Origin of the sequence: Streptomyces sp. NPDC091416, assembly GCF_044756845.1 — a bacterium.
Classification (GTDB): Bacteria; Actinomycetota; Actinomycetes; order Streptomycetales; family Streptomycetaceae; genus Streptomyces.
Genome location: NZ_JBIVTU010000007.1, coordinates 182,711 through 238,654, shown reverse-complemented (window position 1 = coordinate 238,654; position 55,944 = coordinate 182,711). Strand labels below are relative to the sequence as shown.

At 72.7% G+C, this 55,944-nt stretch carries 52 protein-coding genes (2 of these 52 only partly in view); 16 read left to right on the top strand and 36 right to left on the bottom strand.

Translation table 11 applies throughout. The annotated features are described in order from the left end of the window. A protein-coding gene (pepN, locus tag ACIQMX_RS22225) for an aminopeptidase N (protein WP_363070574.1) crosses the window boundary here: on the bottom strand, positions 1–320 show its 5' portion. The gene continues 2,209 nt to the left of window position 1, outside the view; only the first 320 of its 2,529 coding nucleotides appear in the window; it begins with the start codon at positions 318–320; the stop codon falls past the left edge of the window. Positions 321–445: 125 nt separating this feature from the next. Here pepN and ACIQMX_RS22220 point away from each other — a divergent pair, with 125 nt between their 5' ends. Further along, a complete protein-coding gene (locus tag ACIQMX_RS22220) occupies positions 446–958 on the top strand; it encodes a MarR family transcriptional regulator (protein ID WP_363070572.1) in 513 nt (170 codons plus the stop codon). Positions 959–1,109: 151 nt separating this feature from the next. On the opposite strand, the gene ACIQMX_RS22215 is transcribed toward ACIQMX_RS22220, so the two are convergent. The 11 genes from ACIQMX_RS22215 to ACIQMX_RS22165 form a co-directional block, all read right to left on the bottom strand. Continuing rightward, a complete protein-coding gene (locus ACIQMX_RS22215) occupies positions 1,110–2,174 on the bottom strand; it encodes a Rieske 2Fe-2S domain-containing protein (protein ID WP_402480452.1) in 1,065 nt (354 codons plus the stop codon). A 7-nt stretch (positions 2,175–2,181) separates the two neighbouring features. Continuing rightward, positions 2,182–2,412: a recombinase-like helix-turn-helix domain-containing protein gene (locus ACIQMX_RS22210; RefSeq protein ID WP_363070568.1), complete on the bottom strand. Its 231-nt coding sequence runs from the start codon at positions 2,410–2,412 to the stop codon at positions 2,182–2,184. 22 nt (positions 2,413–2,434) lie between these two features. After that, positions 2,435–3,397 (bottom strand): PDR/VanB family oxidoreductase, encoded by a 963-nt coding sequence (locus ACIQMX_RS22205; protein ID WP_402480449.1) that lies wholly within the window; start codon positions 3,395–3,397, stop codon positions 2,435–2,437. Continuing rightward, positions 3,394–5,064 (bottom strand): thiamine pyrophosphate-binding protein, encoded by a 1,671-nt coding sequence (locus ACIQMX_RS22200; RefSeq protein ID WP_402480446.1) that lies wholly within the window; start codon positions 5,062–5,064, stop codon positions 3,394–3,396. The genes ACIQMX_RS22205 and ACIQMX_RS22200 overlap by 4 nt, the downstream gene beginning before the upstream one ends. 34 nt (positions 5,065–5,098) lie before the next feature. Then, positions 5,099–5,884: an SDR family oxidoreductase gene (locus tag ACIQMX_RS22195; protein WP_402480443.1), complete on the bottom strand. Its 786-nt coding sequence runs from the start codon at positions 5,882–5,884 to the stop codon at positions 5,099–5,101. Positions 5,885–6,003: 119 nt separating this feature from the next. After that, positions 6,004–6,762: an SDR family oxidoreductase gene (locus ACIQMX_RS22190; RefSeq protein WP_402480440.1), complete on the bottom strand. Its 759-nt coding sequence runs from the start codon at positions 6,760–6,762 to the stop codon at positions 6,004–6,006. Continuing rightward, positions 6,762–7,283, bottom strand: a complete 522-nt coding sequence (locus ACIQMX_RS22185) for a cupin domain-containing protein (RefSeq protein WP_389059095.1) — start codon at positions 7,281–7,283, stop codon at positions 6,762–6,764. Before ACIQMX_RS22185 ends, ACIQMX_RS22190 begins: the two co-directional genes overlap by 1 nt. A 40-nt stretch (positions 7,284–7,323) precedes the next feature. After that, the gene (locus ACIQMX_RS22180; protein WP_402480437.1) at positions 7,324–8,112 is read right to left on the bottom strand and encodes an alpha/beta fold hydrolase; all 789 of its coding nucleotides are present in this window, start codon (positions 8,110–8,112) and stop codon (positions 7,324–7,326) included. After that, a complete protein-coding gene (locus tag ACIQMX_RS22175) occupies positions 8,109–8,948 on the bottom strand; it encodes an aspartate dehydrogenase domain-containing protein (protein ID WP_363070556.1) in 840 nt (279 codons plus the stop codon). The genes ACIQMX_RS22180 and ACIQMX_RS22175 overlap by 4 nt, the downstream gene beginning before the upstream one ends. Continuing rightward, positions 8,945–9,910, bottom strand: a complete 966-nt coding sequence (locus tag ACIQMX_RS22170) for a VOC family protein (RefSeq protein WP_402480434.1) — start codon at positions 9,908–9,910, stop codon at positions 8,945–8,947. The genes ACIQMX_RS22175 and ACIQMX_RS22170 overlap by 4 nt, the downstream gene beginning before the upstream one ends. Positions 9,911–9,939: 29 nt before the next feature. Continuing rightward, entirely contained in the window at positions 9,940–11,421 is a 1,482-nt protein-coding gene (locus ACIQMX_RS22165) for an aldehyde dehydrogenase (protein WP_402480431.1), read from the bottom strand. A gap of 322 nt (positions 11,422–11,743) precedes the next feature. Here ACIQMX_RS22165 and ACIQMX_RS22160 point away from each other — a divergent pair, with 322 nt between their 5' ends. Then, complete coding sequence (locus ACIQMX_RS22160; RefSeq protein WP_402480429.1) at positions 11,744–13,180, top strand: MFS transporter; 1,437 nt, start codon at positions 11,744–11,746, stop codon at positions 13,178–13,180. Positions 13,181–13,202: 22 nt separating this feature from the next. On the opposite strand, the gene ACIQMX_RS22155 is transcribed toward ACIQMX_RS22160, so the two are convergent. Both ACIQMX_RS22155 and ACIQMX_RS22150 read right to left on the bottom strand, forming a co-directional pair. Further along, on the bottom strand, positions 13,203–13,532 hold the full coding sequence (locus ACIQMX_RS22155) for a chorismate mutase (RefSeq protein ID WP_306069773.1): 330 nt from the start codon (positions 13,530–13,532) through the stop codon (positions 13,203–13,205). A 25-nt stretch (positions 13,533–13,557) separates the two neighbouring features. Continuing rightward, a complete protein-coding gene (locus tag ACIQMX_RS22150) occupies positions 13,558–14,436 on the bottom strand; it encodes an AraC family transcriptional regulator (RefSeq protein WP_363070548.1) in 879 nt (292 codons plus the stop codon). Between the two features lie 223 nt (positions 14,437–14,659). On the opposite strand from ACIQMX_RS22150, the gene ACIQMX_RS22145 reads away from it, so the two are divergent. The 3 genes from ACIQMX_RS22145 to ACIQMX_RS22135 all read left to right on the top strand — a co-directional run bounded on the left by ACIQMX_RS22145 (position 14,660) and on the right by ACIQMX_RS22135 (position 18,475). After that, on the top strand, positions 14,660–16,462 hold the full coding sequence (locus ACIQMX_RS22145; RefSeq protein ID WP_402480425.1) for a glycoside hydrolase family 35 protein: 1,803 nt from the start codon (positions 14,660–14,662) through the stop codon (positions 16,460–16,462). A 64-nt stretch (positions 16,463–16,526) separates the two neighbouring features. Beyond that, positions 16,527–17,435, top strand: a complete 909-nt coding sequence (locus ACIQMX_RS22140; RefSeq protein WP_363070544.1) for a hypothetical protein — start codon at positions 16,527–16,529, stop codon at positions 17,433–17,435. A gap of 56 nt (positions 17,436–17,491) precedes the next feature. Beyond that, entirely contained in the window at positions 17,492–18,475 is a 984-nt protein-coding gene (locus ACIQMX_RS22135) for an ankyrin repeat domain-containing protein (RefSeq protein ID WP_363070542.1), read from the top strand. A gap of 97 nt (positions 18,476–18,572) precedes the next feature. Here the strand turns inward: ACIQMX_RS22135 and ACIQMX_RS22130 are convergent, their stop codons facing one another. The 4 genes from ACIQMX_RS22130 to ACIQMX_RS22115 form a co-directional block, all read right to left on the bottom strand. Next, positions 18,573–20,273, bottom strand: a complete 1,701-nt coding sequence (locus ACIQMX_RS22130) for a DEAD/DEAH box helicase (RefSeq protein WP_402480421.1) — start codon at positions 20,271–20,273, stop codon at positions 18,573–18,575. 259 nt (positions 20,274–20,532) lie between these two features. Next, a complete protein-coding gene (locus tag ACIQMX_RS22125) occupies positions 20,533–20,736 on the bottom strand; it encodes a cold-shock protein (RefSeq protein WP_015607926.1) in 204 nt (67 codons plus the stop codon). Positions 20,737–21,042: 306 nt separating this feature from the next. After that, on the bottom strand, positions 21,043–21,654 hold the full coding sequence (locus tag ACIQMX_RS22120) for a TetR/AcrR family transcriptional regulator (protein WP_402480418.1): 612 nt from the start codon (positions 21,652–21,654) through the stop codon (positions 21,043–21,045). 56 nt (positions 21,655–21,710) lie between these two features. Beyond that, positions 21,711–22,217 carry a pyridoxamine 5'-phosphate oxidase family protein gene (locus ACIQMX_RS22115; protein ID WP_363070536.1) on the bottom strand — a complete coding sequence of 169 codons (507 nt, stop codon included), beginning with the start codon at positions 22,215–22,217 and terminating at the stop codon, positions 21,711–21,713. Positions 22,218–22,382: 165 nt separating this feature from the next. On the opposite strand from ACIQMX_RS22115, the gene ACIQMX_RS22110 reads away from it, so the two are divergent. After that, positions 22,383–22,670, top strand: coding sequence for a hypothetical protein (locus ACIQMX_RS22110; RefSeq protein ID WP_402480415.1), 288 nt, complete (start codon positions 22,383–22,385; stop codon positions 22,668–22,670). On the opposite strand, the gene ACIQMX_RS22105 is transcribed toward ACIQMX_RS22110, so the two are convergent. After that, a complete protein-coding gene (locus tag ACIQMX_RS22105) occupies positions 22,649–23,233 on the bottom strand; it encodes a HutD family protein (RefSeq protein WP_402480412.1) in 585 nt (194 codons plus the stop codon). The genes ACIQMX_RS22110 and ACIQMX_RS22105 overlap by 22 nt on opposite strands. Positions 23,234–23,352: 119 nt before the next feature. Between ACIQMX_RS22105 and ACIQMX_RS22100 the strand changes: the two genes are divergently transcribed. Further along, complete coding sequence (locus tag ACIQMX_RS22100) at positions 23,353–24,276, top strand: rhomboid family intramembrane serine protease (protein WP_402480409.1); 924 nt, start codon at positions 23,353–23,355, stop codon at positions 24,274–24,276. Positions 24,277–24,311: 35 nt separating this feature from the next. After that, on the top strand, positions 24,312–25,547 hold the full coding sequence (locus ACIQMX_RS22095) for an SLC13 family permease (RefSeq protein WP_402480406.1): 1,236 nt from the start codon (positions 24,312–24,314) through the stop codon (positions 25,545–25,547). 121 nt (positions 25,548–25,668) lie between these two features. Here the strand turns inward: ACIQMX_RS22095 and ACIQMX_RS22090 are convergent, their stop codons facing one another. The 3 genes from ACIQMX_RS22090 to ACIQMX_RS22080 form a co-directional block, all read right to left on the bottom strand. Beyond that, complete coding sequence (locus ACIQMX_RS22090; RefSeq protein WP_363070526.1) at positions 25,669–27,129, bottom strand: glutamate synthase subunit beta; 1,461 nt, start codon at positions 27,127–27,129, stop codon at positions 25,669–25,671. After that, the gene (gltB, locus tag ACIQMX_RS22085) at positions 27,122–31,681 is read right to left on the bottom strand and encodes a glutamate synthase large subunit (RefSeq protein ID WP_402480403.1); all 4,560 of its coding nucleotides are present in this window, start codon (positions 31,679–31,681) and stop codon (positions 27,122–27,124) included. The genes ACIQMX_RS22090 and gltB overlap by 8 nt, the downstream gene beginning before the upstream one ends. Before the next feature lie 414 nt (positions 31,682–32,095). Beyond that, positions 32,096–32,830: a VIT1/CCC1 transporter family protein gene (locus tag ACIQMX_RS22080; RefSeq protein WP_363070522.1), complete on the bottom strand. Its 735-nt coding sequence runs from the start codon at positions 32,828–32,830 to the stop codon at positions 32,096–32,098. Between the two features lie 262 nt (positions 32,831–33,092). On the opposite strand from ACIQMX_RS22080, the gene ACIQMX_RS22075 reads away from it, so the two are divergent. From ACIQMX_RS22075 to ACIQMX_RS22045, 7 genes are read left to right on the top strand one after another with little or no spacing between them, the layout of a single operon-like run. Then, positions 33,093–34,235 (top strand): ADP-ribosylglycohydrolase family protein, encoded by a 1,143-nt coding sequence (locus ACIQMX_RS22075; protein WP_363070520.1) that lies wholly within the window; start codon positions 33,093–33,095, stop codon positions 34,233–34,235. Continuing rightward, complete coding sequence (locus ACIQMX_RS22070; RefSeq protein ID WP_402480399.1) at positions 34,232–35,500, top strand: ADP-ribosylglycohydrolase family protein; 1,269 nt, start codon at positions 34,232–34,234, stop codon at positions 35,498–35,500. The genes ACIQMX_RS22075 and ACIQMX_RS22070 overlap by 4 nt, the downstream gene beginning before the upstream one ends. After that, on the top strand, positions 35,427–36,629 hold the full coding sequence (locus ACIQMX_RS22065; protein ID WP_363070516.1) for an ADP-ribosylglycohydrolase family protein: 1,203 nt from the start codon (positions 35,427–35,429) through the stop codon (positions 36,627–36,629). The genes ACIQMX_RS22070 and ACIQMX_RS22065 overlap by 74 nt, the downstream gene beginning before the upstream one ends. Beyond that, positions 36,626–38,017, top strand: coding sequence for an ADP-ribosylglycohydrolase family protein (locus ACIQMX_RS22060; protein ID WP_402480396.1), 1,392 nt, complete (start codon positions 36,626–36,628; stop codon positions 38,015–38,017). Before ACIQMX_RS22065 ends, ACIQMX_RS22060 begins: the two co-directional genes overlap by 4 nt. Beyond that, the gene (rbsK, locus tag ACIQMX_RS22055; protein WP_402480393.1) at positions 38,014–38,898 is read left to right on the top strand and encodes a ribokinase; all 885 of its coding nucleotides are present in this window, start codon (positions 38,014–38,016) and stop codon (positions 38,896–38,898) included. The genes ACIQMX_RS22060 and rbsK overlap by 4 nt, the downstream gene beginning before the upstream one ends. Continuing rightward, the gene (locus tag ACIQMX_RS22050; protein WP_402480390.1) at positions 38,895–40,094 is read left to right on the top strand and encodes a CaiB/BaiF CoA transferase family protein; all 1,200 of its coding nucleotides are present in this window, start codon (positions 38,895–38,897) and stop codon (positions 40,092–40,094) included. Before rbsK ends, ACIQMX_RS22050 begins: the two co-directional genes overlap by 4 nt. Next, the gene (locus ACIQMX_RS22045) at positions 40,091–40,903 is read left to right on the top strand and encodes a CoA ester lyase (RefSeq protein ID WP_363070508.1); all 813 of its coding nucleotides are present in this window, start codon (positions 40,091–40,093) and stop codon (positions 40,901–40,903) included. Before ACIQMX_RS22050 ends, ACIQMX_RS22045 begins: the two co-directional genes overlap by 4 nt. Positions 40,904–41,192: 289 nt before the next feature. Here the strand turns inward: ACIQMX_RS22045 and lgt are convergent, their stop codons facing one another. From lgt to hisI, 11 genes are all read right to left on the bottom strand, one after another. Then, the gene (gene lgt, locus ACIQMX_RS22040) at positions 41,193–42,173 is read right to left on the bottom strand and encodes a prolipoprotein diacylglyceryl transferase (protein ID WP_363070506.1); all 981 of its coding nucleotides are present in this window, start codon (positions 42,171–42,173) and stop codon (positions 41,193–41,195) included. 99 nt (positions 42,174–42,272) lie between these two features. Beyond that, positions 42,273–43,100: a thioredoxin domain-containing protein gene (locus ACIQMX_RS22035; RefSeq protein WP_363070504.1), complete on the bottom strand. Its 828-nt coding sequence runs from the start codon at positions 43,098–43,100 to the stop codon at positions 42,273–42,275. Between the two features lie 76 nt (positions 43,101–43,176). Beyond that, positions 43,177–43,989, bottom strand: a complete 813-nt coding sequence (gene trpA, locus ACIQMX_RS22030) for a tryptophan synthase subunit alpha (RefSeq protein ID WP_402480385.1) — start codon at positions 43,987–43,989, stop codon at positions 43,177–43,179. After that, positions 43,986–45,272, bottom strand: coding sequence for a tryptophan synthase subunit beta (gene trpB, locus ACIQMX_RS22025; RefSeq protein WP_363070500.1), 1,287 nt, complete (start codon positions 45,270–45,272; stop codon positions 43,986–43,988). Before trpB ends, trpA begins: the two co-directional genes overlap by 4 nt. A gap of 142 nt (positions 45,273–45,414) precedes the next feature. Beyond that, positions 45,415–45,600 carry a tryptophan biosynthesis modulator TrpM gene (gene trpM / locus ACIQMX_RS22020; protein ID WP_363070602.1) on the bottom strand — a complete coding sequence of 62 codons (186 nt, stop codon included), beginning with the start codon at positions 45,598–45,600 and terminating at the stop codon, positions 45,415–45,417. Between the two features lie 209 nt (positions 45,601–45,809). Continuing rightward, on the bottom strand, positions 45,810–46,619 hold the full coding sequence (gene trpC / locus ACIQMX_RS22015) for an indole-3-glycerol phosphate synthase TrpC (protein WP_363070498.1): 810 nt from the start codon (positions 46,617–46,619) through the stop codon (positions 45,810–45,812). Positions 46,620–46,734: 115 nt separating this feature from the next. Beyond that, positions 46,735–47,262 carry a DUF2752 domain-containing protein gene (locus ACIQMX_RS22010; RefSeq protein WP_402480382.1) on the bottom strand — a complete coding sequence of 176 codons (528 nt, stop codon included), beginning with the start codon at positions 47,260–47,262 and terminating at the stop codon, positions 46,735–46,737. Positions 47,263–47,342: 80 nt separating this feature from the next. Beyond that, on the bottom strand, positions 47,343–47,591 hold the full coding sequence (locus tag ACIQMX_RS22005; RefSeq protein ID WP_363070496.1) for an HGxxPAAW family protein: 249 nt from the start codon (positions 47,589–47,591) through the stop codon (positions 47,343–47,345). 130 nt (positions 47,592–47,721) lie between these two features. After that, entirely contained in the window at positions 47,722–48,381 is a 660-nt protein-coding gene (locus ACIQMX_RS22000; protein WP_363070494.1) for a TIGR02234 family membrane protein, read from the bottom strand. Between the two features lie 50 nt (positions 48,382–48,431). After that, on the bottom strand, positions 48,432–49,976 hold the full coding sequence (locus tag ACIQMX_RS21995; protein ID WP_402480379.1) for an anthranilate synthase component I: 1,545 nt from the start codon (positions 49,974–49,976) through the stop codon (positions 48,432–48,434). An 11-nt stretch (positions 49,977–49,987) separates the two neighbouring features. Beyond that, entirely contained in the window at positions 49,988–50,371 is a 384-nt protein-coding gene (gene hisI, locus ACIQMX_RS21990) for a phosphoribosyl-AMP cyclohydrolase (RefSeq protein ID WP_359132403.1), read from the bottom strand. Between the two features lie 84 nt (positions 50,372–50,455). Between hisI and ACIQMX_RS21985 the strand changes: the two genes are divergently transcribed. Next, positions 50,456–51,088 carry a TIGR03085 family metal-binding protein gene (locus ACIQMX_RS21985; RefSeq protein WP_363070490.1) on the top strand — a complete coding sequence of 211 codons (633 nt, stop codon included), beginning with the start codon at positions 50,456–50,458 and terminating at the stop codon, positions 51,086–51,088. Positions 51,089–51,120: 32 nt separating this feature from the next. Here the strand turns inward: ACIQMX_RS21985 and ACIQMX_RS21980 are convergent, their stop codons facing one another. The 3 genes from ACIQMX_RS21980 to ACIQMX_RS21970 form a co-directional block, all read right to left on the bottom strand. Then, positions 51,121–52,713, bottom strand: a complete 1,593-nt coding sequence (locus ACIQMX_RS21980) for a cation acetate symporter (protein WP_402480375.1) — start codon at positions 52,711–52,713, stop codon at positions 51,121–51,123. Positions 52,714–53,389: 676 nt separating this feature from the next. Then, complete coding sequence (locus ACIQMX_RS21975) at positions 53,390–54,745, bottom strand: helix-turn-helix domain-containing protein (RefSeq protein WP_402480372.1); 1,356 nt, start codon at positions 54,743–54,745, stop codon at positions 53,390–53,392. Positions 54,746–55,443: 698 nt separating this feature from the next. Next, on the bottom strand, positions 55,444–55,944 hold the 3' portion of the coding sequence (locus tag ACIQMX_RS21970; RefSeq protein ID WP_402480369.1) for a LuxR C-terminal-related transcriptional regulator. It continues 2,865 nt past the right edge of the window; the window shows 501 of its 3,366 coding nt (coding positions 2,866–3,366); its start codon lies beyond the right edge, outside the window — the gene reads right to left on this strand; its stop codon occupies positions 55,444–55,446.

The following is a 55,944-nucleotide window of genomic DNA, read 5'->3' as shown; positions in this document are numbered from 1 at the left end:
TGCATGCCTTCGCCGGTGCGGGAGTAGCGCATGGCGGCGTCGACACGCAGTTCGTGGGGGCCGGCGGTGAGGGCGGTGAGGGGGAAGCGGTTCTCGTCGAGGTCCGCGGGGTCCAGGGGGTGCCCGTCGAGGCTGATGGAGCGCAAGGTGGCGGGCTTGAGCTCGACGAAGGTGTCACCGGCGGCGAGGGCGGTGAACTGGATGACGGTACGGGAGTCGAAGGTCTCCTCCCCCGCGGTCAGATCGAGGTCGATCGTGTACCGCTGTACGTCGAGGAACTGGGCTCGGGCCTGCGCTTCATCGCGCATCAGTACGGACATGGGAGCCATGCTGCCGTATGCCGTGGGCGGTGTGCAGGGGGGTTCTCGCAGGGCTGACGAGGCCCGGAGCGGTCCTTTGAGGGCTAAGATTCTTGATGACGTGTACGTGGGTGGAGGGGTGCGGGATGGCGAAGGACCAGGACGCGGTGGCGTCGATCGTCGCGGACTGGCGGCGGGAGCGGCCCGAGCTGGATACGGCTCCGCTGGAGGTGTTCGGCAGGCTGCACCGGGCGTTCCTGCGCTACAGCGCGGCGATCTCGCGGCCGGTGGAGCGCAAGGGCCTGTCGATGGCCGGTTTCGATGTGCTGACGGCGCTGCGGCGGGCGGGGGCGCCGTTCCGGCGTACGGCGGGTGAGCTGGCCGATTCCGGGCTGATCAGTTCGGCGGGGGTGACGTTGCGGATAGACCGTCTGGAGAAGGACGGGCTGATCCGGCGGGAGCGGGATCCACAGGATCGCCGGGTGGTGCATTCGCGGCTGACGGACGAGGGTCTGTCGGTGATCGACGAGCTGTTCTCGGAGCATCTGGACAATGAGCGGCGGATGCTGGCTGGGCTGACGCCCGCCGAGTGCGCGCAGTTGGCGGGGCTGCTGGAGAAGCTGGAGCGGTCGGTGCTGGCGGCGGAGTCGGGCGAGTAGGGCGGTTTCCCGGTACGGGGCGCTCCGCGGGGCACCGGGACCCCGGTGCGGGGTGTCCTCAATCGCCGGACGGGCTTGATTGTGCCGGTGGCCGAGCGGATCCACGGGGCCGGCTGTCGTGCCGTTGTCCGGGCGATTGAGGACCGAGGGGTCAGCCTGCCGCCTGGGTTTCCGCTTCTGTGCGGTACATGCGGCGGACGCGGACCACGCCGAGGTCGTGCTGGTAGAGGTTCTCCGCCTGGTCGGCGTCGGCGCGCAGGTCCTCCAGCATGATGCGGTCCTGTTCGAGGACGTCCCAGTGGCGGTCCTCCAGAAGCGTCTTGTAGAGGAAGCGCCAGGTGTCGCGCTGCCAGTCGGTGACCTTGCGGTAGCGCCAGAAGAAGACGGCGCAGCGGTTCTCGTCGATGGGGGTGGCCATGCCGACGATGCCGAAGGGTCCGCCCGGGCCGGCGGTCGGCGGATAGGGGATGGTGAGGTCGACCCAGTCGACGCCGGTGCAGCAGAGCTCGACCCAGTCGAAGTTGATGCCGCTCTGGTCGGTCTTCTCGAAGAAGAAACCGCGTTCGGTCTCGCGGATGCGGAAGCGCGCGGTGGTCTGGCCCTCGGCCATGCTGTGCGAGTCGCGGTGGAGGAACGAGCCGTGCATGGGGTCGAGGAGGTTCTCGACGGCGTAGCGCCAGTTGACGTTCCACTCGGCGTAACAGAGGAACGCGGAGGTGCCGGGGTCCGTGAGGTGTTCGGGGAGGACGAGCGGGGTGGGTTCGGGGTGCTCGTTGTCGCCGAAGTAGGCGAGGATGCCGCCTGCGGTCTCGATGACGTGGGGGGCGGCGACGAGTTGCTTGCCTTCGAGGTTGCAGCCGGGCAGGCCGGGTACGGCGGCGACGGTGCCGGTGCCGTCGACCTGGACGCCGTGGTACCAGCAGGCGATGCGGTCGCCGAGGTGTTTGCCGAGGGAGAGGCGGGCGCCGCGGTGGGGGCAGCGGTCCTCCAGCATGTGGAGGGTGCCGTCGGCGCGGCGGAAGAGGAGCCATTCCTCGCCGAGGAGGGTGAGGCGCTTCATGCCTCCCGCGGGGACGAAGTCGGACGGGCAGACGGCGTACCACTGGTTGCGGATGCCGGTGGCGTAGAGCCGGTCGGCGGTGCGGTTGCCGGGGCGGGCGACTTCGGAGGGGCGGGTGGGGGTACCCGGGTGCACGGTGGTGGTGTCGGTGGTCATGGTCGTCTCACGCTCCCAGGCGTCGCATCTCGTTGCGGAAGGTGTCCTCGGTCCACGGGCTGCCGTCGGGGGCCGGCAGGTCGCGGGCGTTGAGTCCGGCGACGAGGCCGGGCAGGTCGTGGGCTCCGCTGCCGAAGACCTCCTCGATCACTGCGGCGAGCTTCTTCTCGTACGGGGTGGGCTCGGCGCTGCGTGCCTGGTGGGGCTCGAGGTACTGCGGGGTGGTCGGGCCGGACATGTCGGCTCCCTTCGGGGGCGTGTCAGAGGTCGAGTACGAGGCGGGGGGTGCGGGCGCGGGAGACGCAGAGCATCATCGAGCCGCCGGTTTCGCGTTCGGTCTCGGTGAGCAGGAAGTCGCGGTGGTCGGGGGTGCCTTCGAGGACCTTGGTCTCGCAGGTGCCGCAGATGCCGTCGCGGCAGGAGGAGGCGACGGGGATGCCGGCACTCTCCAGTGCGTCGAGCACGGAGGTGTCGGGGCCGACCTCGACAGTGCGTCCGCTGCGGGAGCAGACGACGTCGAACGCGCTGTCCGCGCCGTCGCGGGGTGCGGTGGCGGGGGCGGCGAAGCGCTCCGTACGGGCGTCGGGATGGCGTTCCTCGACGGCGGCGAGGAGGGGTTCGGGGCCGCAGCAGTAGACCTGGGTGCCCGGGGCGAGGTCGCCGAGGAGGGTGTCGAGGTCGATGTGGCCGTGTTCGTCCTGGGGGACGAAGTCGATGGAGCCGCCCGGGAGTTCGGCGAGGGCGGAGAGTTCCGCGCCGAACGCCATGGAGGTACGGGTGCGGCCGCCGTGGACGAGGCGCCAAGGGGTGTTGGTGCGGGCGGCTTCGCGGGCCATGGCGAGGACCGGGGTGATGCCGATGCCGCCGGCGATGAAGAGGTAGCCGGTGGCGTCGCCCGCCGGGTCGAGTGCGAAGTGGTTGCGGGGGCCCTGGACGTGGAGGATCTGACCGGGGCGGAGCTGGGTGTGGAGGTGGGCGGAGCCGCCGCGGGAGGCGGGCTCGCGCAGGACGCCGATGCGCCAGTGGGTGGTGTCGGCGGGGTCGGAGCACAGGGAGTACTGGCGGATGTGTCCGCCGGTGTGTACGTCGATGTGGGCGCCGGGCTGCCAGGCGGGGAGGGGTTCCCCGTCGGGGTGGGTGAGTTCGATGCTCAGGACGCCGTCGGCCTCCCAGGTCATGCGGTGGACGAGCAGGTCGAGCCGGGGTTCCTCGGCGGTGGTCATGACGGGTTGCCTCCCTGTCCAGGGGTATCGGTAGCGGCGGCGGGGAGCTTGACCGGCGGGGTGAACGGGGTGTTCATCGGGCCGAGTGCGGTGAGGTCGATCTCGACGAGGGTGGGGCCCGGGGAGGCGACGGCTTCCTTGATGACGGGTCCGGCATCCGCTTCGGCGGCGATCCGTGCGTACGGGAGGCCGGCGGCCGCGGCGAGGAGGGCGAAGTCGGGGGTGGTGAGGTCGACTCCGGAGCGGCGGGGGAAGTGGTTGTCCTGCATGTTGCGCAGGACGCCGTAGCCGCCGTCGTTGAAGACGAGGAGGGTGAGGTCGGGCTTCTCCTGGGCGAGGGTCAGGAGTTCGCCGAGGTGGACGGCGAGGCCTCCGTCGCCGGCGATGACGACGGTGGGCGTGTCGGGGCGGCCGAGTGCGGCACCGATACCCATGGCGAGGCCCTGTCCGATGCCGCCGCCGCGCGGGAAGACGTTGGTGGCCGGGTCGGTGATCTCCAGGAGGCGGTTTCCCCAGGTGGAGGAGGGGATGGTGACGTCGCGGGCGATGACGGATCCGGGCGGGCAGGCGTCGCGGATGGCGTCGTTGATCGCGGCCTGGGGTCCGATGGCGTGGCGTTGCGCGGTCCGGGCGTCGGTGCGGGCCTTGCGTACGCGGGCCGGCCAGGCCGTTTCCGTGGCGCCGCTGGTGACGCGTCCCAGGAGTGCGGCGAGTACGGCGGTGGCGTCGCCGGTCAGGGCGACAGTGGCGGGGTAGACACGGCCGGGGGCTGCCGGGTCCAGGTCCAGCTGGATGTGGACGGGCGGGAGGCCGAGGCTGTAGTCGGCGGTTTCGTTGGAGCGGAAGTGCGTGCCGATGGAGAGCAGGACGTCGGCCTCGGCGAGCAGGGCGCGGCCGGCGGGTGCGGTGGCGTAGTTGCCGAGGACGCGGTCGTCGGACTCGGGGACGGAGCCGCGGCCGGAGTTGGAGGTGACGAGTCCGGCGTTCAGGGCTTCGAGGAGTGCGGCGAGTTCGGGGCGGGCGGTGCCCGCCCCGCCGCCGGCCCAGACGAGGGGGCGGCGGGCCGCGGAGAGCAGGGCGGCCGCTTCGTCGAGGAGTGCCGGGTCGGGCAGGGCGGGGGTGGCCGGTTTCGGCACGGGGGTGCCGGCCAGTCGCTGGGGGGCGAACTGCAGGTCGATGGGCCATTCGACGCTGACGGGACCGTGCGGGGCGGTGAGTGCGCGGGCCGCCGCGTCGCGGAGGATGTCGCCGGCGCTCTCGGCGTCGGTGACGGTGACGGCGTGGGTGGAGACCGCGCGGAGCATGCCGAGCTGGTCCTTGGTCTCGTGGATGAAGCCGCGTCCGGAGCCGAGGTACTCGCTGTCGATCTGTCCGGTGATGTGGAGGACGGGGGTGCCGGAGCTCAGGGACTCGATGAGGGAGCCGGCCGCGTTGCCGGCTCCCGTACCGGTGCTGGTGAGGGCGCAGCCGAGGTTGCCGGTGGCGCGGGCGTAGCCGTCGGCGGCGTTGACGGCTGCGGCTTCGTGGCGGACGGGGACGAAGCGGAGGTCCCGGTCGACGGCTTCGACGAGCGGCAGGTTGTGCACGCTGACGATGCCGAACACCGTGTCGACGCCGAGTGCGCGCAGCGTCTCGACGAGCAGGTCGCCGCCGTTGGGTCGGGTCATGTCGGGTGCTCCTGAGGGGTGGTGGGGTGTGGGGTTACGCGACGGCGCGGTTGACGCCGCCGCAGACGTCGACGGTGGTGCCGGTGATGTACGAGGCCCGGGGCGAGAGGAGGGCGGTGACGGCGTACGCGACTTCGTCGGCGTTGCCGAGGCGCCCCAGCGCGATGCCGCGGTCGGCGGCGAGTGCGCTCTGCCAGGAGGCGTAGTCGAGGGGGCTGCCGGAGGCGGCGTAGCGGCGTTCCCACTGCCCGGTGTCGACGAGGCCGAGGCAGACGGAGTTGACGCGGATGCCGTCGGGGGCGAGTTCCTTGGACAGGGAGGTGGAGAGGTTGAGGATGCCGGCGCGGGCGGCGCTGGTGGTCATCAGCGCGGTCTCGGGCTGTTTGGCGAGGACGGCGTTGATGTTGACGACGGAGGCGTGCCCGGAGGCGCGCAGATGGGGCAGGGCGGCGTTGAGCGGATTGAGGACGCCGAAGAACTTGAGCTCCAGTTCGTCGCGCCAGTCGTCGTTGGTGGTCTCGGCGAACGGTTTCATCCGGGAGGCGCCGGCGTTGTTGACGAGTCCGTCGAGGCCGCCGAGATGGCCGGCGGCGGCCTCGGTGAAGGCCTGTACGGCGGCTTCGTCGCGTACGTCGCAGGGGGCGTGGTAGAGCGCGTCCGGGCCGGCGAGGCCGTCGAGGGCCTTGGCGAGGACGTCGGCGCGGCGGCCGCAGGTGGCGACGCGGGCGCCCTCTGCGAGCAGCATGCGGACGGTGGCGAGGCCGACGCCGGAGCTGCCGCCGGTGACGAGGACGCGGTGGCCTTTCAGGCGGAGGTCCATGGGGTTCCTTGCGGTTGGGGGCGGGGTACGGGGGCTCCGCGGGGCACCGGGAACCCCGGTGCGGGGTGTCCTCGATCGCCTGCCTGGTTCGACGTGCCGGCCGGGCGGGCCCGAGTGGCTCACTGCATCGTGAAACCGCCGTTGACGGCGAAGGTCTGGCCGGTGATGTAGCCGGATTCGTCGCCGATGAGGAAGGCGATGAGGCCGACGAGGTCGGCGGGTTGCTGGGGGCGGGAGATGGCCCGGTTGAGGCGGTACAGCTCGTGGCGCTCGGCGGGGATGTCGACGGCTGACTCCCCTTCGGTGAGGCCGGGGGCGACGGCGTTGACGGTGATGCCGAGGTCTCCGGTCTCGCGCGCCATGGCCCGGGTCAGGGAGATGACGGCGCCCTTGGAGGCGATGTAGTGGGCGAGTTGGGGCGATCCGTACAGGGCGGCGTCCGAGGCGAGGTTGACGATGCGTCCGCCGCCCTGCGCCCGCATGAGCGGGAGGAGGGCGCGGGCGACGAGCCAGGGGCCGCGGGCGTTGACCGTCATGATGCGGTCCCAGGCCTCGACGTCGATCTCGTGGAAGGGTTTGCCGCCCACCGCGTTGGCGAGTCCGGCGTTGTTGACCAGGCCGTGCAGCCGGCTGCCGTCGCCGGCGAGGGTGGCGGCCAGGGCGGCGGCGGAGCCGGGGTCGGCGACGTCGAGCGGGTGGTAGTCGGCGGTGATGCCTTCGGCGCGCAGTTCCCGGGCGGCCTGCCGGCCGGTGGTCTCGTCGAGTTCGGCGATGACGACGCGGTGGCCGTCGCTGCCGATCCGGCGGGCCGCGGCCAGTCCCAGGCCGCGGCCGGCGCCGGTGACGACGACCGTGCGGGGGGTGTCGTCGGTGGCCATCAGTCGCGGGTGATGCCGTGCATCGGGGAGTGCGCGGGGTAGGTCGGGACCTGGGGCTTCCGGGTGCCGATGATGACGCAGAACAGGGCGTCGGTGTCGCCCTCGTTCTTCAGGGAGCGGGCGACTCCGGCGGGGACCACTATCATGTCGCGGTAGCCGAGGGTGCGGTACTCGGCCTCGTCGGCGCCGCGGTGGATGCCGACCTTGACCTGGCCCTCCAGGACGAAGAAGGCCTCCTCGACGTCGTGGTGGGTGTGCTCGGGGCCTTCGGCGCCCGGCGGGAGCAGCATGTTGGAGAGGGTGAAGCCGCCCGACGGCAGGATGCGGTTGTCGTTCTCGTGGTTGCCGGTCGCGCCGGAGCCGACGTAGCGGATCTGGGCACGGCGGTACTGCGCGCCGGCCTTCTCCTGGAAGGAGAGGGTGTTCCAGTCGGGCTCGCGGGAGTCCTTGGTGGCGATGAGGGAGTCGGTGAACTTCGCGAGGTCGCCGTCGGTCTCGTACGGGGTGTTGTCGATGGGCACGGGATGCTCCTGGTTCTGTGGTGGGGTCGGGGTCTCGTCGTTACGCGGGAAGGCGGGCGACGACGTGGAGGTGGGCGCGGACCCAGGCGTTGAAGGCCTCGGGGCGTTCCTGGTTGGAGAGGTGTCCGGCGCCGGAGAGGGTCACGTAGACGGACTTGGTGAGTCCGCCGGCGATGGCCTGCGACTCGTCGGTTCCGGTGACGGTGTCCTGCTCGCCGCACAGCACGAGGGCGGGTGCGGTGATGGCGGGCAGGTCGTCGGTGAGGTCGGCTTCGGCCATGGAGGCGGCGGCGTATCCGTAGCCGGGGCTGCGGACGGAGGCGGCCATGGTGGCGACGACGCGTTCCACGAGTTCGGGGGGTGCGCCGGCGGAGACGAGGCGTGGTCCGCGGGCGGCGGCGAAGGTTTCGGGTCCCTGGTCGGCGAGTTGGTGTGCACGCCCGCGCATGGCTTCGGCCTTCTCCGGGTGGGTGCCGGAGCCGCGGCTGGAGTCGGCGACGATCAGGGAGGCGACGAGTCCGGGGTGGCGGGTGGCGAGGCGCAGCGCGATGACGCCGCCCCAGGAGACGCCGAGGACGTGGGCCGGGCCGCCGTGTGCGCGGATGAGGGCGGCGGCGGTGTCGGCGTAGCCGTCGAGGCCGGGTGCGCGGTCGGGGTCGTCGGAGTCCGCGTAGCCGGGGGCGTCCCAGGCCACGACGCGCACCTGGTCGGCGAGCCCGTCGAGTTGGGGGACGAAGGCGGCGGAGGAGGAGCCTATGCCGTGGAGGCAGAGGAGCAGCGGGGCGTCCGGGTCGCCGGCCTCCCGGGTGTGGATCCCGGCGGCGGTCACAGGATCTGTCCTGCCCGGCCGACGACGGCGCCGAGGCTGCGGAGCACGGCGTGCGGGACGACCTGGCTGGTGGCGGGGTTCGCCTCGTCGGGCCGGTGGGCGACCTCGAAGCGGTAGGTGCCGTGCGGGCCTGCCGCGTCGATGACGTGCCGGGTGAGGGTGGCGTCCGGGTCGGCGACGACGACGACCCGGACGAGGGCGGGGTCGCCGGTGGCGAGGGCGACGGACGCGGCGACGTTGGTCGACTTGGGGAACTTCACCGGGACGTCGGCGGCGGTGCCGCGCATCACTTCGAGGGGTCCGGTGGTGGTCCGCAGCCGCTCGGTCAGTTCCGCGTCCATCCAGGGCTGGTGGAGGGTGGCGGGGAGCTTGGTGGTGGTGAGGGTGACGGAGGTGAGCGGGCCGAGTCCGCGGACGGCCTGGAGGAGGTCGAGTCCGCCGACGGCTCCGCCGGTGAAGTAGACGCGTCCGGGTCCGGCGGCGCGCAGCCGGTCGGTGAGTTCGGGGTCGACGAGGGCGCCGGTGGAGGCGATCAGCAGGTCGGCGCCGCTGTCGAGGACGCGCTCGGCCCATTCGCGTACGACGGCCTGGCCCGCCGCTTCGACGATGAGGTCGCAGACGGCGAGGGCGTCCTCGAAGGAGAGCTGGGGTGCGGGGGCGTCGACGAGGGGGCGGTTGTCGATGATGCAGGTGAGTTCCGCGCCGGGGATGTGTCCTTCGGCGAGCGCGGTGCCGACGACGCGTCCGATGGCGCCCCAGCCGACGAGGCCGACGCGGCGCACGGGGCGGGTGGGGCGGGTGGTGATGTCCGGCCGGGGGCTGAGGGTGGTGGTCATGCGGTCACCTCTTCTGGCGCGTCGGTGGGGGTGGCGAGGGGTCCGGGGTCGGGGGTGCCGGCCATGTGGCCGCGGATGGCGGGTGAGGGCGGTCCCGCGGTTCCCCAGAGGTCGGAGAGGTCGGGGGTGCGGCGCCAGACCTTGGCGATCCAGGCGTCCTCGACGATCTGGGCGACCTCGGAGGTGTATTCGCAGACGAGTCCGGCGGGGTCGGTGAAGTAGGAGAAGGTGTTGTTGCCGGGTCCGTGGCGGCCGGGCCCCCACTGGGGGTTGATGCCGTGGTGGCGCAGGCGTCCGAGGCCGCGCATGAAGTGGTCGACGGAGGTCATCTCGTAGGCGACGTGGTTGAGGGAGGTCCACTCGGCCTGGTTGAACGCGATGCAGTGGTGGTCGGCGTTGCAGCGCAGGAACGCCATCTGGTGCTCGGACCAGTCGGAGACGCGCAGGCCGAGGACGCAGGTGTAGAAGGCGACGGCGGCGTCGATGTCCGTGGTGTTGAGGACGGTGTGGGTGACGCCGACGGGGACGGCGGCGTCCCGGCCGCGCGGGGTGACGGCGTGGGTCTGGGCGCTGAGTTCGATCAGCCGGCCCTCGGGGTCGGTGAAGCGGAGTCCGTAGCCGCCGCCGACCTGGTCGAGGGGGCCGGGGCCCGCGACGGGGACGATGCCCCGGGCGAGGAGCCGGCGGGCGGCCTCGTCGATCTCGGCGGGGGTGGCGATGGCGAACGTGATGCGGCCGAGGCCGTTCCGCTCTCCGCGGGCGAGGTGGAGGACGTGGTGTTCCTCGCCGGTGCCGCGCAGCCAGGCGGCGTCCGCTTCCTGCTCGACGGCTTCCAGGCCCCAGACCTCGCGGTAGAAGTCGGCGGACTCGGTGAAGGCGGGGGTGCGGAGCTCGACGGAGCGCAGGGCGCGCAGCCGGGCCACGGGTGCCGGCAGGGGGTGTGGGGTGTTCTCGTACGTCATGGGGGGCTCCGGGTTCGTCTCGCTCGGCTTCACTGGGCGGCCCAGGGCAGGGGGGTGGTGTCGGTGGCCCAGTAGAGGGACTTCTGCCGCTGGTAGCCGCGGATGAGGTCGCGGCCCTTCTCGGTGCCGATGCCGCTGTCCTTCAGCCCGCCGAACGGGGTGGAGATGCTGAACTGCTTGTACGTGTTGATCCAGACGGTGCCCGCGTCGATGCGGCGGGCGAGGCGCCAGGCCCGGGCGTGGTCGCGGGTCCAGATGCCGCAGGCCAGTCCGTAGACGCTGTCGTTGGCCTGGGTGACGAGGTCGTCCTCGTCGTCGAAGGGCAGGGCGACGACGACGGGTCCGAAGATCTCCTCCTGGCAGACGCGGGCGGAGTTGGGCAGACCGTCCAGGACGGTGGGGAGGTAGTAGGCGCCGTCGCGGTACCGGTCGCCGTCGGGGGCGGCTCCTCCGCACCGGACGGTGGCGCCCTCCTCGCGGGCCAGGTCGACGTAGGCGGCGACGCTGTCGCGGTGGCGGTGGTGGACGAGCGGGGCGACCTGGGTGCCGGGGTCGGTGCCGGGTCCGACGCGGAGTTTCCCGGTACGGGAGACGAGTTCGCCGAGGAACTCCTCGTAGCGGGGGCGGGCGACGAACAGCCGGGAGCCGGCGATGCAGCTCTGGCCACTGGAGGAGAAGACGCCGTACATGACGCCGGCGAGGGCCTGTTCCAGGTCGGCGTCCTCCAGCACGATCGTCGGGGACTTGCCGCCGAGTTCGAGGGAGACGGGGATCAGTTTGTCGGCGGCGGCGTGGGCGAGGGTGCGGCCGGTGGCGGTGCCGCCGGTGAAGGTGATCTTCTCCACGGCCGGGTGGCGGACGATCGCGTCGCCGATGACGCTGCCGCGGCCGGGCAGGACGGAGAGCAGGGCGGTGGGCAGCCCGGCCTCGGTGAGTGCCCGGTGGACGAGGCGGCCGAGCGCGAGGGCGACGAGGGGGGTCCACTCGGCGGGCTTGAGGAGGACGGCGTTGCCCGCGGCGAGGGCGGGGGCGAGTTTCTGGGCGTCGCTGGCGATCGGCGAGTTCCAGGGGGTGATCGCGCCGACGACGCCGATGGGCTCGTGGACGCTCATCGTGACGTACGGGCCGCGGGAGGGGGTGAGGGTGTCCTCGGCGGTCTCCAGGGCTGCGGCGGTGTAGCGGAAGGTGCCGGCGGCGCTGTGGACGAGGGCCCGGGTCTCGGTGCGGCATTTGCCGGTGTCGGCGGTCTGCAGGGCGGAGAGCCGGTCGGCGCTCTGCTCGACGAGGTCGGCGATGCGGTGGAGCAGCCGGGCGCGGAGGTGGGCGGGGAGCTCGCGCCAGGCGGGGTCGTGGGCGGCGCTGGCGGCTGCGGTGGCGGCCTCCTCGACGTCGTCGAGGGATGCGGCGTGCACGGTGGCGATGACCTGGCCGGTGGCCGGGTCGACCGTTTCGATGAGGGCGCCACGGCCCTGTCGCCACTGCCCCGCGACCAACACCTCGTCGGCAAGCATCAGTTGGCCTCCTGCGATCGGATCGATTACCTCAGAGCTAAAAATCTAAGGGCTTAAGTAATCGTCCGCAAGCCCCCTCGGCAAAATCTCCTTTTGCCTCCGAGGGGCTTGACGGCCGGCACCCCTGGACCGGTAAAACTTAAGCACTTAAAAGCTAGGCACTTACAGAGGTGGCGGCCAGGGCGCGTGGGCGACTTCACAAGCTCACGAGCGCCGTGTGGCCGTTCCCGCCCGTACGCTCAGCTCGTTCCCGCCCCTCCGTAACCCCGTACACCTGGCTCCCCAACCGCTCCGGCCCCACGCGGAGCAGGAGGAACCCTGGATGAGCACCGACACCTCGAAGGACGCCGCCGCCGGCCTCCAGCCGGCCGGCACCACCCGCGCCACCATCGCCGCCCGCTTCGAGCGCCTGCCGCTCTCGCGCTGGCACGTCACCGTCCGCCTGATCGTGGGTGTCGTCACCTTCTTCGAGGCCTTCGACCAGCTGCTGATCGCCTATGCGCTGCCGGAACTCCGCGACGAGTGGCAGCTGTCCACGGGCGACGCCACGGCGGTCCTCACGGTCGGCTCGGCCGGCATGCTCGTCGGCGCACTGCTGTCGGGCCGGCTGGCCGACCGCTACGGCCGGGTGAAGGTGATCGCGTACTGCGTGGCCGCGTCCGGGCTCGTGAGCCTGGCGCTGACCGCGTGCACCTCGCTCACCCCGTTCCTGGCCCTGCGCTTCGTCCAGGGGCTCGCGATCGGGGGCGAGGTGCCGGTGGCGGCGGCCTTCATCAGCGAGATCACCCGGAGCTTCAAACGGGGCCGCTTCGTCCTGCTGTACGAGCTCGTCTTCCCGGCCGGCCTCACCATCGGCGCCCTGGTCGCGGCCTGGGTGGTCCCGGCGGCGGGCTGGCGCGTGATGTTCGCGGTCGCCGCCGTACCCGGCCTGCTGGCCTTCCTCGTCCAGCGGGGGGTCCCCGAATCACCCCGCTGGCTGGCGGAGCGCGGCCGGCTGGACGAGGCCGACGCGGTGATGACGGAGATCGAGGCGAAGGTCTCGGCGGCGACGGGCAAGCCGCTCCCCCGCCCGTCCGGCCCCGCCCCCACCGCCCCGGAATCCGTGGCAGCGGCCACCGCCACCCCCGCCGAACGCGCCGCGACCGGAGTGCGCGGCCTGTTCACCGGCCGCTACCGGCGCCGCACACTGGTGGTCGGCGCGATCTGGTTCACCGGCTACTTCGTCAACTACGGCGTGACGTCCTGGCTGCCCAGCATCTACAAGGACGCGTACGGCCTCACCCTCTCCGACGCCCTGCTGTACTCCACGGTGACCTCGGTCGCCGGCCTGCTCGGCTGCCTCGTCGTCGCCCTCACCGTGGACGTACTCGGCCGCCGCCGGATCTTCGCGATCTGCCTCGGCGCCTCGGCCGCCCTCCTGCTCACCCTCGCCGCGCTCGGCGCCGGCACCCCCGCACAGGTCCTGGTCTGGACCTCGCTCTCGGCGGTCGGCTTCTTCGGCTCCAACATCTGCCTGTACCTGTACACGCCCGAGCTCTACCCGACCCGGATGCGCGCCCTGGGGTGCAGCGTCGGCGGCGCGGTCAACCGGCTGGGCGTGATCCTCGGCCCGGTGCTGGTGGGCGTCGTCTACGCGGCAGGCGACAGCGTCGGCGCGGTGTTCGTGATGCTGGGAACGGTGGCCCTGGTGGGCGCCGTGGTGGCCGGGACGCTGGCGGAGGAGACGGCGAACCGGCCGCTGGAGGAGATCTCTCCCTGAGCCCCTGCCCCGGGGCCCGCCGCTACTCCCCCGCCCCGTTCGCCGCCGACTCGTCCGCGATCCGTTCATGGTGGCGGATGACCTCCGCCACGATGAAGTTCAGCAGCTTCTCGGCGAACGCCGGGTCCAGATGGGCGCTCTCGGCCAGTTGACGGAGCCGGGCGATCTGACGGGACTCGCGGGCCGGGTCGGCCGGGGGGAGCTGGTGGGCGGCCTTGAGGTGGCCGACCTGCTGGGTGCACTTGAAGCGCTCGGCGAGCATGTGCACAACAGCCGCGTCGATGTTGTCGATGCTCTCGCGCAGCCGGTTCAGTTCGGCGCCTACGGAATCGTCGATGTCGCTCGTGGTCATGGTCAGTGAGCTTAGAGGTGCCCGGCTACGGGATGATCGTCGGAGGGTGTTCCGGGTCCGGAACACGGTCGCTCCAGCCACCCGGCACGCTGCGGCCCTGCTGTTCGCGGAAGCGGACCGGGGCCATGCCGACGCGGCGGGCGAACAGCCGGGAGAAGTACGCCGGGTCGTCGTACCCCACCCGCCGGGCGACAGCGGCGACGGGCAGGTCCCCGGTGGCCAGGAGTTCCTTGGCGCGGCCCAGCCGGATGGTCAGGAGGTAGTCCTTCGGACTGCACCCGGCGCCCCGCCGCACCGCCGTGCGCAGTTCGGCGGGCGTCATGCCGTGCCGGGCCGCGTGCTCGGCGACGGAGAAGGGCTGGAAGGCGTCACGGGCCAGGGCCTGGAGCACCGGGTCGCCGTCGGGGCCGATGTCGGCGCGCGCCCGGCGGAGCGCGACGAGGAGTTCGTGGACGGCCGCCCCCGTCTCGACCTCCAGCAGGGGGTTGCCGCGGCGGGCCGCCCTGACCATCCGGCCCACGGCGGCCCTCGGCGCCCCGGTGTCGGAGAGCGGGACGAGGGGGCGGTCCGGCTCGATGTAGCCGAGTTCGGTGTACGTGGTGGTGGCGGGCCCGGTGAAATCGACGAAGCTCTCGTCCCAGCCGGTGACCGGGTCGGCGCCGTAGTGGTGCGGGGTGCCGGGGGTCAGCCAGATCAGGCTGGGCGCGGTGACGGGCACCCGGCGCCCGTCCGGACCCGCGAACCATCCGCTGCCCGCGTTGATGACGACGGCCACGTGGTGGTCCAGGGTGCGCGGGCCGACGGTCGGCAGCGTGCCGTGCTGCAGGCCGACCCCCAGGCAGACCAGGCCGAGGCGGTGGTGGAGCGGGCTCGGCGTGAAGAAACGCATCCAGGTGTGGTACATCGGCCTTCGTTCCTCCGTCCGCGACCGGGTGACGTGCGGCGTCGTGTGCTGCGTCCAATCAGCAGTGATCTTTGTCCATGGACCGGCCGCACGCCAGGGCTGAGGCTGGGCCGTGACCTTGCTCCCGGGTTCGCCCGCTCCGTCACACGTACGCGTTCCGCTCGTACCGGGCCGCGCGGCGCGGCGTTCACGGGACCGCGCGCATCAGGAGAGAACGAGCACGATGGCTGACTTCACCGTGGCGGACGACCACTTCCGGATCGACGGGACGCCCGTACGGCTGCTGTCGGGGGCGCTGCACTACTTCCGGGTCCACGAGGCGCAGTGGGAGCACCGGCTGTCGATGCTGCGGGCGATGGGCCTGAACTGCGTCGAGACGTACGTGCCGTGGAACCTCCACGAGCCGCGGCCCGGCGAGTTCCGGGACGTCGGGGCGCTCGGCCGCTTCCTGGACGCGGCACAGCAGGCCGGTCTGTGGGCGATCGTCCGCCCGGGGCCGTACATCTGCGCGGAGTGGGAGAACGGCGGGCTGCCGGCCTGGGTGACCGGGCGGTTCGGCCGGCGGGTGCGGACCCGGGACGCCGGGTATCTGGACGCGGTGGAGCGGTGGTTCGCCGAGCTGCTGCCTCAGGTGGTGGAGCGGCAGGCCGACCGCGGCGGTCCGGTGATCATGGTGCAGGCGGAGAACGAGTACGGCAGCTACGGCACCGACGCCGTCCATCTGCGCCGGATCGCGGCCGTGCTCGGTGGGTCCGGCGTGAGCGTTCCGCTGTTCACCTCCGACGGGCCGGAGGACCACATGCTCACCGGCGGCTCGGTGCCCGGCCTGCTGGCCACGGCGAACTTCGGTTCGGGCGCCCGCGAGGCGTTCCGGGTGCTGCGCCGTCATCAGCCCGGCGGTCCGCTGATGTGCATGGAGTTCTGGTGCGGCTGGTTCGAGCACTGGGGTTCGCCGCCGGTCCTGCGGGATCCGGCGCAGGCCGCCGACGCACTGCGGGAGATCCTGGAGTGCGGGGCCTCGGTGAACATCTACATGGCGCACGGGGGGACGAACTTCGCGGGCTGGGCGGGCGCCAACCGTTCCGGGCCGCTCCAGGACGGGGAACTGCTGCCGACGGTGACGTCGTACGACTACGACGCGCCGGTGGACGAGTACGGGCGGGCCACGGAGAAGTTCCACCTGTTCCGGGAGATCCTGGCCCGGTACGCGGACGGGCCGCTGCCCCCGCTGCCGGCCGGCCCCACCGGCCTGGCTCCGGTACGGGCCGAACTGACCGAGTGGGCGCCGCTGCCCGACGTCATGGAGGCGCTGGGCGACGAGGAGACGGCGGAGTCCGGTGTGCCGCCCACGTTCGAGGAGCTGGGGGTCGACCGCGGCCTGGTCCGCTACCGGGTGGCGGTACCGGGTCCGCGCGACCCGTACCCCCTGGGCGTCCTCGGGCTGCGGGACCGGGCGGTCGTGTACGTGGACGGCGTCCGCCGCGGCGTGCTGAGCGAGGTGGACAGCACGCTGGCGGAGCCGGTGGGCGGGCCCGCCGAGGTGGAGCTGTGGGTGGAGTCGCTGGGCCGGGTCAACTACGGGCCCCGGCTGGGCGAGCCGAAGGGGATCACCGGGGGCGTGCTGCACGAGCGCCAGTTCCTGCACGGCGTACGGGCGCGGGCGCTGCGGCTCGACGCGTTCGACGGCCCGGCCGCGTTGGAGGACGTGCCGTTCGCGCCGGTCGACGGGTCCGGGGGGACCGGACTGTACCGGGGCACGTTCGAGGTCGCCGACGTGTCCGGAACCGGGCACGCGGGTTTCGAACTGCCGGGCTGGACGCGCGGGTTCGTCTGGGTGAACGGATTCTGCCTCGGACGCTACTGGGCGGCGGGCCCGCAGCGGACGCTGTACGTGCCGGGTCCGGTGCTGCGGGACGGGGCCAACGAGGTGTGGGTGCTGGAGGTGGAGGGTGCGGCGGCTCCGTACGCGGAGCTGGGCCCGGGGGTGCCCGTGCGGGCGCCCGGGCCGGCGGGCCCGGACGTCTGACGGGCCCCGCCCGCCCCGGTCTACAGTGGAGCGGAGCCGGGCGTCGCGAGGTGGGGGTGAGGACGTGGCGGACAGTCCCCCGGGCAGCCCGGTGGTGCACGGTTTCCCGCATCTGGACACCGTCCGCTCCGCGATCACCGCGCTCTACCGCCGCCTCTCGTACGACGGCGTGCACCGCTTCGCCCCGAGTCTCGCCCCGGCCGACGCGGCGTTCGCGGACGCGGACGATCTGCACCTCGGTGCGCAGCGGGTGGCGCGGGCGATGGTGCAGCATCTGCGGCTGCCGGACGCGCGGATGATCGTGGCGTTCCGTGCGATGGAGCATGCGGGAAGCGTCGAACTCGCGGCGGGGCCGGAGTACTTCATCGAGCTGAACGACCGCTTCCGCACCCATCGCCGGGACATCGGCGCCGCGCTGTCGCACGAGGTCATGCATGTGCTGCTGCACCGCCTCGGCCTGGAGTTCCCGGGGACCCGGGACAACGAGATCCTCACCGACACCGCGGCGGCGTACCTGGGGGCCGGCTGGCTGCTGCTGGACGCGTTCCGGGAGGACGCCACGTCCAGCCAGAAGCTCGGCTACCTCACTCCGGAGGAGTTCGGGTACGTGCTGGCCAAGCGGGCGCTCGCCTTCGACGAGGATCCCTCGCCCTGGTTCACCAGCCCGCAGGCGTACACCGCGTACACCAAGGGCCGGGCGCAGGCCCTGCGCGAGAGTGCGCAGCCGCCGCTGACGGCCGCGGGCTGGGCGGGCCGGCGCCGGTACGCCAGGGACCGGCGGTACGCCCAGGACCATCCCGGTGCGGTGCCGGCCCCGGGCCCAGGGGTTCCGTACGCCTTCGAGGCGGGCGGGGACGGCCTGCGGGTCGCGTTCGCGTGCCCGACCTGCCATCAGCGCAACAGGGTTCCGGTCCGCGGCCGGGTGCGGGCGCGGTGCGCGCTGTGCCGGACGGTGCTGGACTGCACCACCTGAGAAGGCCCCCCGCTCCGGGCAAGTCGCCTTGCCGTGCGGCGTATTACAGTCGAAATGTGACAGAAGATCCGATGACGGCAGCGGCGGGCGGACACCGCCTGCTCGAGGCGTTGTACGAGGGCGACAACGCCGTCGTACGGCTGCTCCGTGCCGGTGTGTCCGCGGAGTCGGCCGACGAGGACGGTGCGAGCGCGCTCTATCTGGCGGCGGTGTCGGACCGGCCGGGGGCGGTGCGGCTGCTCCTCGCGGCGGGCGCCGACCCCGACCGGGCCTGTGGTCCCGACTCGGGTGACCTGCCGCTGTGCGGGGCGGCGTGCGGCGGGCACACGGAGGTGGCCGAGGCTCTGCTGGCGGCCGGGGCGCGGCCGGATCTGCGGGAGCAGTTCGGGTTCACGGCGCTTCGGTGGGCGGTGGGGCTCGGCCACGCACGGACCGCCGAGGTGCTGCTGGCGTACGGCGCCGATCCTTGCCTGCCGGGCCCCGAGGGCGAATCGCCCCTGCTGCTCGCGGCCCGGCGGGGCTCCCTGCCGACGGTCCGCGCGCTGCTGGGACATGGCGCGGGAGCGGTGCAGGGCGCGGTCGAGGAGGCGCTCGACGAGGCGAGGCGCATGCTGGACACCGACCTGGAGCAGGAGATGCGGGCGGGCCTGCGGGAGTTGTACGGGGACGCGTACGAGGTGGCGGTGCGCCGGACCGCGGCCGACGGCGGTCAGACGCTGACCGTCGAACTCGTCCGCGACGGCCGGCCGGCCGCGGGCCGGGACCAGCAGACGGGGCACGGTGCGATCGCCACGGTCCTGGAGGCGGAGCTGGGTGTGCTCGCGTCCTTCGAGGAACTGGCGCGTCGGGCGCTGCGGTCCGGGGGCCCGGGGCTGGACAACTGGCAGGCGTCGGCGGAGGCGTTGTGCGAGCGCGGCGACGAGGAGACCCGTCAGGCGGCGGCCGCGTGGTGTGCGGCGGACGACCCGTTGCTGCGGGCCTTCGGCGCGGAGGTGCTGGCGCGGCTGGGGGCCGGTGAGCCGAGCCCGCCCAGGCGGTAGGGACAGCCCGTCCGGCGTGCGAGGACGGAAGCGGTGCTGCGGGCGAACCCGGCAGCCGCTCCGTCCTCGAACTCCGGACGGGCTGAACTGTGACCTGCTACGCCGCGCGGCGGCCCCGCGCGGGCGCGCCACCGCGGCCGGAACCGCCGGAGCGGCCCGTGCCACCGGCGGAACCGCCGGAGCGGCCTGCGCCACCGGAACCACCGGCGCGACCGGCACCGCCGGAGCGGCCCGCACCACCCGTGCCACCGGCACCGCCGGCGCGACCCGCGCCGCCCGTACCGCTGCCCCCGGCAGCACCCGCGCCGCCGGCGCCACCGCGCCGGCCCCGGCCACGGCTGCCCGAACGGAACCCGCCGCCGGTGCCGGTGCCCGTACCGGTGCCGCCGGACCGCGTGCGCGGCTTCGGCGGGGTCGGCTGCGGGACCTCGATCACGATCGCGATACCGGACGGTTCACGCGCCCCGGTGATCCGGGTGAGCTCCTCGTCGCTGGACCTGATGCGCGTGGTGCGGGGAGCGATGCCCGCGTCCTGCATCAGCCGGGTCATCTCCCGCTTCTCCTCGGGCAGCACCAGCGTGACGACGCTGCCGGACTCGCCGGCGCGCGCCGTGCGTCCACCGCGGTGGAGGTAGTCCTTGTGGTCGGTGGGCGGGTCCACGTTGACGACCAGGTCGAGGTCGTCGACATGGATGCCGCGGGCCGCCACGTTCGTCGCGACCAGCACGGTGACCTCACCGGTCTTGAACTGGTCCAGGGTCCGGTTGCGCTGCGGCTGGGAACGCCCGCCGTGCAGCGCGGAGGCCCGTACGCCGCTGGCGAGCAGCCGCTTGGCGAAGCGGTCGGCGGCGCGCTTGGTGTCGACGAACATGATCACGCGGCCCTCGCGGGCGGCGATCTTCGTGGCGACGGCCTTCTTGTCGGTCTCGTCGAGCACGTGGAGCACGTGGTGCTCCATCGTGGTGACGGCACCGGCGGACGGGTCGACCGAGTGCACGACGGGGTCGGTCAGGAACATCTTGACCAGCCGGTCGATGTTCTTGTCCAGGGTCGCGGAGAACAGCATCCGCTGTCCGCCTTCCTCGACCTGCTTGAGCAGGGCGACGACCTGCGGCATGAAGCCCATGTCGGCCATCTGGTCGGCCTCGTCGAGGACGGTGATGGCGACGTCGTCCAGGCGGCAGTCGCCGCGCTCGATGAGGTCCTTGAGCCGGCCGGGCGTGGCGACGAGCACTTCGGCGCCGCGGCGCAGCGTGCCGGACTGCTTGCTGATCGACATGCCGCCCACGACGGTGGCCATCCGCAGGTTGACGGCGGTGGCGTACGGCGTGAGCGCGTCGGTGACCTGCTGGGCGAGCTCGCGGGTCGGGACGAGGACGAGCGCCAGCGGCGCCTTCGGCTCGGAGCGGCGCCCGGCGGTGCGGGCGAGCAGCGCGAGGCCGAACGCGAGGGTCTTGCCGGAGCCGGTGCGGCCGCGGCCGAGGATGTCCCGGCCCGCCAGCGAGTTCGGCAGGGTGGCGCCCTGGATCGGGAACGGGTCGGTGACGCCCTGCGCGGCAAGGGTTTTCAGCAGGGCGGCGGGCATGTCCAGCTCGGCGAACGCCTCGACGGCGGGCAGTGCGGGGGTCATGGTTTCGGGCAGGGCGAACTCACCCTGCGGCGGCGTGGCCCTGCGACGGGGCGACGCCTTGCCGGATCCCTTGCCGGAACCCTGTGCGGTTGCCTTTGCCTGGGCCGTGCCACGCCCCCTCGACGGGCGATTGCGGGCGGGACGGTCCTGACGTTCGGAGCGGGTCATACGGAATTGCCCTCCTGGGGGATTCCTGGGAACTACGTGGGACTGCTGGGGATTTCTGGAGCGTTCCGGGGGCTGCGTGGACGTGCGGTCATGCCGCCGTACGCGGCGCGCGGAGCGCTCGGGACTCCCGGGGTGCTTCGTCGCACCCGGTGCGGGGCGCCGGTCGGCGCCCGTCTTTGCGCTACTTCCCAGGGACAGCACAAGCCGGGACCCGCACCTTCACGGTGCGGGCCCCGGCTGCGAGGTACGCGTCCGGCAATTAGGCCGGGACGATGTTCTCCGCCTGCGGGCCCTTCTGGCCCTGCGTGACGTCGAAGGAGACCTTCTGGCCCTCCTGGAGCTCACGGAAGCCCTGGGTGGCGATGTTGGAGTAGTGGGCGAAGACGTCGGCGCCGCCGCCGTCCTGCTCGATGAAGCCGAAGCCCTTTTCCGAGTTGAACCACTTCACGGTTCCAGTAGCCATGTCATTCTCCTAAAACAGGTGCAGTGCCGGAAATCCGCACTTTACGAATTCCAAGTCGCCGCATTGAGCCCCACCCGGAGAAAGCCGGAAAACAATAAAGCGCCTGAGGAAGCATTCCCGTCAGGCGCACATAAAGTTCATGGGTACCAAAACTGCAACCGGACCACCGTAGCACGATCTGCCGACCAGCGGTGGGACGCGCCGCGCCGCCGGCCGGCGGATTTCCGGGAGATCCCTTGGGGCGTCCGGCCGGAAGGCCTTTCGAAACTGTTCGAACCCGCCCCGCGAACTGTCTCCCGGCCGGTATCAGTGACGCAGCGCGATGCCGTCCAGGACCATCGAGAGGTACTGACGGGCGATCTCCTCCGGACTGTGCTGTCCGCCCGGCCGGTACCAGGACGCGGCGACCCAGACGGTGTCGCGGACGAACCGGTAGGTGAGACGGATGTCGAGGTCGTCCCGGAAGCTCCGGTCGGCGACGCCCCGCTCCAGGGTGCCGAGCCAGGCCTTCTCGAACCTCTCCTGGGACTCGACGAGGTACTGGAACCGGGGCTGGGCCGCCAGGTGCCGGGCCTCCTTCTGGTAGATGGCGACGGCGGCACGGTGCCGGTCGATCTCGCGGAAGGATTCGGTGACGAGCGCCTCGATGGTCTCCCTGGGGCCGAGCCCCGCGTCGAGAACGGCGTCGTACCCCTCCCACAGCTCGTTCAGGAACGTGGAGAGGATCTCGTCGAGCATCGATTCCTTGGAATCGAAGTGGTAGTAGAGGCTGCCCGCGAGCATGCCGGCCGCGTCCGCGATCCTGCGGACGGTCGTGGCGTTGTATCCCTGGGCGGCGAACACCTCGGCGGCGGTGGCGAGCAGTTCGTCACGGCGCTCGGGCGAGGGAGTCACCTGGGGCTTCTTCTTGGTAGGCACCCGCCCATTCTCCGCCCGGCGGCCGCCGCCCCGGACGGGCCCCGTCCCCGCCGCCGTCAGGACGCCGCGGCCGCCGGGGCGTCGTCGTTGCCCCGGCGGATCGTGTGCAGCGGCCGGCCGGGGCGCCAGACCTGGACGACCAGGGTGTCCCCGCCCTCGATCCCGGTGCGTACGACCTCGGTGAGCTCCACCCGGAAGAGGTGGAAGGGCTCCGGCGGTTTCACCTCGTCGACGAAGCGGGCGAGCAGGTCCGGGTCGGCCACCTCCACCGCGCGTCCCGAGATCCGTACGTCCCCGTCGGCCATCTCGGCGTCGGGGCCCGGGTTGGCCTGCACGGCGAAGCGGGGATCGCGGCGCAGGTCGAGCGCCTTGCGCGAGTTCGGCATCATGCCGAGGAGCGGCTCGTCCAGCCGGAAGTCCACTTCGAGGCCGGTCACACGGGGCGAACCGTCCTTGCGGACGGTCGCCAGGACGTGGTGCTTGTACTGCTCGAAACGCCGGCGCACGGTGGCGGCGAAGTCCGGTTCGGCGGCCTGGAAGTCCGCCCAGTTCGATGAGGTCATGGCTCCATCGAACCCGGGAATCCCGACATCCTCTGTCTGGTTTCCCCAAGCACGGTGAGGGACCACCCGGACGGATGCCGCGGCGGCCCCCGCATGGTGTGCTGGAAGGGGTGGAAGCCGCCGTCCGGACGGCAGGGAGGGCCGCTCCCTGCGAGGTGGGTTCAGATGGCGATCTTCATGAAGGCGTCGCTGCCGGGCATGACGACGGACCAGTACGACGCGCTCGACGCGGAACTGCGGTCACTGCCCGGCGACACGTTCGCGGGCTGCCTCTCGCACGTCTGCGTGACCACGGACGCGGGCATCGAGGTGTACGACCTCTGGGAGTCCCGCGAGGCCATGGACAGGTTCGGCGCGGTGATGATGCCCGTCGCCGAGAAGCAGGGACTGCCCGCCTCCGGTGAGCGCCCCGCGGTCTGCGAGGTGCACCGCTACTGGGTGCCGGGCTCGTAACCCGACACGGTCACCAGCGCCGCGTCCCCCTGGGTCCGCAGCACGCACGACGCCCTGCTCCGCAGCAGCACCGCGTCGTAGCGGCCGAGCCGTACGTCCGTACCGTCGATGACGGCACCGTCCTCCAGCGCCACGGCCAGCACCGCCCCGCCCTCCGGAGCCATCAGCCGGAGGGTGCCGCGCACCACCGCCGTCTCGGCGCGGACCCGGTCCCTGCGGTACATCACGTTGAGGTTCACGACCGGGCCCGCCAGCAGCCGGCCGTCCGTGTCCACGTCTCCCGGGAAGTCGTGGGGCCAGTACGGCTCGTCGACGATGTGGTGCTCACCGTCCACCATCAGGTCCATCCCGGCCCCCTCGACCACCGTCAGGGTCCGGTCGACCCCCGGGAACACGGAGAACGGCCCGTCCGCGGCCACGTCCGCCAGACTGACCCGCCAGTCGAAGGAAGCGGTGGTGGCGTCCTGGGACGCGGCGATCTCGCGGGTGGTGCCCCCGCCGTTCCGCCACGCCACAGGCGCGCGGCCGGCCGCGCGCAGGATCCGGAACGCCTCGGCGGTCATCAGGGGGCTCCGATCATCGGCGGTGAGGAACCCCGAGCCTAGACCCCTGCCCCGGATTCGCTATCTTGATCGCCGCCGCCCCCACCGGCCTCTGTTCGCCCCCGATGAAGGAGCCGGCCATGGAGGCCGCCGTCACCACGTGCTACCGCCATCCCTCGTACGAGACGCATGTGAGCTGCACCCGCTGCGAGCGCTTCATCTGCCCCGACTGCATGCGCGAGGCGGCCGTCGGCCATCACTGCGCGGAGTGCGTGAAGGAGGGGCGGCGTTCGGTGCGGCAGGCGCGGACGGTGTTCGGCGGTGCGGTGACCCGCAACGCGGTGCCGCTCGTCACGTATGTGCTGATGGGCCTCAACGTCCTGGTGTACCTGGGCGAGCTGGTCCGTCCCGGGATCGTCGACCGGTTCGCGATGACGGGCGCCGGGCTGACCGGCCCGGACGGCGGCCAGTACGTCTACGTGGACGGGGGGTTCTCCGGCTTCGACGTGATCGGCGTGGTGGACGGTGAGTGGTACCGGCTGCTGACCGGGGCCTTCCTGCACCTGCCGCCGGAGGGGTCCACGCCCGGTTCGCTGCCGTTCGGGGTGCTGCACATCCTCTTCAACATATACGCGCTGTGGAACCTGGGCCGGGTCGTCGAGGAGCAGCTGGGCCGGGTCCGGTATCTCGCGCTGTATCTGCTGTCCGCGCTGGGCGGTTCGGTGCTGGTCTACCTGATCGCGCCGCTCGACTCCGTGGTGGGCGCCTCGGGGGCGGTCTTCGGTCTCGCGGCGTCGTTCTACGTCATCAACCGGCGCCTGGGCCGGGACATGCGGGAGGTGAACCGGTTCCTCGCCGGGTTCCTGGCCTGGATGGTCATCTCGGCGTTCTTCACCTCGTGGGAGGGGCATCTGGGCGGACTGCTGACCGGTGGGGTCGTCACGGTCGTCTACGCGTACGCCCCGGCGCAACGCCGTACGCCGGTGCAGGCGGCCGGGTGTGTGGTGCTGTTCGCCGTGCTGGTGCTGCTGGTGGTCCTCAAGAGCTCGGCGCTGACCGGCTGAGCGGCGCCGGGTGCCCGGTCTGACACGATGCCCGCATGCGGAATGATCACTCCGCGCCGGGGACCACGCGTCCCGGTGCGGTCTCCCTGATGCGACGGCTGCATCCTCTGGACTGGCTGGCGGGCGGCCTGCTCGTCCTGGGGCTGGCCGCCGCGGCGACCGGGCTGCTGCCCGCCGGGCCGGCGGCCGACCAGATGCGGCGTATCGGGCCGCTGCTGGCGTTCCTGGCCACCGTCATCGTGCTGGCGGAGCTGGCGGGCCGGGCGCAGGTCTTCGATGTGGTGGCGGCCTGGGTGGCGCGGGCGGGCCGGGGCCGTTATCCGTTGCTCTTCGGGCTGTGTGTGGCCTTCGCCTCGCTGACCACGATCACCCTGAACCTGGACACGACCGCCGTCCTGCTCACCCCCGTGATGCTGGCGCTCGGTACCCGGGTGGGCATCGCGGCCCTGCCGTTGGCGATGACGACGGTGTGGCTGGCCAACACGGCGAGTCTGCTGCTGCCGGTGTCGAACCTGACCAACCTGCTGGCGGCGGACCGGGTGGCGCTGTCACCGGCCGGTCTGGCCGCCGTGATGTGGCTGCCCCAGCTGGCCGCGATCGGTGTGACGGCGCTGTGTCTGTGGGTGTTCTACTGGCGCCGTGGCCGTCGTGGCGCGGACCGCTACGTCCCGCCGGCCGTGCCGGTGCCCGGTGATCCGGTGCTGCTGAGGATCTGCGCGGTGGCGTGCGGCGGTTTCCTGCTGGCGATCCTGCTGCTGGACGTTCCGCTGTGGTGCGCCTCGCTGGTCGCGATGGTGGTCGTGGTGGCGGCCTACGCGGCGCGGCGCCGCCAGGAGCTGCGGCTCTCGCTGGTCCCGTGGCGGCTGCTGGTGCTGGTGCCCGGGATGTTCCTGGTCGTGGAGACGGTCGGCGCGCACGGGCTGCACGAGCTGCTGGTGCGGGCGCTCGGCTCGGACGACGGCTTCGTCGGCATGCTGCGGTCGGCCGGGGTGGGTGCGGGGCTGTCGAACGTGCTGAACAACCTGCCGGCCTACGTGGCGGGCGAGGCGGTGATCCCCGCGGACAACCACCACCAGCTGCTCGCCCTGCTGATCGGGGTCAACGCGGGGTCCGTCGTCACACCGTGGGGTTCGCTGGCGACGCTGCTGTGGTTCGAGCGGTGCCGCTGGCAGGGGACACAGATCGATGTGCGGCGCTTCGTCCTGACCGGTCTGGTGCTGTCGGTGACGGCGGTGTCCGCCGCCACCTGCGCGCTGGCCCTGGTCACCTGAGGAGCGGGGCGGCGACCTGCCCCGGGATGCGCCACGGCGCCTGCCGAATCGTCCGGTCGGGGACGGGCAGGCGCCGCGTTCAGTTCCGTACGCCGTTGTACGGGACGTCTGTGTGCCGTGATCAGACCATCAGGGAACGGTCCGTCGGGCGGATCGGGGCCGGCAGTGCGCTGGCTCCGGTCAGGAAGCGGTCCACGCCGCGTGCCGCGGAGCGGCCCTCGGCGATGGCCCACACGATGAGGGACTGGCCGCGGCCGGCGTCTCCGGCGACGAACACGCCGTCGACGTTGGTGGCGTAGTCGTCGTCACGGGCGACGTTGCCCCGTGCGTCGAGCTCCAGACCGAACTGCTGGACCAGGCCGTTGGCCTGGTCCGTGCCGGTGAAGCCCATCGCGAGGGTGACCAGCTGTGCCGGGATCTGCCGCTCGGTGCCGGGCTTCTGCTCCAGCTTACCGTCCTTGAACTCCACCTCGACGAGGTGGAGGGCAGCCACGTTGCCGTCCTCGTCGCCCTCGAAGTGGGTGGTCGAGACGGAGTAGACCCGCTCGCCGCCCTCCTCGTGCGCGGAGGTGACCTTGTAGAGCATGGGGAAGGTCGGCCAGGGCTGGTTGGCGTTCCGCTCCTCGCCCGGCTGCGGCATGATCTCCAGCTGGGTGACGGAGAGCGCGCCCTGGCGGTGGGCGGTGCCGACGCAGTCGGCCCCGGTGTCGCCGCCGCCGATGACGACGACGTGCTTGCCCTCGGCGGTGATCGGGGAGACCGTCAGGTCGCCCTCCTGCACCTTGTTGGCGAGCGGCAGGTACTCCATCGCGAAGTGCACGCCGTTCAGCTCACGGCCCGGGACGGGCAGATCGCGGGAGACGGTGGCGCCGGCGGCGATGACGACGGCGTCGTAGCGGCGCCGCAGCTTCGCGGCGTCGATGTCCTTGCCGACCTCGATCTCGGTGCGGAACTTGGTGCCCTCCGTGCGCATCTGCTCGATGCGGCGGTTGATGTGCGACTTCTCCATCTTGAACTCGGGGATGCCGTACCGGAGGAGTCCTCCGATGCGGTCCGCGCGCTCGTAGACGGCGACGGTGTGGCCGGCCCGGGTCAGCTGCTGGGCGGCGGCGAGTCCGGCCGGGCCGGAGCCGATGACGGCCACGGTCTTGCCGGAGAGACGCTCGGGCGGCTGCGGGGTGACGTCGCCGCGGTCCCACGCCTGGTCGATGATCGAGACTTCGACGTTCTTGATGGTGACGGCCGGCTGGTTGATGCCGAGCACGCACGCCGACTCGCAGGGGGCCGGGCAGAGCCGCCCGGTGAACTCCGGGAAGTTGTTCGTGGCGTGCAGGCGCTCGGACGCGGCGGTCCAGTCCTCGCGGTAGGCGTAGTCGTTCCACTCGGGGATGAGGTTTCCGAGCGGGCAGCCGTTGTGGCAGAACGGGATGCCGCAGTCCATGCAGCGGCCGGCCTGCTTGCTGATGATCGGGAGCAGCGAGCCCGGAACGTAGACCTCGTTCCAGTCCTTGACGCGCTCGCCGACGGGGCGGGTCTGGGCGACCTCGCGTCCGGTGGTCAGGAAGCCCTTGGGGTCAGCCATGGGTCGCCGCCTCCATCATCTTCTCGGTGGTCTCCTGCTCGGAGAGACCGGCGAGCTCAGCGGCGTCCTTGGCGGCGAGCACTGCCTTGTAGGTGGACGGGATGATCTTGCTGAACCGGGCCACCGCGGTGTCCCAGTCGGCCAGCAGCTTCTCGGCGACCGTGGATCCGGTCTCCTCCTGGTGGCGGCGCACGACGTCGTGCAGCCACTGTCCGTCGGTGTCGGAGAGTTCCTCGACGGCGCCGAGGTTCCCGACGTTGACGTGGTCGCGGTTCAGGTCGATGACGTACGCGACACCGCCCGACATGCCGGCCGCGAAGTTGCGTCCGGTCTCGCCGAGGACGACGGCGTGTCCGCCGGTCATGTACTCGCAGCCGTGGTCGCCCACGCCTTCCGAGACGACCGTGGCGCCGGAGTTGCGGACGCAGAACCGTTCACCGGTGCGGCCGCGCAGGAACAGTTCGCCGCCGGTGGCACCGTAGGCGATGGTGTTGCCCGCGATGGTGGAGTACTCGGCGAGGTGGTCGGCGCCGCGGTCCGGACGGACGACGACGCGGCCGCCGGAGAGGCCCTTGCCGACGTAGTCGTTGGCGTCGCCCTCCAGGCGCAGCGTGACACCGCTGGGCAGGAAGGCGCCGAAGGACTGGCCCGCGGAGCCGGTGAAGGTGATGTCGACGGTGTCCTCGGGCAGGCCCGCGCCGCCGAACTTCTTCGTGACCTCGTGACCGAGCATCGTGCCGACGGTCCGGTTGATGTTGCGGATCGCGACCTGCGCGCGGACCGGCAGGGCGGACTCGGCGCTGTCGGCGTTCAGGGCGTCGGAGGCGAGCTTGATGAGCTCGTTGTCGAGGGCCTTGGCGAGCCCGTGGTCCTGCTCGGCGATCTGGTGGCGGACGGCGCCCTCGGCCAGCTCGGGGACGTGGAACAGCGGGGCGAGGTCGAGGCCCTGGGCCTTCCAGTGCGTGATCGCACGGTCGGTGTCCAGCAGCTCGGCGTGGCCGACGGCCTCTTCGATCGTACGGAAGCCGAGCTCGGCGAGGATCTCGCGGACTTCCTGGGCGATGAACTCGAAGAAGTTGACGATGTACTCGGCCTTGCCGGAGAAGCGGTCGCGCAGGACCGGGTTCTGGGTGGCGATGCCGACCGGGCACGTGTCGAGGTGGCAGACGCGCATCATGACGCAGCCGGAGACGACGAGCGGCGCGGTCGCGAAACCGAACTCCTCGGCGCCCAGCAGCGCGGCGATGACGACGTCGCGGCCGGTCTTGAGCTGGCCGTCGGTCTGCACGACGATGCGGTCGCGCAGGCCGTTGAGCAGCAGCGTCTGCTGGGTCTCGGCGAGGCCGAGCTCCCAGGGGCCGCCCGCGTGCTTCAGGGAGGTGAGCGGGGAGGCGCCCGTTCCGCCGTCGTGGCCGGAGATGAGGACGACGTCCGCGTGCGCCTTGGAGACACCGGCGGCGACCGTGCCGACACCGACCTCGGAGACCAGCTTCACGTGGATGCGGGCCGCCGGGTTGGCGTTCTTGAGGTCGTGGATCAGCTGAGCCAGGTCCTCGATGGAGTAGATGTCGTGGTGCGGCGGCGGCGAGATCAGACCGACGCCCGGGGTGGAGTGCCGGGTCTTGGCGACCCACGGGTAGACCTTGTGGCCGGGCAGCTGGCCGCCCTCGCCGGGCTTGGCGCCCTGCGCCATCTTGATCTGGATGTCGTCCGCGTTGACCAGGTACTCGCTGGTGACACCGAAGCGGCCGGAGGCGACCTGCTTGATGGACGAGCGGCGGGCCGGGTCGTAGAGCCGGTCCGCGTCCTCGCCGCCCTCACCGGTGTTGGACTTGCCGCCCAGCTGGTTCATGGCGATGGCGAGGGTCTCGTGCGCCTCGCGGGAGATCGAGCCGTACGACATGGCGCCGGTGGAGAAGCGCTTGACGATGTCGGCCACGGACTCGACCTCGTCGATGTCGATGGCCTCGCGGTCCGGGGCGAAGCCGAAGAGTCCGCGGAGCGTCATCAGGCGCTCGGACTGCTCGTTCACCCGGTCCGTGTACTTCTTGAAGATGTCGTACCGGCGGTTGCGGGTGGCGTGCTGGAGGCGGAAGACCGTCTCCGGGTCGAACAGGTGCGGCTCGCCCTCGCGGCGCCACTGGTACTCGCCGCCGATCTCCAGCGCGCGGTGCGAGGCGGAGATGCCGGAGGCGGGGTAGCCCTTGGCGTGCCGGGCGGCGACCTCCTTGGCGACGACGTCGAGTCCGGCGCCGCCGATCTTGGTGGCGGTGCCGTTGAAGTACTGCGCGACGAAGTCCTCGTTGAGGCCGACGGCCTCGAAGACCTGGGCGCCGCGGTAGGAGGCGACGGTGGAGATGCCCATCTTGGACATGACCTTGAGGACGCCCTTGCCCAGCGCGTAGATGAGGTTGCGGATGGCCTGTTCGGCCTCGATGCCCTCGATGAACGTGCCGGCCCGGACGAGGTCCTCGACGGACTCCATGGCCAGGTAGGGGTTGACGGCGGCCGCGCCGTAGCCGATCAGCAGCGCGACGTGGTGGACCTCGCGGACGTCACCGGCCTCGACCAGCAGGCCCACCTGGGTGCGCTGCTTGGTGCGGATGAGGTGGTGGTGGACGGCGGAGGTGAGCAGGAGCGACGGGATCGGCGCGTGCTCGGCGTCGGAGTGCCGGTCGGACAGGACGATCAGGCGGGCGCCGTCCTCGATGGCGGCGTCGACCTCCGTGCAGATCTCCTCGATCCGCGCGGCCAGCGCCTCGCCGCCGCCGCTCACGCGGTAGAGGCCGGAAAGCGTCGCGGCCTTCATGCCCGGCATGTCGCCGTCGGCGTTGATGTGTATGAGCTTGGCCAGCTCGTCGTTGTCGATCACCGGGAAGGGCAGCGTGACGCTGCGGCAGGACGCGGCGGTCGGCTCCAGCAGGTTGCCGGCGGGGCCCAGCGAGGAGCGCAGCGAGGTGACGAGCTCCTCGCGGATGGCGTCCAGCGGCGGGTTGGTGACCTGCGCGAACAGCTGGGTGAAGTAGTCGAACAGCAGCCGGGGGCGCGCGGAGAGCGCGGCGATGGGCGAGTCGGTGCCCATCGAGCCGAGCGGCTCGCCGGCGGTGCGGGCCATCGGCGCGAGGATGACGCGGAGCTCTTCCTCGGTGTAGCCGAAGGTCTGCTGGCGGCGGGTGACGGAGGCGTGCGTGTGGACGATGTGCTCCCGCTCGGGGAGGTCCTCCAGCTCGATCTCGCCGGTTTCCAGCCATTCCTGGTACGGGTTCTCGGCGGCGAGGGACGCCTTGATCTCGTCGTCCTCGACGATGCGGCGCTCGGCGGTGTCGACGAGGAACATCTTGCCCGGCTGGAGGCGGCCCTTGCGGACGACCTTGGCGGGGTCGATGTCCAGGACGCCGACCTCGGAGGAGAGCACGACGAGGCCGTCGTCGGTGACCCAGTAGCGGCCGGGGCGCAGGCCGTTGCGGTCGAGGACCGCGCCGACCTGGGTGCCGTCGGTGAAGGTGACGCAGGCCGGGCCGTCCCAGGGCTCCATCATCGTGGAGTGGTACTGGTAGAAGGCACGCCGGGCCGGGTCCATGGAGGCGTGGTTCTCCCACGCCTCGGGGACCATCATCAGGACCGAGTGCGGCAGCGAACGGCCGCCGAGGTGGAGCAGCTCCAGGACCTCGTCGAAGGAGGCCGAGTCGGAGGCGTCCGGGGTGCAGACGGGGAAGATCCGGTCGAGCTGCGCCTCGCCGAAGAGACTGGAGGCGAGCTGGGACTCGCGGGCCTTCATCCAGTTGCGGTTGCCCTTGACCGTGTTGATCTCGCCGTTGTGCGCGACGAAGCGGTACGGGTGGGCGAGCGGCCAGCTCGGGAAGGTGTTGGTGGAGAAGCGGGAGTGGACCAGCGCGACCGTCGTGGCGAAACGGCGGTCGGAGAGGTCCGGGAAGAACGGCTCCAGCTGCCCGGTGGTGAGCATCCCCTTGTAGACGATCGTGCGGGCGGAGAGCGACGGGAAGTAGACCCCGGTCTCACGCTCGGCGCGCTTGCGCAGCACGAAGGCCTTGCGGTCCAGGACGATGCCGGTGCTCTCGCCGTCCGCGACGAAGAGCTGGCGGAACTCGGGCATGGTGGCGCGGGCGCCGTTGCCGAGGATGCCGGGGGTGACCGGGACCTCGCGCCAGCCGAGGACCTTGAGGCCTTCTTCGGCGGCGATCTTCTCGAGCTTGCGGACGGCCTCGGTGGAGTCGTCCGCGGGCAGGAAGGCGATGCCGACGGCGTAGGCGCCGGCCTCGGGGAGCTCGAAGGGGACCTCTTCACGGAGGAAGGCGTCCGGGACCTGGAGCAGGATTCCGGCACCGTCACCGGAGTCGGGCTCGGATCCGGTGGCTCCGCGGTGTTCGAGGTTGCGCAGTACGGTCAGCGCCTGCTCGACCAGCTCGTGGCCGGCCACACCGGTCAGAGTGGCTACGAACCCCACGCCACAGGCGTCGTGCTCGTTGCGGGGGTCGTACATCCCCTGCTGGGCGGGGCGACCGTCCATGGGCGACCAGGCGTCGGTGCGCATCGGCTCTCCCGTCGTCGTCGTGGCATTTGCGGTGCCGAGGGACGACGTTGGCCCTCTGCGAAATTTCGTGCAGATTACATGATGGGACGCTTCTCAAAAAGCGGATAGCTCGTTCCAACATACGGACACCGCCGTGACGGTGGAGGGGGTCGCAGTCGGAGGATCGGCGCCCGGGAGACCGCAGAGAGCAGGCGTCGTTGCCTGCGGTGTCTACGGCTCATGCCCGGCGGCAAAGGAAACGAAACCGCCGGGTAACGACTACTTATGTGTAGCCCTGCATAGAGACTCATTTTACGTCGCGTACGACTGATCCGCCCAGTGGCGGTGGTCAGGACGTACGTCACACACATGGCGCACGCGTGACGGCCGCGCACACGGGCGGTGTGCGCGGCCGCAAGGGACCGGATGCGGGGCTCAGCCCCCGACGGCCACCCCGAACAGGGCGCCCAGGCCGTAGGTGATCGCGGCGGCGGCACCGCCGAGCGCCAGCTGACGCAGTCCGCTGAACCACCAGCTGCGGGCCGTGACCCGGGCGACCACCGCACCGCAGCCGAAGAGCCCGGCCAGGGCGAGCAGAACGGCGGGCCACATCGCGTCCGCGCCGAGCAGATACGGCAGCACGGGCAGCAGGGCGCCCAGCGCGAAGGCGCCGAACGAGGACACGGCGGCGACCAGGGGCGACGGCAGGTCGCCCGGATCGATGCCGAGCTCCTCGCGGGCGTGGATCTCCAGGGCCTGCTCCGGGTCGCGCGACAGCTGCCGGGCGACCTCGCGGGCCAGAGCGGCCTCGACCCCGCGGGACTCGTAGAGCGCGGCGAGCTCCCGCTCCTCGTCCTTGGGGTGCTTGCGCAGCTCCCGCCGCTCGACGTCGAGCTCGGCCTCGACGAGCTCGCGCTGCGAGGCGACGGAGGTGTACTCACCGGCCGCCATGGAGAAGGCGCCCGCGGCCAGACCGGCCAGGCCGGTGATCACGATCGTGCGGTGCGAGACCGCGCCGCCCGCGACACCGGTCATCAGGGCGAGGTTCGAGACGAGGCCGTCCATCGCACCGAACACCGCAGGACGCAGCCATCCGCCGTTGACATCGCGGTGGGTGTGGTTGTCCCGGTGCGCCTCGTGCAGTACGGCGTCGGTCTCGATGATGGACACGGCTCTCCCCTTCTCCGGCAGCGGATTTCGTACGCTCCGCCCGCTCGACACCCTCGAAAGTACGCACGAAAAATGGCTCCCGCCAGCAAGGCAGGCCGTACTTACCACCCTGAGTAACCAGGTAGGTACGCCTTGCCTTGCTGTCCGAAGGCCGTCATCCGAGTGGCCCTTTTGTGGTGATAACCGGCCTCTGTCGCGGCTCCGCGTGGCACAGATCCCACAGGGACGAGAACTGGCTCGCTGCGAGCGAAGGGTCGACGCGATGGAGCTGACCGCAGGAAATCCGGCAGGACCGCGGACGAACGAGGCGCCGGCGGCGGTACCCGGGGCTCCCGAACCGGACGCCCGGGCACGGGGCGGCCTGGGCGACCGGGCCCGGGGCGCACTCCTGGGCCTCGCGGTCGGCGACGCTCTGGGCGCCCCTGCGGAGAACATGCGGCCCTCCGAGATCCGCCGTCGCTGGGGCCGGATCGAGGGCTTCGTGAGCGACGACCCGGCGGGCACGGACGACACGGAGTACGCGATCTTCTCCGGGCTGCTGCTGGCCCGGCACGGCTCGGCGCTGACCGTCACCCATGTCGAACGGGCCTGGCACCTGTGGATCGCCGACCTGGACGAGGGGCCGTTCCGCGGTGCCGGTTTCAGCGAGCGCGGCACGCTGGAGAACCTGCGCCGGGGCCTGGCCGCCCCCATCTCCGCCCAGCACCGGCACGCCTGGAGCGACGGCCTGGCGATGAGGGCGGCCCCCTTCGGCGTCTTCGCCGCGGGCCGGCCCGCGGAGGCGGCACGGCTGGTCGCGGTGGACGGCCGGGTCAGCCATGACGGCGAGGGCATCTACGGCGGCCAGGCGGTGGCGGCCGGGGTGGCGGCCGCGATGACGGGAGCCGGGGTCACCTCCGTGATCGCCGCCGCGCTCTCCGTCGTACCGATGGACTCGTGGACGGCGCGCTCGCTGCGCCGGGCGGTGACCGCGGCGCAGCGCCCGTATCCCGACCGGCTGACGAGGGAGCGGGCGGTGCGATCGGCCGTCGTCATCGGCGGATACCCGTGGACGGATCTGGCACCGGAGGCGGTGGGCCTGGCCTTCGGCGCGTTCGCGGCGGCGCACGGCGACTTCCGTACGGCGGTGCTGATGGCGGTCAACATGGGCCGCGACGCCGATACGACGGCCGCGGTGGCGGGGGCCCTGGCCGGAGCGCTGCACGGGGCGTCCGCCATCCCGCGCCCGTGGGCGGACGCGATCGGTCCGGTCCGCGGCAGCTGCCTCCCGTCGATGCGCGGCCACCACGTCCTGGACATCGCCGAGCTGCTCACCCCGGACGAGCCGGAGGACCAGGGCGGGGACGATCCGCCCGGGCCGGGAACCCCGGTGGGCGACGCCACGGCGACGGCGGTGCGGCGATGACCACCGCCAGGGACACCCCACGGACCGGTACCGGGACGGGAGCCCGGACGCGCACACCTCGCCGGGCCCGCATCGAGGGACTGCTCCTCGGGCTGGCCGCCGGGGACGCCGCCGGATGGCCGGCCGCCCGGCACCGGGCGGCCCGGATGCCGGAGTGGACGCGGCGCCTGACCCGGGAGCTCGACACGTTCGCCGAGCAGAACGCGACGACCACGCTGCCCGTACCCATCGCGCTCAACCAGCCGCCCGAGCCCCTGCGGCTCGGCCCGTCCGACGACGCGGAATGGGCGGCCTTCGCCGCCGGGACGGTACTCACCTCCGCGGCGGGTGCGCTGCAGGGCCTGGCCCCCGGGCGCCGGATGCGGGCCGCCGTGGACGCCGCGTGGAACGCGCTGGCCGCCGAGGTCGCCGCAGCCGCCGCCCGGGCGCCCGAGGTCGAGTCGGCGGTCCTGCCGCTGCGGGCCCGGATCTCGGTCCGGGCCGGGCTCGGCAACCTCGCCGCCGGCCTCCGCCCGCCCGCCACCGGGCACGACAACCCGCACTACTTCGACGACGCGGCGTGTGTGCGGGCCGCCGTGCTGGCCGTCGTGCACCCAGGCGATCCCGAGTCCGCGGCCGGCCTCGCGGAGTTCGACGCGCGCTACACCCAGGACGGCGACGGGGTGCACGGGGCGCGGGCCATGGCCGCCGCGATCGCCGAGGCGCTCGGCGGGGCGGACGTGGACACCGCGGTGAACGCGGCGCTCGCCCAGCTCCCCGAGGGCACCGAGATCGCCCGCAACGCCGCCCACGCGGTCCGCATCGCCCGCGACTTCGCCGGTGAGCGGGCCGGCGCGTTCGCCCTCGTACCGGTGCTGGAGCATCAGATCGTCGACCACGTCTACAGCTACGGGATCGCCGCGGCCGAGACGGTTCCCGTGGCCCTCGCCCTGGCCACCGCGGCCCGCGGCGACATCGCCCAGGCGGTGCCGTCGGCGGCCTGTCTGTCCAGGGTCGCCGACTCGGCCCCCGCCCTGGCCGGCGCGCTCACCGGCGCGCTGGGCTCGATCACCACCGTCCCCGACGGCTGGCGCGAGGCGTGCCGCACCCTGGCCGGGTGCGCGCTGCCCCGTTTCGCGGGCACGGATCTGATCGAACTCGCCGGGCTGCTGGCAGACACGGAACCGGCACCCGCGGGTGGACAATTCGGACATGACATCCACCGCGCCCCCGGCGCCCACGAGGTCCGCACCCCCCACGACAGCCGCGGCGCCCACGCTCGATGAACGGATCGCGGGCGCGCTCGTCGGCGCGGCCGTCGGCGACGCGCTCGGCGGTCCGGTCGAGGGCTACTCCCCGGAGCAGATCGTGGCGCGCCACGGCGGCCGGGTCACCGGTGTCGTCGGCCCGTGGGACGGCGACGACTGGCGGACCGCCCGCCCGATCGCGCCATACCACAAGGGCGACGGGCACGTCACCGACGACACCTTGATGACCCATGCGCTGGTGCGGGTGTACGGAAAGGTCCGCGGCCATCTCGACGCGTACGCCGTCGCCGGCCACCTCGTGCCGGAACTGATGTCGCATCCCCGCTGGATTCCGGAGCTGGAGGCCGAGGCTCTGCCGCTCCAGCGGATCTTCCTCGCCGAGAAGTGGATCGTCGCCCGGCTGCACTACGGCCATGTCGACCCGCGCGAGGCGGGCACCGGGAACATCGTCAACTGCGGCGCGGCGATGTACATGGCGCCCGTCGGCCTGGTCAACGCGGCCCATCCGCAGGCCGCGTACGCCGAGGCGCTGGATGTCGCGGGCGCCCATCAGTCGTCGTACGGCAGGGAGGCGGCCGGAGTCTTCGCGGCCGCCGTCGCCGCGGCCTGCGCCCCGGGCGCGACCCCCGCGAGCGTCGTCGAGACATGTCTGGCGCTCGCCAAGGACGGCACCCGGGCCGCGATCGACGCGGTCTGCGAAACGGCCGTCGGATACCGGGACTTCGAGTCGGCGCTCGTCCCGCTGCGGGAGGCCGTCGCCCCGTTCGACACGGTCGGCCCCGACTACCGCGCTCCCTCCCTCGGCGCCCGCCGCCCGTCCCGGCTGCACGCCATCGAGGAGCTCCCCGTCGCGCTGGGGATGCTGCTGGTCGCGGACGGGGACTATCGGCAGACGGTCCTCGGCTCGGTCAACTACGGGCGGGACTGCGACTCGATCGCCACCATGGGCGGCGCGATCGCGGGCGCGCTGCACGGCGAGCGGGCGGTCCCGGCGGACTGGGCGACCACGGTCGGCGAGGCCAGCCGGCTCGACCTGCGGGCCCCGGCCCGCACCCTGGCCGAGGTCGCCCGCGAGGTGTTCGCACAGGACACGGCCCGCCGCCGCGCCCACGAAGCGGCCTTCGCCACGTCGGCGGGCCGGCCGTGACCACCGCGGTGCGGGCCACCTGGGTCCAGCCCGAGGACCTGGTCGGGCACGAGCTGCGGCAGGCGGCCGAGGACGGGCGGGACGTCCGGGACATCGAGCGCCGGTGGTACGAGGCCGGCGGCTCGCCCGCCCCGGACCGCGCGGGCGCCTCGACTCCCCCGGCCGCGCCCGGGCTGCGCACGGTCGCCGCCCGTCTGCTGGACGAACTGGCCCTGCTGGAGTCGCCGCTGGCCGACGGCGAACCGACCGCCCTCGACGCGATCCGGGAGGCCTGCCCGCAGTGGCCGCACCCGCGCACGGAGCCGGCCGACGTGGACCGCGAGCGGCTGCACGCGGCCTGGCTGGGCCGCGCGGCCGGCTGTCTGCTCGGCAAACCGGTCGAGAAACTGCCGCTGGAGGGCATCCGCGCCCTGGCCCGCGCCACCGGCAACTGGCCGCTGAGTACCTGGTTCACCGCGCGCGGCCTGCCCCCGGCGCTGGCGGCCACCTACCCCTGGAACCGCCGCTCGGCGTCCACCTCGCTGGCCGAGAACATCGACGGGATGCCCGAGGACGACGACCTCAACTACCCGCTGCTCACCGTGCTGCTGCTCCAGCGGTACGGCAGGTCCTTCAGCACCGCCGACCTCGCCAGGCTCTGGCTGGAGGAGCTCCCGGCGGGCCGGACGTTCACCGCCGAACGGATCGCGTACCGCAATCTGCTCGACGGCCTCGAACCACCGGACACCGCCTGCCACCGCAATCCGTTCCGGGAGTGGATCGGGGCGCAGATCCGTGCCGACGTCCACGGCTGGACCCATCCCGGTGATCCCGGCGCGGCGGCGGAACAGGCTCATCGCGACGCGGTCCTCACCCACACCGGCAACGGCGTGTACGGCGCGATGTTCACCGCGGCGGCGCTCGCGGAGGCGGCCGGTGGCGAGGCCGACGTGCACGGCTGTCTCGCCGCCGGTCTGCGCGTGGTGCCCCCGGACTCACGGTTCGCGCAGGCCGTACGGGCCGGTATCGCCACGGCCCGCGAGGAGAAGCGTTTCGATGTGGTCGTCGACCGCCTGCACGCGGCGTACGGCAGGTATCACTGGGTCCATGTGCTGCCCAACGCGGCTCTGCTCGCCGCCGCCCTCACCCACGCCGACGGTGACTTCACCGGCTCGGTCTGCCGTGCGGTGTCCGGCGGCTGGGACACCGACTCCAACGGGGCGACCGCCGGTTCGCTCGCCGGTCTGCTGGCCGGACGGCCGGACGCGCTGCCCGACCGGTGGACCACCCCGCTGAAGAACCGGCTCGCCACGTCCGTCCCCGGTTTCGACTCGGTCGGCTTCGACACCCTCGCCGACCTGACCCACCGGCTCACCCGGCCCACCCACGAGGAGGCACTCCGCCCATGACCAAAGTCGCGGTGCTCGGCAGCACCAATATGGATCTTGTGGCCTACGTCGACCGGGCTCCGGAACGCGGGGAGACCGTCACCGGGCGGGAGTTCCGCACCATTCCCGGCGGCAAGGGCGCCAACCAGGCCGTCGCCGCCGCCCGCGCGGGCGGTGCCGTGATGATGATCGGCGCGGTGGGAGACGACGAGTACGGCGCCCGGATGCGGGAGAACCTGGAGCACTCGGGCGTCGACACCGATCTCCTGCACACCGCCGAAGGGCCCAGCGGCACGGCGCACATCGTGGTGGACGGCAAGGGCTCCAACGCGATCGTCGTGATCCCCGGCGCCAACGGCACCGTCACCGCGCTCGGCCCGGGCGAGATCGCCGCGATCGCGGAGGCCGATCTGCTGCTGCTCCAGTTGGAACTGCCGCTCTCCGCCGTGATCGAAGGGGCCCGTGCCGGTCACGCGCAGGGGGTGCGGACGATCCTCACCCCGTCTCCCGTGCAGCAGCTGCCCGCCGAACTCCTCGACTGCGTCGACCTGCTGATCGCCAACGAGTACGAGGCGGCCGAACTGTCGGGGCACGCCGAACCGCACGCGGCGGCGGAGATCCTGCTCAGTCAGGTACCCGCGCTCGTCATCACGCTCGGCTCGAAGGGCTGCCTGTACGCGGCACGGGGCAGCCAGACCGTCCACTTCCCCGCCCCCGAGGTCACCTCCGTCGACACCACCGGCGCCGGGGACACCTTCGTCGGCACGCTCTCCGTGGCGCTGGGTGAGGGACGGCCGGTGCCGCAGGCCATCGCCTGGGCGTCGGCTGCCGCCGCGCTCTGCGTCCAGAAGCCCGGCGCCTCGATCTCCATGCCGTACCGCAGCGAAATCGACGCCGCGTGAGCGCGCCGGAAGCGGGCCCGCTGACCGGGCTGCGCGTCCTCGATCTCGCCACGCTGTTCGCGGGCCCCCTGTGCGCCACGATGCTGGGCGACTTCGGCGCCGATGTGATCAAGGTCGAGCATCCGGGCAAACCCGACCCGTCCCGGGGACACGGCCCGGCGAAGGACGGGGTCGGTCTCTGGTGGAAGCTGCTCGGCCGCAACAAGCGCAACCTCACGCTCGATCTGTCCTGCCCGGACGGCCGTGATCTGTTGCTGCGGCTCGCCGCCGACACCGACGTGATCATCGAGAACTTCCGGCCGGGCACGCTGGAGCGGTGGGGGCTCGGCCCGGCGGAACTGCACGCCGCCAACCCGCGCCTCGTGCTGGTCCGGGTCACGGGCTTCGGCCAGTTCGGCCCGTACGCGCACCGGCCCGGCTTCGGCACGCTCGCGGAGGCGATGAGCGGTTTCGCGGCGATCACCGGGGAGCCGGACGGTCCTCCGACACTGCCGCCGTTCGGTCTCGCCGACTCGATCGCGGCGCTCGCCACCTCGTTCGCCGTGATGGCCGCGCTGGCCGGCCGGGACCGCACGGGCACGGGCCAGGTCGTCGACATGGCGATCATCGAGCCGATCCTGACGGTGCTCGGCCCGCAGCCGCTCTGGTACGACCAGCTGGGTTACGTCCAGCCGCGCACCGGCAACCGTTCGCGCAACAACGCCCCGCGCAACACCTACCGCACCTCGGACGGGCAGTGGGTGGCCGTCTCCACCTCGGCGCAGTCCGTCGCGGAGCGCGTGATGCGCCTGGTGGGCCGGGAGGAGCTGATCGAGGAACCGTGGTTCGCCTCCGGGACCACCCGGGCCGAGCACAGCGACGAACTCGACGAGGCGGTCGGCCACTGGATCGGGCGGCGCACCCGGGACGAGGCGGTCTCCGCGTTCGAGAAGGCGGAGGCCGCCATCGCCCCCGTCCACGACATCCGTGACGTGATGGAGGACCCGCAGTACCGGGCCCTGGGCTCCCTCACGGAGGTCGACGACCCGGAGCTGGGCCCGCTGCGGATGCAGAACGTCCTCTTCCGGCTCTCCGGCACCCCCGGCGGCATCCGCTGGGCGGGACGGCCGCACGGGGCGGACACGGAGGAGATCCTCACCGGGCTCGGTCTGAGCGGCGAGGAGATCGCGGCCCTGCGGTCGGAGCGTGTCCTGTGACCGCCGAGACCCCGCTGACATGGCTGTACGTCCCCGGTGACCGGCCGGATGTGGTGCGCAAGGCACGGGACTCCGGGGCGGACAGGGTGATCGTCGACCTGGAGGACGCGGTCGCCCCCGACCGCAAGGAGTACGCACGGTCCGCCGCCGTCGAACTGCTCTCCGAGCCGGCCTCCCCCACGGCGGCGCCGGTGCACGTCCGGGTCAACGACGAGACGGACGTGCTGGCCCTGGCGGGGCTGCCGGGCCTCGCCGGACTGCGGCTGCCGAAGATCACGCACGCCGCGTCCGTCCACCACATCGCGGCGCTGGCCCCGGGGGTCGCGCTCTGCCCGCTGCTGGAGTCGGCGCTCGGCATCGAGCACGCGTACTCGGTGGCCGGCGCCCATCCGCAGGTGCGTTCCATCGCCCTGGGGGAGGCGGATCTCCGGGCGGATCTGGGGGTGCGCGAGGACGCGGGGCTCGACTGGTCGCGCAGCCGGGTGGTGGTCGCGGCCAGGGCGGCCGGTCTGGCCCCGCCCACCCAGTCGGTGTTCCCGGACGTCCGGGACCTGGACGGGCTGTGGAAGTCCTGCGCCCACGGGCGGGCGCTCGGGTTCCTGGGCCGGGCGGCGATCCATCCCCGGCAGCTCCCGGTGATCGAGCGGGCGTTCCGGCCGACGCGGCAGGAGGTCGAGGCGGCTCAGGAGATCGTCGAGGCGGCCCGGGTCGAGGCGGGTGCGCTGGCCCTGCCGGACGGCCGCTTCGTAGACGCGGCGGTAGTCGCCCAGGCCCACCGCACGCTCGCCCTGGCGGGGCGGGGGCGGTGAGCGGGTCGCGGCGGGGCCGGGCGCGGTGCGCGGGGCCGGCAACGATGCGCGGGCGGCGCCGCTGACCGCCTTGTCCTCGATCGCCGGACGGGCTTGACGGGCCGCCCGGCCCGCCGGACCCCGCCGTCCGGCGATCGAGGACCCCACCACTCGCAGAGATTCCGCGCGGTCGGCGAAATCAAGCCCGTCCGGCGGTTGAGGACACCGTGCCGCAGGCACGGACGGCACGGACATGACGAGGGGCCGCCGAATCGTTCGGCGGCCCCTCGTCGTCGTCCGTGTGCCGGCGTCAGCCCCTGGCCGTCTCCGCCTCGCCGTTCGTCTTCGGCGCGTCTTCTTCGGCCTCGGCGTCGGCATGGGCCTCGGCCTCGACCGGCGTCGCTTCGGAGGACTCCGTGTCCTCGGCGGCTCCGCCGTCCTTGGCCTCAGGCGCCTCAGGCGTCTCCGATGCCTCCGACGCCTCCGGCTCGACGATCTCCTCGCGCCCCGGCCGTACCTTCGCCGAGATCACGATGTACGTCACCGCCAGCACGAACACGATCAGCGCGGTCCACACGTTCAGCCGCAGGCCCAGGATGTGGTGGGCCTCGTCGACGCGCATGTACTCGATCCAGGCACGGCCCGCACAGTACGCCGCGACGTACAGCGCGAACGCCCGTCCGTGTCCGAGCTTGAAGCGGCGGTCCGCCCAGATCACCAGGAGCGCGACGCCGATGCACCACAGCGACTCGTACAGGAAGGTCGGGTGGTAGGTGCCGGCGACCCGGTTGGGGCCCTCGCTGATCTTCAGCGCCCACGGGACGTCGGTCGCCCGGCCGTACAGCTCCTGGTTGAACCAGTTGCCCCAGCGGCCGCAGGCCTGGGCCAGGGCGATGCCGGGGGCGAGTGCGTCGGCCCAGGCGGGCAGCGGGATCCCGCGGCGGCGGCAGCCGATCCAGGCACCGACCGCGCCGAGCGCGATCGCACCCCAGATACCGAGGCCGCCCTGCCAGATCTTGAAGGCGTCGACCCAGTTCTCACCGTCGCTGAAGTACAGCTGGTAGTCGGTGATGACGTGGTAGAGCCTGCCGCCGACCAGGCCGAAGGGCACGGCCCAGACGGCGATGTCGGCGACCGTGCCGGCTCTGCCGCCTCGGGCGACCCAGCGCTTGTTGCCGAACCAGACGGCGACGAAGACACCGATGATGATGCAGAACGCGTAGCCGCGGAGCGGGATCGGTCCGAGATCGATCACGCCGGTCGACGGGCTGGGGATGTAGGCAAGATTCATGGCACGGTCGACGCTACCCTGCCGGGCGGGACGTGCGGCAACCCGCCCGACAACGTCTGGGTAACGAGCCGGTCATCGATTCCCCAGGCGGCCCTCGTCTCAGGACCCCGAGGGGGCGGGTGAGACGGTCCCCGGCTTCTTGCCCTTGTTGGCCTCGGCGACCCACTTCTCCAGGTTGGCCACCGTGATCGGCTCGTCCCCCTTCTTGGGGAAGATCGACTCGCCGTTGAGCAGCGCCGTCGGCGTGCCCTGGAATCCGCCGTTCTCGAAGGCGGTGTTGGACTTCTCCACCCAGGCGTCGTGCGTGCCGTCCTCCACACAGCTGCGGAACGCGGGCGTGTCGAGGCCCTCGACCTTCTTGGACAGCTCGATCAGCTTGCCGTTGTCGCCGAAGGCGTCGTCGGACTCCGGCGGCTGGTTGCTGTAGAGGACGTCGTGGTACGCGGGGAACTTGCCGACGTCCTGGGCGCAGGCCACCGCGTTGGCCGCCTTGAGAGAGCCGCTGCCGCCGAGGTTGCCGTCGATCAGCGTGGCGAAGTGGTACTCGACCTTGAGCTGCCCGCTCTGCTCCATCCGGTGGATCGTGTCCCGGAACGCGTTCTCGAACTGGGCGCAGACCGGGCAGCGGAAGTCCTCCCAGACCGTGAGCGTGGACGGGGCGTCGTCCGCTCCCACCGGAATGGTCAGGCTGTCCTTGCCGGTGGCGCCGGACGGTGCGACGGCGGGCCCCGAGGCCTTGTCCTTGTCGCCCTTGCCACCGGAGTTCGCCGCGATCACGCCGACGACGGCGGCCAGCCCCAGGATTCCCACCACGGCGGCGGAGACGATCAGCGTGCGGCGGCGGCGCTCACGCGCCCTCACCTGCTCGCGCTGCTGGATCAGCCGGTCTCGCGCGGCCCGTTTTCCCTCTTGGTTCTTCTCGCTCACACCCGCAGCAACGAACCGGGGAGGCACTCGCGTGCCTCCCCGGTCCCAGGTCCACCCATTCGGGTGAGGAAGGGTGTCAGCGCTTTCGAACGCCTTCGGCCAGACCGGCCGCCAGCGAACGGACGGCCTCCAGGCCCGCGGCCTCGTCCGGCGCGTCGAGCATCCGCTTGACGAAGGCGGAGCCCACGATGACGCCGTCGGCGAAGCCGGCGACCTCGGCGGCCTGGTCGGCGTTGGAGACGCCGAGGCCGACGCAGACCGGGATTTCGGTGGTGGCGCGCGTGCGCCGCACCAGGTCCTGGGCCTGCTCGCCGACCGAGACGCGGGTACCGGTGACCCCCATCAGCGAGGCGGCGTACACGAAGCCGGAACCGGCCTCCGTGATGGTGGCGAGCCGATCGTCCTTGCTGCTCGGCGCGACGACGAAGACGGTTGCCAGACCGTGCTTGTCAGCGTGCTCACGCCACAGGGCGGACTCCTGGACCGGCAGGTCGGGCAGGATGCACCCGGCGCCGCCCGCCTCGGCGAGTTCGGCGGTGAAGCGCTCGACGCCGTACCGGTCGATCGGGTTCCAGTACGTCATGACGAGGATCGGGATGCCGGTCGCCTCGTGCGCCTCGCGGACCGTACGCATCACGTCGGCGATCCGGACCCCGCCGCGCAGCGCGATGTCGTCGGCCGTCTGGATGACGGGCCCGTCGAGCACGGGGTCGCTGTGGGGCAGCCCCACCTCGACGATGTCGGCGCCGCCGGCGGCCACGGCCTTGACGGCCTCGATGGCGCCGTCCACGGTCGGGAAGCCGGCGGGCAGGTACGCGATCAGCGCGGCCCGGTTCTCGGCCTTCGCGGCGGCGAGCGTGGTGTTCAGCAGTTCGATGTTGCCGCTCACTTGACGTCCCCCTCGATCTCGGCGCCTTCGCTGCCCGCATCGGCCTCGACGGCGGCGTCGGTGTCGTACAGCCCGAAGTAGCGCGCTGCCGTGTCCATGTCCTTGTCGCCCCGGCCTGACAGGTTGACCAGGATCAGGCCGTCCTTGCCGAGCTCCTTGCCGACCTCCAGGGCTCCGGCCAGCGCGTGTGCGCTCTCGATGGCCGGGATGATCCCCTCGGTGCGGGAGAGCAGGCGCAGCGCCTGCATGGCCGCGTCGTCGGTGACCGCGCGGTACTCACCCCGGCCGACGTCCTTCAGGTAGGCGTGCTCCGGGCCGATGCCCGGGTAGTCCAGGCCGGCCGAGATGGAGTACGGCTCGGTGATCTGGCCCTCGTCGTCCTGGAGGACGTAGCTGCGCGAGCCGTGCAGGATGCCGGGCTCGCCCTCGGTCAGGGTCGCCGCGTGCTCACCCGTCTCCACGCCGTGCCCGGCGGGCTCGCAGCCGATGAGGCGGACTCCGGCGTCCGGGATGAGGGCGTGGAAGAGGCCGATGGCGTTGGAACCGCCGCCGACGCAGGCGATGGCGGCGTCCGGCAGCCGGCCGGCCCGCTCCAGGATCTGGCGCCTGGCCTCGACGCCGATCACGCGGTGGAAGTCGCGGACCATCGCGGGGAAGGGGTGCGGACCCGCGACCGTACCGAAGAGGTAGTGGGTGCGGTCCACGTTGGCGACCCAGTCGCGGAACGCCTCGTTGATGGCGTCCTTGAGCGTGCGGGAGCCGGACTTCACGGCGATGACCTCGGCGCCCAGCATCCGCATGCGCGCCACGTTCAGCGCCTGCCGCTCAGTGTCGATCTCGCCCATGTAGATGGTGCATTCGAGGCCGAAGAGCGCGCAGGCGGTCGCGGTGGCGACGCCGTGCTGACCGGCTCCGGTCTCCGCGATGACGCGGGTCTTGCCCATGCGCCGGGTGAGAAGTGCCTGGCCCAGCACGTTGTTGATCTTGTGCGAGCCGGTGTGGTTCAGGTCTTCGCGCTTGAGGAAGATCCGCGCGCCGCCGGCGTGCTCGGCGAAGCGCTTGACCTCGGTCAGGGCGCTGGGCCGGCCGGTGTAGTTCACCATCAGCTCGTTGAGCTCGGCGGCGAAGGCCGGGTCCGCCTTGGCCTTGTCGTACTCGACGGCGACCTCGTCCACGGCGGCGACGAGCGCCTCCGGGATGAACTTTCCGCCGTACGCACCGAAGTACCCCTCGGCGCTGGGGATCAGACCCTCCGGGTCCGGAATGAAGAAGTCGGACGACATCTCGGCGTTGCTCCTCGGCATGGCAGTGGGTGGGTTCACCGTATTGCGCCGTGAGCGGAGCGCCGCCGCGGCCGTGGACGGCCGGGCGGTTCGGTCGTGCGGATCCGCCGGATGGGGCGGGGTGCGACGGCCGGGGCTCGCTCTACTGCGCGGGCCCCGTGCGCCATCGCATGCCGTTGACCTGTCCTGGCTCGTCGCCGATCACGTACCGCACCCGCCGTCCGTGCACGCGGCGCGCGGGGGCGCGGCAGCCGCGGGGGCGGCAGCCGCGCGCCAGCGGCGCGTGCGGGTCGCGTCCCTGCGGCTGCCGCGCCCCGGCGGGGCACAGGCCCGCCCGGGGGCGGAGCGCGGAACGGTCGGGGGTCACGGGCCGGGGCCTTTCGTTCGAATCGGGCCGGATACGGGAGCGGGGTCCGGTGCGTGCGGCTGCAAGGCGGAGCAGGGAGTCACTGCGGAGCATCGGCGAGCGACGACAACCCCCCGGATGCGCGTGCCGGGCCCTGCGAGCCCGGCACGATCCGAACGGGAGGCCCTGGGTCAGCCCCGTCCGTGCCGGAGCGCGGGGTGGGCGCCGGCGGCGACCAGGTCGGCGACGGCAGCCCGCGGGTCGCGGCCGGTGACCAGGGACTCGCCGACCAGCACACCGTCCGCGCCCGCGTTGGCGTAGGCGATGAGGTCGTGCGGTCCGCGGACGCCGGACTCGGCGATCTTGACGATGTGGTCCGGAATCTCGGGGGCGACGCGCTCGAAGGTGGAGCGGTCGACCTTGAGGTCCTTCAGGTTGCGCGCGTTGACGCCGATGATCTTCGCGCCGGCCTCGACCGCGCGCTCCGCCTCCTCCTCGTCGTGCGCCTCGACCAGCGGCGTCAGGCCGATGGACTCGGCACGCTCGATCAGGGAGACGAGGGCCTCCTGGTCGAGGGCGGCGACGATCAGCAGGGCGAGGTCGGCGCCGTAGGCGCGGGCCTCCCACAGCTGGTACGAGGTGACGATGAAGTCCTTGCGAAGGATCGGGATGTCGACCTTGGCGCGTACGGCCTCCAGGTCGGCCAGCGATCCGCCGAAGCGGCGCTCCTCGGTGAGGACCGAGATGACGGACGCGCCGCCCGCCTCGTAGTCCGCGGCGAGCGCGGCCGGGTCGGCGATGGCGGCAAGGGCGCCCTTGGAGGGGCTGGAGCGCTTGACCTCGCAGATGACGGTCACGCCCTCGCCGCGCAGGGCGGCGACTCCGTCCTTGGCCTGGGGAGCGCGCGCCGCGCGCTCCTTGAGCTCGTCGAGGCTGACGCGCGCCTGCCGCTCCGCGAGGTCGGCGCGAACGCCGTCGATGATCTCGTCGAGCACACTCACGCGAGAGGCCCCCTTCCGGGACGTTGACAGGGGAACAGAATGGAACATCCCGATGGTATCCGCAGGAGGCCGATGGGCCCGCATCCGCCTGGCGGGTATCCCACTACCTGGGCATTCACGGCGCCAGCGCCGATCCGAACGGCAGGTTCCGGACCACGGTGAAGACCAGCAGCACGGCTCCGATCGCCCACCAGTGAACGGGTTTCGGTTCGATCCGCAGCGGCCGTCCGGCCGCCGCGCGGACCATCCAGAGCGCCCAGAGCACGGCGAAGGCCACGTACCCGATGACGGCGACGGCGTTGGAGCCGAGTGCGCCTGCGAAGTCACCGTGGGCGAAGGCGTGGGCGCTGCGCAGCCCGCCGCAGCCCGGGCAGAAGACGCCGGTGAGCCGGAGCAGCGGGCAGACCGGGTAGTGCCCGGGTTCGTTGGGGTCCACGGTGCCGACGTAGGCGAAGGCGGCGACGACGCCCGCCATGACGGCCGCGGGCCTGGCGATCCGCCGCAGCCGCGAGGCGGGAACGGGTGCGGGTCCGTATCCGTGTCCGGGGCCGGGCGGGAAGACCGGCATGGGCCCGGGCCCGGGCGTCGGGGGCGGGCCGGTCACCGGCTGCGGGGGCGGGGTGGGGGAAGGCGATGCGTCCACTCGGTGATTGTCGCCGTTCATACGGAAAGGCGCAGCCCGGTCCGGGCTGCGCCTCGCGTGTGTACGTCCTCTGAACGGGTTCAGGAGACCTGTGCCTGTCCGGCGCGGGCCCTGGCCGCCGCGAGCTCCGCCGACTCCTTCGGCATGCCGAGGCCGGCGGCCTTCATCGCGAGTCCGACGATCCCGCCGACGAAGACGACGACGATTCCGGCCCAGAAGCCGAGCGGGTTGGCCGCGACCATGAAGACGCCCGCGATGCAGAAGCCGATGAAGGCGATGATGACACCGGTCCAGGCGGCCGGGGTGTGTCCGTGGCTGCTGCCCGCCATGAGTTGCTCCTCGTTGGTGTTGCGCTGTTGGTATCGCTCGGGGTCGCCGCGACCATGCCGCTGTGGGTGCCGCCGTGCTGCGAGCTCAGGGTCATTGTCCCGTACGGGCGGGTGCGACGTGAGCTGGGGGTCATGCCTCGCGCGTCGGGTCCTCGCCGCGGTCCAGCGCCTTCCACAGGTCCTCGGGCCGGTCGGGGTCCGGGGCGGTGGGACGGGCCTTGCGGGGGCGCGGGGTGCCGTCGCGCTCGTACCGTCCGGACATCGTGGGCCAGCGGCTGCCGAAGCGCAGGGCGAGCAGCCCGGCCACGAGGATCAGCAGGCCGCCGGCCGCGGTGACGTAGGGCCAGGCGGTGTGGCTGAGTGCGTGGATGGTGGCGGAGGTGTCGCCGGTGGTCTGCGCGGCCTTCTCGTCGAGTGCGGCGCTGTCGGACGCGCCGAGGAAGGCGCTCAGCGCGGCGCCGAATCCGCTGAGGGCCAGCAGTCCCGCGACGGCCAGCCGGCCGGTGCCGCGGACGGCGAAGACGGCGACGAGGGCGGCCAGGCCGACTATGGCGAGGGCCGCGGGGAGGCCGGTGACGTCCTGCCCCTCGGCGTTCAGCGCCAGGGTGCCGCCGCCGACCGCGGCCTTGCCCCCGGCCCAGGTCTGGCCCGAGGCGAGCAGCACGACGGTGGCTCCGGCCGCCCCGAGGAGCAGGCCGGCAGCCAGGCTGCGGCGGCTTCCCGCGCTGTCGGGCGCGGTGGCGGCTTCGGCACGGGGCTGGGGTACGGGGACGGCGCTCACGTACTCCACTATCCCTTACGGCTCCGCTGTGGCCGACCGCCCCCCGTGTGCCGGTCGTCTCAGAGCGTCCGGCCACTGAGGCCCGCGACGCCGCCCCCGGTTGCCGGATGCCGCTCTCGGTTGCCGCCGAGCCGGTTGGCGGTGTGCACGGCGCGCAGCACGGCGGCGGCCTTGTTGCGGCACTCGGTGTCCTCGGCGACCGGGTCGGAGTCGGCGACGACTCCGGCCCCTGCCTGGACGTACGCCGTGCCGTCCCTCAGCAGGGCGGTACGGATCGCGATGGCGGTGTCGGAGTCCCCGGCGAAGTCGAGGTAGCCGACGCAGCCGCCGTACAGTCCGCGGCGGGTGGGTTCGAGCTCCTCGATGATCTGCATGGCGCGCGGCTTCGGGGCGCCGGAGAGGGTGCCGGCCGGGAAGCACGCCGTCAGGACGTCGAAGGCGGTGCGGCCCTCGGCGACCTTGCCGGTGACCGTGGACACGATGTGCATCACGTGGGAATACCGCTCGATCGACATGAAGTCGACGACCTCCACGCTGCCGGGCTCGCAGACCCGGCCCAGGTCGTTGCGGCCGAGGTCGACGAGCATCAGGTGCTCGGCGCGTTCCTTCGGGTCGGCGAGGAGTTCGTCGGCGAGCGCCTGGTCCTCCTGCGGAGTGGCGCCCCGGTGCCGGGTGCCCGCGATCGGGTGGACCATCGCGCGGCCGTCCTCGACCTTGACGAGGGCCTCGGGGCTGGAGCCGGCGACGTCGAAGCCGTCGAAGCGGAAGAGGTACATGTACGGCGAGGGGTTGGTGGCGCGCAGCACCCGGTAGACGTCCAACGCGCTGGCCGTGCACGGGGTTTCGAAGCGCTGGGAAGGCACGACCTGGAAGGCCTCGCCGGCCCTGATCCGCTCCTTCACGTCCTCGACCGCGTCCTGGTAGGCGGGGCCGCCCCACAGGGCCGTGTACGGCGGGAGCTCGGAGGGCGGCAGGGCGGCCGGGGCGTTCTCGACGGGGCGGCTCAGGTCCTGCTCCATGGCGTCGAGCCGGGCGACGGCGTCGGTGTACGCCTCGTCGACGCCGGTGGCCAGGTCGTTGTGGTTGATCGCGTTGGCGATCAGCAGCACGCTGCCGTCCCAGTGGTCGAGGACGGCGAGGTCGGAGGTGAGCAGCATCGTCAGTTCGGGGAGCTTGAGGTCGTCGCCGCCGCTCTCGCCGATCTTCTCCAGCCGGCGCACGATGTCGTAGCCGAGGTAGCCGACCATGCCGCCGGTGAAGGGCGGCAGCCCGGATTCCTGGTCGTGCGGGGTGTGCAGGGTCTCGATGGTCGCGCGCAGGGCCTGGAGCGGGTCGCCGTCGACGGGGACGCCGACGGGCGGGGTGCCGAGCCAGTGGGCCTCGCCGTCGCGGGTGGTGAGCGTGGCGGCGCTGCGGACGCCGATGAAGGAGTAGCGCGACCAGGTGCGGCCGTTCTCCGCGGATTCGAGGAGGAAGGTGCCGGTGCGTTCCCCCGCGAGCTTGCGGTAGAGGCCGACCGGGGTGTCGCCGTCCGCGAGGAGCCGGCGGGTGACGGGGATGACGCGCCGGTCGACGGCCAGCTTGCGGAAGGTGTCGAGGTCCATGGCGGCAGACCCTACTGTCCGAGCGGGAGGACGTCGGCGTCGAAACAGGTGCGGTCGCCCGTGTGGCAGGCGGCGCCCGTCTGGTCGACCTTGACGAGGACGGTGTCGGCGTCGCAGTCCAGGGCGACGGACTTGACCAGCTGGATGTGGCCGGACGTGTCGCCCTTGACCCAGTACTCCCGGCGGCTGCGCGACCAGTAGGTGCAGCGGCCGGTGGTGAGGGTGCGGTGCAGTGCCTCGTCATCCATCCAGCCGAGCATCAGCACCTCGCCGGTGTCGTACTGCTGGGCGATGGCCGGGACCAGCCCGTCGGCGCCGCGCTTGAGACGGGCGGCGATGGCGGGGTCGAGGTCGCTGGCGGGCCGGGGTGTGCCGGGCGTGGGCGTGCTGGTCATGTGCCCATTGTGCCGTGGTCCGGGAGGCCGTCCGGGCGTGCGTCCACTGGGCGGACGGTGCACCGCGGTCGTACGCTGGCGGGCATGTCGACCCATGCGAAGCGCGAACGACTTCTGCTTGCCGACCTGTTGGAGGCCGTGGGCCCGGAGGCCCCGACGCTCTGCCACGGCTGGACCGCCCGCGATCTGGCGGCCCACGCGGTGGTCCGTGAGCGGCGGCCGGACGCGGCGGCGGGGCTGGTCATCGGCCCGCTGAAGAACCGGAGCGAGCGGGTCCTGGCCGAGTTCACCGAGAAGCCGTACGAGGAACTGATCCAGCTCATCCGTACGGGTCCGCCGAGGATGTCCCCGTTCGGGCTGAAGCAGCTGGACGAGGCGGCGAACACCGTCGAGTTCTACGTGCACACGGAGGACGTCCGCCGGGCGCAGCCGGACTGGTCGCCCCGCGAGCTGGACCCGGTGTTCGCCGATGTGCTGTGGTCGCGTACGGAGAAGGCGGCTCGGGTCCTGGGCCGGAAGGCCCCGGTGGGGCTGGTGCTGCGCCGCCCGGACGGCCAGACGGCGGTGGCGCACAAGGGAACCCCGGTGGTGACGGTGACGGGCGAGCCGGGCGAACTGCTGCTGTTCGCGTTCGGGCGGCAGGACGCGGCGCGGGTGGAGCTGGAGGGCGAGCAGGACGCGATCGGCCGACTGACGACCGCGAAGCTGGGGATGTAGGCACGCGGGGCGGGCCTCCCGTGGCCGGCCCGCTACCGCGTGACGGATGCGGCGCGGTGCGGCCGCGGCCCCGGCGCTGCGCTCCGTCCGCCGCGGGAGCCCAGGTACCCCAGGAGGAATCCGGCCGGGATCGTGACCAGGCCCGGTGTCTGGAGCGGGAACCAGTGGAAGTCGCGGGCCGGGAACAGCGCGATGTGGGTGCCGGAGAACGCGGGCGAGAACACCATCAGGAACACGATGAGCGGCAGCGTGCCGTAGACCGTCCAGCGGACCCCGCGCGCGTTGAAGCCCGGCCGGAACAGGGCGTACAGCAGGACCGGCGGCAGTACGGACGCGGCGGCCGCGAACGAGAGCGAGAGCAGCACCTGCGGGTTGCGGTCGTGCGTGTACGTCGACACGTAGACGGCGAGCGCGCCCGTCAGGACGACGGCCAGCCGGGCGCGGAGGATCTCGCGCCCGGCGGACCGGTCGGAGCGCACGGCCGTACGGGAGCGGGCCTTCGCCGCGAAGTCGCGGGCGACGGAGGAGGCGGCGGCCAGCGTGATGCCGGCCACCGCGGCCAGGGTGGTGGCGAACACCGCGCAGGCCACGAACGCGAACAGCAGGCTCTCGCGCGGCCCGTCGGCGCCCGGGTCGAGCGCCCCGGTCACCAGCAGCAGCGCGGTGCCGCCCGCCGGGTCCGCGGCCTGGATGATCTTGTGGCCGAGCAGGGCGGACGCCCCGAGGCCGACCACGACGACGCCGGCGCACAGGAAGGCCACCGGGGCCGCCGCCCAGACGGTGGCGCGGCGCACGGTCCAGCGGTCGCGCATGGGGTGCAGCCGCATCATGATGTGCGGCATGCACGCCGCGCCGAGGACCAGGGTGAGCTGGAAGCCGAGGAGGTCCAGGGTGCCGGCGAAGGTGTGGCCGAACTGCAGCCCGGGGCGCGCGTAGGACCCGCCGGCGCCGCTGCCCTGCTGCGCGGCGTCGAAGAGGGCGAAGGGGTTCCAGCCGTAGCGGGCGAGCACCAGTCCGGCGAGCAGGGTCACGGCGGCGAGCACCACCGCGACCTTGACGATCTGGATGTAGCCGGTGCCGCGCATGCCGCCGACCGCCGAGTAGCAGACCATCAGGGCGCCGCTGGCCACGGTGCAGCTGGTGAGCGCGCCGTCGGGCAGCCCGAACATGGAGGCCATGACCCGTCCGGCGGTGGCGAGTTGCACCAGCAGCAGCGGGGCCAGCACGACCAGGGTCGTGATCCCCAGGGCGCGGCGTACGGTCGGGTCGCCGAGCCGGTCCGCCAGGAAGTCGCCGAGGGTGAACACGCCTTTGCGGCGCATCGGTTCGGCCAGGATCCGCATGACCAGGACCAGGGAGGCGACCGTGGCGACGGCGAAGAGAATGCCGTCGAAGCCCGCGAGGGCGACCGAACCCGTGGTGGAGAGCAGGGTGGCGGCCGAGATGTAGTCACCGGCGATGGCCAGCCCGCTCCCGGCCGGGCCGAGGGCGGAGCCGCCGCCCGCGTAGAAGTGTTCCGGATCGTCCTGGTCCGCCGCGGCCAGCCCGCACAGCAGCAGTGACACGGCGACGAATCCGAGGAAGACGACCACGGCCAGCGACCGCGCGTCGAACCCGCCGCTCACCGTCGCGGTCCCGGGGCCGGGGCGGGGGCCGGAGCGGGGGCGGGGGCTGGAGCGGGGGTGGCGGTGACTGCGCGGGCGCTCGCGGGGGCGCGGGGCGTGCGGGATGCCGGGGACGCTGAAGACATGCCGGCTACGGCACCAGGCGGCCGGGTCCGCGTACAGCGGGCGGTACGGGGGCGCTGCGCGGGTACAGCGGGTAGGGGCGAGGTCTGTGCGCGAGCACATCGCGCCTGCCGCGGGGTGGGTGCGAGCACACTCGGTGTGCGCGGGCCCGAGCACGTCATGCCCGCCGCCCCACGGGCACAGGCGCCCTCGGCGTCCGCGGACCCGAACACCCCACGCCCGCCGCCCCACCGGCACAGGCGCCCTCGGCGTCCGCGGACCCGAACACCCCACGCCCGCCGCCCCACCGGCACAGGCGCCCTCGGCGTCCGCGGACCCGAACACCCCACGCCCGCCGCCCCACCGGCACAGGCACACCCAGCGTCCACGGACCCGAGCACCCCACGCCCGCCGCCCCACGAGCACAGGCGCGACATCACGCCCGCCGCCCCACAGGTGCAGGCGCGAGCGCATCGCACGGCGGTCCTGCCGCCGCCCGGCCGATGCCGACGCCGACCCGCGCACGCCACGCCCGCTGCCCGGCCGGCGCGGGCGCGATGTGCCCGCCGGGCGGTCAGCCCGCCAGCAGGCGGCGGGCCGTCAGGGCGAGGGAGACCTCGACCGCGTCGGACGGGCGGGTCAGACAGCGGCCTGTCAGCTGCTCGAAGCGGCGCAGCCGGTTCAGGACCGTGTTGCGGTGGCAGTAGAGCCGGGCGCCCGCCCGCTGCGCGGAACCGTCCGAGTCGAGCCAGGCCGTGAGCGTCTCGATGATCACGTCGCGGTCGGCCGGGTCCAGCCGGTCCAACGGACCCAGCACCCGCGCGGCCAGTGCGGAGCCGAGCCCCGGGGACGAGACGACCAGGGCGGCGGGCAGCTGCTCGTCGAGCAGGACGACTCCGCCTCCGGCCGGGCAGGCCCGCAGCGCGGTCTCGGCGAGCCGCCGGGCGTCCCCGACGGCCGCCAGCCCGTCCACGGCGGAGCTGATGCCGACCCTGCTGCCGGGCGGCGCGGACAATCCGGCTGCCAGCGCGGCGAGTTCCGCGTCCTCGTCGACGGCGTCGGCAGGTCCGCCGGGCTGTGTGCCGCCGCCCTCGTCGGCCGGGGCGACGGGTTCCGCCATCCCGTCGCCCCGGGACAGCGGCAGGATCGCGAACTCGGCGTCCGGGCCAGGGTGCCAGAGCGCGTCCGTCCCGGCGGGCAGCGTCATCGGCGGCTGCGCGGTGCCGTGCGGGGCGCGGCGGGCGGTGGAGACCGCGAGCACCGCGTACCTGCCGTGCTCCGGAAGCCCCAGCATCGCGGCGGCGTCCGGCAGTTCGGCGATCTGCGCGGTGCCGTCCAGCAGGGCCGCCGTCATCAGGCGCTGGCGGTTCTCCCGCCGCCAGGCCAGCTTGCGCTCGGTCTGGCGGTAGGCGTCCGCGACGACACCGCAGTGCTCGTCCACGAAGTTCCAGACGTCCGCCGCCACGTGTACCAGCAGCCGGATGTCCTCGGGGTGGCGGCGCGCGGTGTCGTCCACCAGGTCCTGCCAGACCATCGCGCCGCCCATCCGGAAGGCGTGCAGGACCGCGTCGAGCGGCAGGCCCTGCTCGGCCCGGACCTCACCGATCCGCCGGGAGGTCCGGTGAGCGGCCTCCCGGAACTCCCGGGGCTGGATCAGCGATCCGACGTTGTGCCGCAGCGAGTGGTGCACCTCCTGCCAGATCTCCGCCGCGTCGGCCTCGATGGCCGAGCGGTAGGCGGGCTCCTGTTCACGCAGCGCCTCGACGAGCCGGTCCGTGAGCTCCGGCAGCGCCTCCATCAGCACCCGGGCAGCCCGGTGCAGTACGGCGACGGCCTCACGATCGGCCAGCGAACGGAAGCGGCGCGGCATCGGCGCGACGGGGGGCGGCCCGTGCAGCGCCCTGACCCGTGAACGTACGACCTGTGGCATGGCGGCCTCCACCGGGATTCGGCCGGCTCCAGAAAACGGCCGGCTCCGGTTCACCCAGCCCGGCGTTGGGCATGAGCACACCGAATCATCCTGACGCCCGCAGAATGACATACCGCCCAGTCGGTACCTAGAGGTCTGCGGCGTACTTCTCATCACGGTCCTGCAACCTCCCGGTGTCGGGCACGGCCTCGGGCCCCGCCAGGAGGCCCCGCGCGTGCAGACACGCCCCACGCGGGCGGCCGACGGAGACCGCGATCGCGGGGCCCCGGCCCACTCATCCTGGCGGGACTGCCCACCGCCCCGCCTTCACAGGAGTCACCTCCGGGACAGACACCTTCAGCTGCGCCGTCGGGCTCAGCGCATCCGAGTCGTGTCCCGGCTGATCACGGCTGCCGGCAAGGGGGACGGGGCGTGGAGGGCCGAGTGTCCGCCACCGGTACGAACCGACGCCGCATCGGCCGGGGCCGGACGGCCGCTCAGGGACCGAACCGCCCCGGCCTTGTTCGTGTTGTTGGCGGACGACTGGATCGGGACCGGGAGTCGGGCCGCGGCCGTCCGGAGCACGGTCGAGGAGGCGGGTCCACCTGGATGGGGTGCGGCGTCATCGTGGATCAGCTCACCGATGCGCCGGAGAACGCTCTCGGCACCGTTCGGGGTCTGCTGACCCCGCAAGACCTCCCACCGAGCGACGGAGCGGGCTAGCCGCCCAGCAGCCTGGCCAGTTCGGTCCTGGACCGCACCCCTAGCGCGGCGAACACATTGCGCAGATGGTGGTCGACGGTCCGCGTGCTCACCGAGAGCCGCAGCGCCACCTCACGGTTGGTGGCCCCCTCGGCCACGCACCGGGCGATGCGCTGCTGCTGTGGAGTGAGCGCGGCCAGCGGATCCGTGCCGCCCGTCGCGGCCGGGCCCTCCACGGCTTCCCCGGCGGCCCGCAGCTCGCCGCTCGCCCTGTCGGTCCAGGCCCGCGCACCGCACCGCTCGAAGGCCACCAGGGCGTCCCGCAGCGGGCCCCTGGCCTCCCGGGTGCGGCGGCGTCGGCGCAGCCACGCCCCGTAGAGCAGTTGGGTGCGGGCGCGTTCGAAGTCGCCGCCCGCGCGGTCGTGATGGGCGAGCGCCTCCTCGTACCGCCCGGCGACATCGGCCGGCGCCGCCAGCAGGGCGCGGCAGCGGGCCAGTTGGGCGGGGGCCTGAGGGTC

Excerpts from the sequence above, each read along its gene's own strand:
- ACIQMX_RS22220 (WP_363070572.1), top strand. The coding sequence starts at position 446 with ATGGCGAAGGACCAGGACGCGGTGGCGTCGATCGTCGCGGACTGGCGG.
- ACIQMX_RS22215 (WP_402480452.1), bottom strand. The coding sequence starts at position 2,174 with ATGACCACCGACACCACCACCGTGCACCCGGGTACCCCCACCCGCCCC.
- ACIQMX_RS22210 (WP_363070568.1), bottom strand. The coding sequence starts at position 2,412 with ATGTCCGGCCCGACCACCCCGCAGTACCTCGAGCCCCACCAGGCACGC.
- ACIQMX_RS22205 (WP_402480449.1), bottom strand. The coding sequence starts at position 3,397 with ATGACCACCGCCGAGGAACCCCGGCTCGACCTGCTCGTCCACCGCATG.
- ACIQMX_RS22200 (WP_402480446.1), bottom strand. The coding sequence starts at position 5,064 with ATGACCCGACCCAACGGCGGCGACCTGCTCGTCGAGACGCTGCGCGCA.
- ACIQMX_RS22195 (WP_402480443.1), bottom strand. The coding sequence starts at position 5,884 with ATGGACCTCCGCCTGAAAGGCCACCGCGTCCTCGTCACCGGCGGCAGC.
- ACIQMX_RS22190 (WP_402480440.1), bottom strand. The coding sequence starts at position 6,762 with ATGGCCACCGACGACACCCCCCGCACGGTCGTCGTCACCGGCGCCGGC.
- ACIQMX_RS22175 (WP_363070556.1), bottom strand. The coding sequence starts at position 8,948 with ATGACCACCACCCTCAGCCCCCGGCCGGACATCACCACCCGCCCCACC.
- ACIQMX_RS22170 (WP_402480434.1), bottom strand. The coding sequence starts at position 9,910 with ATGACGTACGAGAACACCCCACACCCCCTGCCGGCACCCGTGGCCCGG.
- ACIQMX_RS22165 (WP_402480431.1), bottom strand. The coding sequence starts at position 11,421 with ATGCTTGCCGACGAGGTGTTGGTCGCGGGGCAGTGGCGACAGGGCCGT.
- ACIQMX_RS22160 (WP_402480429.1), top strand. The coding sequence starts at position 11,744 with ATGAGCACCGACACCTCGAAGGACGCCGCCGCCGGCCTCCAGCCGGCC.
- ACIQMX_RS22155 (WP_306069773.1), bottom strand. The coding sequence starts at position 13,532 with ATGACCACGAGCGACATCGACGATTCCGTAGGCGCCGAACTGAACCGG.
- ACIQMX_RS22150 (WP_363070548.1), bottom strand. The coding sequence starts at position 14,436 with ATGTACCACACCTGGATGCGTTTCTTCACGCCGAGCCCGCTCCACCAC.
- ACIQMX_RS22145 (WP_402480425.1), top strand. The coding sequence starts at position 14,660 with ATGGCTGACTTCACCGTGGCGGACGACCACTTCCGGATCGACGGGACG.
- ACIQMX_RS22130 (WP_402480421.1), bottom strand. The coding sequence starts at position 20,273 with ATGACCCGCTCCGAACGTCAGGACCGTCCCGCCCGCAATCGCCCGTCG.
- ACIQMX_RS22125 (WP_015607926.1), bottom strand. The coding sequence starts at position 20,736 with ATGGCTACTGGAACCGTGAAGTGGTTCAACTCGGAAAAGGGCTTCGGC.
- ACIQMX_RS22115 (WP_363070536.1), bottom strand. The coding sequence starts at position 22,217 with ATGACCTCATCGAACTGGGCGGACTTCCAGGCCGCCGAACCGGACTTC.
- ACIQMX_RS22110 (WP_402480415.1), top strand. The coding sequence starts at position 22,383 with ATGGCGATCTTCATGAAGGCGTCGCTGCCGGGCATGACGACGGACCAG.
- ACIQMX_RS22105 (WP_402480412.1), bottom strand. The coding sequence starts at position 23,233 with ATGACCGCCGAGGCGTTCCGGATCCTGCGCGCGGCCGGCCGCGCGCCT.
- ACIQMX_RS22100 (WP_402480409.1), top strand. The coding sequence starts at position 23,353 with ATGGAGGCCGCCGTCACCACGTGCTACCGCCATCCCTCGTACGAGACG.
- ACIQMX_RS22095 (WP_402480406.1), top strand. The coding sequence starts at position 24,312 with ATGCGGAATGATCACTCCGCGCCGGGGACCACGCGTCCCGGTGCGGTC.
- ACIQMX_RS22090 (WP_363070526.1), bottom strand. The coding sequence starts at position 27,129 with ATGGCTGACCCCAAGGGCTTCCTGACCACCGGACGCGAGGTCGCCCAG.
- gltB (WP_402480403.1), bottom strand. The coding sequence starts at position 31,681 with ATGCGCACCGACGCCTGGTCGCCCATGGACGGTCGCCCCGCCCAGCAG.
- ACIQMX_RS22075 (WP_363070520.1), top strand. The coding sequence starts at position 33,093 with ATGGAGCTGACCGCAGGAAATCCGGCAGGACCGCGGACGAACGAGGCG.
- ACIQMX_RS22070 (WP_402480399.1), top strand. The coding sequence starts at position 34,232 with ATGACCACCGCCAGGGACACCCCACGGACCGGTACCGGGACGGGAGCC.
- ACIQMX_RS22065 (WP_363070516.1), top strand. The coding sequence starts at position 35,427 with ATGACATCCACCGCGCCCCCGGCGCCCACGAGGTCCGCACCCCCCACG.
- rbsK (WP_402480393.1), top strand. The coding sequence starts at position 38,014 with ATGACCAAAGTCGCGGTGCTCGGCAGCACCAATATGGATCTTGTGGCC.
- lgt (WP_363070506.1), bottom strand. The coding sequence starts at position 42,173 with ATGAATCTTGCCTACATCCCCAGCCCGTCGACCGGCGTGATCGATCTC.
- trpB (WP_363070500.1), bottom strand. The coding sequence starts at position 45,272 with ATGTCGTCCGACTTCTTCATTCCGGACCCGGAGGGTCTGATCCCCAGC.
- ACIQMX_RS22005 (WP_363070496.1), bottom strand. The coding sequence starts at position 47,591 with ATGGCGGGCAGCAGCCACGGACACACCCCGGCCGCCTGGACCGGTGTC.
- ACIQMX_RS21995 (WP_402480379.1), bottom strand. The coding sequence starts at position 49,976 with ATGGACCTCGACACCTTCCGCAAGCTGGCCGTCGACCGGCGCGTCATC.
- hisI (WP_359132403.1), bottom strand. The coding sequence starts at position 50,371 with ATGACCAGCACGCCCACGCCCGGCACACCCCGGCCCGCCAGCGACCTC.
- ACIQMX_RS21985 (WP_363070490.1), top strand. The coding sequence starts at position 50,456 with ATGTCGACCCATGCGAAGCGCGAACGACTTCTGCTTGCCGACCTGTTG.
- ACIQMX_RS21975 (WP_402480372.1), bottom strand. The coding sequence starts at position 54,745 with ATGCCACAGGTCGTACGTTCACGGGTCAGGGCGCTGCACGGGCCGCCC.